Genomic DNA, 57671 nt, shown 5'->3' with positions numbered 1-57671 from the left:
TTTGGAAACTTAACTTCAATTTCCCTTAAAAACTTCTCTGTTTTTTGAGTTTTAAATTCTTCGTAACTTAAACCTCTATCACTTTTTTCTGCAGTTGTATTGAAGGTTTCTTCCCATTCTTTAACATCATCATATTTCATGTAAGTGATAAATGTCATTCCTTCTGCCCAATCTTCATTCTTTCCAGAAAAATTCATCGAAGCCATATAGGCTTTTGGCCAAGAAGTATCGTCATATTCGTAAGCTGTCCAAACGTTATCAGCACTTTTAAAATGATAATAATTGCAATTTAAATATTTGAATGTATTCGGTTTAAAAACAATATATAAACTGAATGCAGAGATTACACTTTCTAATTTATCGATTCTTTCATAATACGATTTTCTAAAATGAGATAAGCCAACCATTTTTAAGGTTGCTTTTGGATCAATATTAGAGATAAACATATCTGCTTTAACAACTTCATTTTCTTTTGTTATTACAGATACAATTTTGTTGTCTTCCACTTCAAAATTAGCAACATCTTTGTATTTATAAATCTCACCACCGTATTTTTTAAGCTGCTTAATTAATTGTTTGGTAATTTGACTTCCACCATTAACACAACGCCAAGAACTTTGAATATAGGAGTTAACAGACAAAGCATGAACATAAAAAGGAGATTTTTCAGCAATTCCTGCGTATAGAAAATTAGTTCCTGCTAAAACGGCTCTTAATTTTTCATTTTGAGTTATTCCGTCAATACATTCTTTAGCATTATATGACAATATTTCGCTTTGGTATTTCCCTTCAGCGTTCAAATTATATAAAGGAAAAGTATCACAAACATCAACAACTAATTTGCAATATCTTTCTAGTGCTGCTTCTTCATCAGGAAAACTTTTAACTAATTGTTTAATGAAATTTTCATAACCTTGTGCATGTGGATATTCTTCACCTTCACTTTCAAAAGAAATGATGTCAAAAGCATCTTCGTCCATTTTTTTTAATCTAAGTTCATCCATTATACCTAAATACTTGAAGTATTTGTATAAATTCTGACCTTCAGATAAGCCACCGATATAATGAATTCCGGTATCGAAAATGGTTTTATCTCTCACAAAAGTTTGCAAGTTTCCACCAAATTGATTGTTTTTTTCTAGGACACAAACTTTGTAACCTTCTTTTGCTAAGATAATAGACGAAACTAAACCACCTAATCCACTTCCTACAATTACTATGTCGTATTTATCTTTCACTTATCTTATTTTTTAAAACAATAATTTTGTCTTCATTTGAAATGACTTCAAAGTTTGCCTGCTCAAATTTATGCAATAAATTAGAACTATTGAACAAAATTACTTGTTGAAAATGGCTTATATAATTTGAAACTAAATCAAAATTTAAATTGGCATTTGAAATTAATAACGTATCGTTTTTAACATTGAAATCTTGAAGATTTTCCACATAAGTGATACCATATTTATTAACCAAATAATTAGAATTAGCAATAGCTCTTTTTTCTAGATCTTCGATGAAAGAAGTTATTTTTCTTTTCGATTGTTGCATATTCAAAAGAACATCCATTTGTCCGAAATCTGAAGCGATATGGAACAACTTCGCCGATGGATTGATACAAGAATTTAGTTTGAAATAATTGCTTTTATTCGCTAAAAAGTCTGATTTTACTTCCGAAACAATTTCTCTTTCTTTATATAAAAAACTTAAAAACAATTTGTCTTTAAAGTAGTTTTCGTCTTCTAATTCAACTCTTAATTTATCAAATTCAGATCTGAAATATTTATTGATTGATTTTGTTCGTTGCGAATAATTATCACCAAACGATTTGTCATCCGCTTTTATTCTTTTATCAATAACAACAGTAATTTTTTCATCATAAATAATGTGTTCGCCTTTTGGTAAAGCTTCAGAATTTCCATGAATATAAACAGGTAAGACATCTATATTAAAATGCTCTGCTAAATAAAAAGCACCTTTATAAAACCTATTAATTTCATTCGTATTTGCTCTGGTTCCTTCAGGAAATACCATTAAAGAATATCCTTTTTCAATTTTATCGCGTAAATGTTCTACACTTCCTTCGATACCTTGAGAAGCTGGATAATAACCTGCAATCTTCACAATTCTACCAAAAATAGGCGAATTATACACCCAATCATTCACTAAATAAATCATTTTTGGTGTAATCATACCTACAGCTAAAATGTCTAAAAACGAGGTGTGATTGGAAATAATAACTGCGGGTTTGCTAAAATCTTCCTTATGAGTATTAACTATTTTTTTCTTTACGAATGGATTTGAATATAGAACAGATTTCATGAAATTTGAAATAATACTTCTAAACCACAGCATCTTTTTTTCCTTTTTGGCAGGAATTAAAAACAATATCACTTTTCCTAACAAAGAGAAAAACAAACCGCCTAAACCATAGTATAAAAACGATAAAGTAGAATGAACTAGCAATCGTAATGTAATAGGTGATTTTCCTTTTTTCACTCGATTAATGAAGCAAATTCTAAACAATAACGGATAAAAAATAAATGTAATTAATAAGGCAGCAAATACTCCAATTAATGAAACGGATGAAATAGATCTTAAAGCTGGATGTTTGGCAAAAACTAAAGCTCCAATAGCTAAAATAGTGGTTAAAGCTGCTAAGATTATAGAAGTTCTATAGGTTGGCATTTCGTTTTTACCAGTAGTGTGTTCTTTTTGTAAAGCACTAGTCATGAAAATACTAAAATCGACACCATGACCAAAAATTAAAGTACAAACTATGGTGCTAAAAATATTCAATTGAATATTAAAAAACCACATAATTCCTGCTGTTACAATACCTGTTAACACGATTGGAATTGTACTAACGATAACTAATTCTATTCTTCTGAAGAATACGAAAAGAATTAAAATAACGGCAAGAAAAGAATAGTTGACTAATGAATTAAAATCGTCACGAAGTTTCCCTAAAAACGTTTCGTTCATTTGCTGTCTGTCGATGGCTAAAACACTAGATTGACTATCGATTGATTTTACAAATTTATCCCGTTGTGTATTCGAAACTTTTGCAACTGATGTAATTGTATAAAATCCATTTTTAGAAGCTACGAATTCATCTAAAAATAGTACGTTTAATTTTTTATAATCGTTAAAACTTAATATCTCAAATTCTTGGTTTAATAAGTCGTAAAATCCTTGGTGCATTTCTGGTTTAAAACCAATTGCATTTCCATGAGAAATTAGTGCATTCTGAACAAATTGCTTTCTATTTGAACTCCAAAAAGTATCCCACAATTTTAATTTTTCTTGTTGTGCTTCTTTCGATAATACGATTCCGCCAATTGAACTAAAATTAATTATTTTTTTATCCGATTTCTCCAGTGAAAGTCTATCAAATAGTTTGCTGTTATTTTGAATGGCTTCTTCAATTGAATTTCCGTAAGCCGCTAAATAGATTGATTTTGAAGTTAGATTGGTTCTTTTCTCTAATTTTTCCTCCGTTTTTTTAATATCATCTGGAATAAAATTTAATTCCGATAAATTATTATTGAACGTAACTTTTCCGAAAGTAAAAAAAGAAACAACAATTATGATACAAGTAATTCCAATTAAAACTTTATTGTTTTCAAAAGAAAATCCAGCAACTTTATCTAGAATATTCTCTTTTGGAGGCAATAAACTGTCTTTTGGTTTGTATAAATGTGGAATAATTAATAGCGAGAAAAACGCTGACACAATAACACTAATGGCAGCAAAAATCCCTAAATCTTTTAACGCTTCTGAATTCACAAAAAGTAAACATAAAAACGCCAATGCCGTAGTGGTACTACTCATAATTAATGGCATTGTAATATCTTTATAAACGGTTTTTAAATCGTTATGATGTTTGTAATGCGTGAGTATGTGTAAGGAATAATCAATTGTAACTCCCAATAAAACCGCACCAACACTTAAAGAAATTGCTGAAATAGTTTGTCGTAAAAAATACAAACAAGCAATGGCTGTCACTACTCCAAAAATGGTTGGAATAAAAATAATCACTGGAATTAATATTTTACGATAAAACACAATTAGAATCAACATTAATGTTCCTAATGAAACTAAAATCGTAGTAATAATATCGGTTTTAATTTGCTTAGCATTAGCCACCGCAATTAAAGAAGAACCAAAATATTCTAAAGAAACTTTTCCTTTATTTACAGTATTAAATTTAGATTTGATTTTATTTAGTTCATCAACAAAAAGAGTGTTTTTTTCTGTTTCACTTCCACTTAATTTAGGATTGATAAACAATAAAAGTGTCGATTCATCTTTTGTGATTATGAATCCGTCTTTTAAAATAAAATCGTCACCAATACTTAATTGTTGTAATTTTTTCAAAGCAATGAATGAAATTCCTAGTGGATCATTTACAATAAAATCTTTGGCAATGATTCCTGTTGGTGAAATTAAGGTTTTGTAATTGTTTTCAACTTGCTGAGAAATGCTATCATTAGTTAGTTTCTTATCTAAAGTAGCATAATCCTTTTCATCTAAAAAGTAAGGTAAATTTTGGTAAACGAAATCAAAAGTTTGCTGAATATTTTCATCGTCAACTTTCCCTTGAATATTTTTAATATATGGTTCACACGATTTTAAGCTATCAATAAAGTTGGTTGCCGTTTCGGTTAAATCATCAACGGTTCCATTTTTATCTTTCTCGATGATAACCGTAATTTTATCTGAAAAGTTTAATTGCTTAATCACTTTTGTGGCAATATTCGCATTTTCATTTTTCGGAATTATTCTAGTAATATCTTCTTCGAATCTAATTTTTGATGCAAAAAAACCAAATACAATTAGATACAAAAATGCAATCGCTAAAGACAGCAACTTATTTTTCTGAACAAAATAATGAACCTTAATAAAAAAATTATGCATTTTGGGAGTTATTTTTTAGTTTTATGCAGAAGCGAAAGTAAGAAAAAACTAGCTATTCCGAAAGTAAAAGCGGCGATTGTAGCTAAAATAAAACTTCCAATAACATATTGAGATGTATGACTTTTTATGGCTTCAAAAGTTAAATTTTGATAATCGGAAAAATTCACTTCATCTTTTACGAAATATGAACCAACTTGCAATGAACCAAAAATTATAAATGGAATCATTGGTGGAATGCTAATGTTTGAAAAAGTAAAAGCTAATATTTTATTCCATCTGAATAAAACGGCTAAAAACAACACTAAAACGGTTTGAAATCCCCAAAATGGAGCAATTCCAATAAAAACTCCCAAAGCAATTGATAAAGATTTAATTAAATTAGAATCGTTACTCTGTAGAATTTCTTCTTTTATGAATTGCTTTATTTTTTTTTTTTTGAAATTTCTAAAAAAATCTCTTGGTTTGATATATAAAAGCGTGATAATAACTAAAATCGTATTCAGAATACTAATTCTTGTAAAATCTTTAAAAGGTCTGAAATGAGTTACACGTTCTTCAGGATCGTAAAGAATTTTAACTGGAATGTTTTTCACTTCTGTTCCTTTCCAAGCCGCACGAACAATGACTTCAATTTCAAATTCAAATTTATTTGTAAAATATGTTTTTGGAAGCTGTAATAATGGATATAATCTGTATCCAGATTGTGTGTCTTCTAATTTAATTCCAGTTTCAAACCAAAACCAAAAGTTAGAAAATTTATTCCCAAAACTACTTTTTTTAGGCACACCTTCTTGGTTCATATTTCGGCTACCGATTAGCAAAATATTGCTTTCGTTTTTAGCTAATTCTTCTAAGAAAACAGGAATATCATCAGGAAAATGTTGTCCATCAGAATCGATTGTAATCGCATAATGAAACCCTTTTTCAATGGCTTTTTTGAAACCAACTTGTAGTGCATTTCCTTTTCCTTTATTTTTCGGAAGGTGAATAGATTCAATCGAAGTATAAGAATTTATTATTTCAGCTGTACTATCGGTTGAACCGTCATTAACAACAATAACATTAGTGGTATATTGCAATACACCATCAATAACCCTATTCAAAGTTTTATGATTATTGTAAGTTGGAACAATAACACAAACTTTTTTTAGATTTAATGTTTCAGAAATAGTAGAATTTGAAAGCATTCTATTTATTTAATTGTTGTTTTTCAGCTTTTGTAAATCCTAAAGATTGATTTACATATTTCTTTATATATTCCTTTAAATCAGCTGATTGTTTGTTAAACAAAAGTAAGATTTGTTTTTTATCAGCTTCAATATTTTCTTTATATTTTAATAGTTTAGGTGTGTTTTCTTGAATACTCAATCGGATTAAGCGGGCTTCAACATTATTAGGATTGGCTTTTATTACGCCTTCTAAAATTGAAACACCTTTAATAAATCCTTCTTTTTTTTGTTTTAATCCTGAAGTATGTTTTGATTTTAAAGCGATTGAAGCGCCTTTATAGGCTAATAAAGTTTCATCATTTTTTGAATATTTATTCATAAAATCATAAAACTTAGTTGCGTTCACTTTAGAATCTGAAGATTCTACATACATTTTTCTAATGTCTGTTAAGTTATAACTCTGAAAAACAGATAAAGTTATAGCAAATAGTATTGAAAAAAATATTTTCAAGAAGTTGTTCTTTTGTATGTATTAGATAATTTTAATGCTACAGTTTCTTCAAAACTTGTAGTATTTTTAACTTTTATTTCAGAGGCTTCATTTTCAGATATTTCTAAATCTAAAGTTAATTTTGCATTTACTTCGGGATTGATTAAAGCCATAAATTTAACATTAGTTGTACTTACCATTGTTAAACTTGTGCTTAAAATACTTTCCGTTATTTCTTTAATGATTTGCATCATACAAACTCCTGGTGTCACAGGATTCCCAGGGAAATGTCCTTTAAAAATGGCGTGATCTTTATTCAAAGTAATGGCTGCACTATATTTATTTACGTCCGTATTTTCAATAATATCAAGGGTATAAAAATCTTTTAAAAGCATAAGTTTTTTTTATTTGGTACAAAAATACATTTATGAAAGTTAAAATAAAACTAAACATAAAAAAAAGTCAACAATTTGTTGACTTTTTTTTAATAAAATTGTAAATATTAAAATTTTGCAGTAACTCCTACTTGGTAAGTAATAGCGTCTTGACCATCATAAACATCAACCATACCTTTTTTAATTCTGGCTTCAACACCGAAATTTTTAGTAAAGTCAATTCCAAACCCGCCTACAAAACCAACATCAATAGCTGAATAATCATTATAATTTGCATAATAGTTGTAGTTATATGGATTATATGAATAATTGTTATCCGAAACTTTTTTCTCTGGAGAAACATTAATATCTAAAGATGGACCAACTTGAAGATATGCTTTCTTTATGAAAAATTTATTCATTAAATTTAAAGTTAAGTACTGAACTTTAAACTCAGCTGTTTGGTTTTGTGTTACATTTGAATTATCATATGGATTATAAGTAACAGAAACATATTCCTTTTTAGAACCTTCTCTTGAATACCCAATTTCAGGCTGTAAAGCATAAAATTTAGAAAGTTTTAGTTCACCAAAACCTGCAATATAAAAATCTGTTATTGTTGAATATTTTTCATTTAAATCATCATTCTGAGTTAATCTCGAAAAATTTACTCCGGCTCTAATACCAGGTTTAAAAGTAACTTGAGCATTACTAATTGTAATACCTCCTAAAATAATTGCGAATAAATAAAGCGCTTTTTTCATTTTTATTGTTTAATTAATTATTTGATTTAATTCTATTTTTAGTTTGATGTTATGATGTTGAATCGTGATATTTTCTGCAAAAGTAGTTTTTTTTGAGTTAAATGTAAAAATAACCTTCTCCTTTCTTTTATTAGTTTTAATTATCTTGCTTAAATTATTTGAAATCAAATCAAAATAATAATAGTGATTATTTTCAGTTTGATATATACTTTCGTTATTTCTGTTGTACTTTTTTAATACACTATTGTTCACTTGTAATAAGGTACTAAAATCATCTCTAAGTGTATTGATAATTATCTTTTTATCGAGTTTATCAAAAACATAATTTACTTTAAAACTGTTTTCTGAAATTTCGAAATCTAATAGTTTATTTCCGAAATCTGTTGTTAAAACCATTCTGTGTAAACTATCGTTTATGCGTTTTACAATAAAAATACCACTCATATCATTCCCATAAATTTCAATGTGCGTTTTATATACATAATCTAATGCCTCATCAGAAAAATATTGATTTTGAACAACTGACGTAGAATTCTCCGTTTCAACAGCATCAGGAATTTGATACGACTTACAAGATAAAAATAAACAAAAGAAAGTACTAATTAGTAAATACCGCATCATCAATTTTTGCATTTAGTAATTTATTTTTGAATGTGATTTTTGTGTAATCTCCAGATGATTCAATTAATTTTACTTCAGAAACAGTATTTTCTTTTAATGGAAAATATAAATCAATTTGTTTGATCATCTTTTTAATCGCAGCTGTTTTAGGAATTAATTTGGCAATATAATGCTGTTTATTTTTAAAATATGATATAGTAAATTCTTTATCGTCAAACATATTTCCACTTACACTTCCAACAATAAGTTTATTAATTTTTTCGAAAATTTTACTTTTGGCATCAACTGTACTTTTTTTCCCTTGATCGTTGATATACACTTTATTATTTTTAAAAATAATACTGTATTGATAAGGCTTAGTATACTGCCAACTTAACATATTTGGCGCTTTAAAATTAAGTTTTCCAGAACTTTCAATATCTTTTGTTAAAAAGTCCATGTGCTTAATTTGTACAAAATCAGTTTTTATAGTTTTAATAGTTTTAGACTGACTTTCAACTGTTTCCTTAAATTTAGCTATTTCTTGAGCTGACATTTTGATTTCTTGCGTGCTTATTTTAAAGCTACAAATTAAAATGATCAACAATAAAAGTTTAGTTTTCATATATGTATGATTTTTTTTATAGGTCATATATGTTATCACTTTTTTATTTATTGATGTTTGCTTGCACAAACTGATTATTGTTAGTGATTTCATAGGCTTGTATGTCTAATAATTCCTCGATGGTTTTTGTTTTATAACCTTCAGACTGCAAAAATAGCAATAACTGTTCCAAAACCCATACTGTTTTTGCAGAAGTATCGTGTAATAAAATAATACTTCCAGGTTTTATTCTCTTTTTGATTCTTTCAAAAATTAAAACTTCACTTTCAATAACCGTATCTAAAGAACGTACATTCCAACCTATTACAACTTGATTTGTTCTAGAAATTGCTCTTGAAATATTCGGATTTGTAACTCCGAATGGCGGCCTGTAAATTCTCGTTTTTTTATGTACAAGTTGTGCAATCAATTCTTTAGTGTGTTCTATTTCAGAGGCAATTTTTTTAGTAGAAAAAAAACCATTCCAATTGGAATGAGAGTACGAATGATTGCCAATATTATGACCTTCAGCAATTATTCTTTCAACAGTTTTTGGATATTTTTCAATTTGTTTTCCGATGCAAAAAAAAGTAGCTTTTGCATTATATTTCGATAATAAATCTAAAATTTCAATCGTTTTTTCGTGTGGACCATCATCAAATGTAATGGCTATTTCTTTATCTTTTTTATTGTTGCTTCGACAAATATTAGTTGAAAAATAATTCAGTCTAATATCAAATGCACCCCAAGATGTAATCGCTAAAAAAGCTACAATCAACAAAACATATAAAAGAACACTAGCCTTAGTAAAAAACAAAAAGGCTAGCAGTATGAAAAATATAAAAACAGAATATGTATGTCTTAACATTTTGATAAAAGCACTAAACTTTGGTCTTTTCCTTGGTATTGATTATATAGTAAAACTTTTGAAAAAGTAGTTTTTTCAAAAGTGTTCATTTTTACACTTGCTGGAATAACTTGACTTTTAATGATAGAAGCGGCTACCCAAAAACCAAATGCAGAAGCCGTATTATATTCGCCACTTAAATGTTTATAATAAATTTGTGGTGTTTGTTGGAATAATGAACTAGCTTCTGAGTAATAAGTATCAAAATTTACATCACCATTGTTTCCAAAAACGACAGCGTCAATATCTTCTGTTTTTAGATTATTCTTATTTAAAAAAGCAGTAACAAAGTTTTTTACTTCTTCAATATTTAATTCATTTTGAATTTGTAAAGCTTCTAAAATAGCATAAGAACTCTCTTTTTGAACATTTTCTAATGCTACGAAAGTCGCACCTTCACTATGAACAACACCAATTGAATTAGAATCTAAAACTGAATACGGTTGATCACTTTCTTTTTTAATAATATTGACCAGTTTGAATAACTCCATTGTATGAGAAGAAGTTTCATCTGCTGCACCAACTAAAATTGAGTTTTCTTCCTCATTTTCCAATTGCATTTTCGCATCTAACAAGGCTGATTCAAAAGAAATTGCACCATTAACATACGTAAAATTATATCCTTTACAACCTAATCCTATCGCAATTTGTCCACCAACGGTATTATGTGTAGATTGTATAAAATTGGTTGGCGTTAAATACTCTTCATTATTATCTAATAAAGCCTTTAAGAATTTTTCAGAATCTTCAATACAACCCATTCCAGTTCCTGTAATGATTGCATCAGGAACTTCAATATTAGCTTCTTTTAAAGCTTTTGTAGAAGCCGCTAAACCCATCTTCACACCTTTTGCCATTCTTCTGGCTGCGGCTGGCGGAATTAATTCTTTATACGATGGTTGAATCGCATAAAGAATATTTTCAGTAGTATTAACTGCAACCGATTCTAAGAAAGAAGTTTCATAAGTATCTTGAGCAGAGACACATCCCATACCATTAATGTAGCACTTTTTCATTAGTTTTTTGAAAATATTAAAGTGGAACAATTACCTCCAAATCCGAAAGAATTGGACAGCACATGATTAATTTCTTTTTCTTTAAGCGTCAATTGTGGTGTTAAGTTGAATTCTTCCATATTTGTTTTAAAATTCAAATTTGGATATACTATATTATTTTGAAGTGCCAAAATACTATAAACTGCTTCAATACCAGCTGCAGCAGCTAATGTATGACCAGTAAAAGGTTTGGTAGAACTAAAATCGGGAACATTGTCGCCAAATATTCTGATAATGGCTCTTCCTTCAGATAAATCGTTATTTGGAGTGGCCGTTCCATGCGCGTTGATGTAGTCAATTTCGCTTGGTGGAATTTTAGCCATTTTGAAAGCTTTATTCATTGCTAAAAAAGCACCATCACCGTTTTCAGAAGAAGCAGTTTGATGAAAAGCATCATTCGCATTTCCGAATCCAGCAACATAAGCCAATACTTTTTTATTGTGTTTTTTTACAATAGCATCGGATTCTAAAACTAAGAAAGCAGCTGCTTCACCTAAATTCAGACCTTTTCTATTGTTATCAAATGGAGCGTTGTATTCATCAGATAAAATCATTAACGTTTTGAATCCGTTGATAGTGAACTTTGCCAAAGCATCTGTTCCACCTACAACTACTCTATCTAATTCGCCAGATTCAATTAATCTCGCGCCAAGCATAATAGCATTTGCCGCAGAAGAACAAGCCGTACTAATCGTAGTAACTAATCCTTTTAATCCAATGCAATTGGCGATTTTTTGAGAATTATCGCCAATATCATGACTAGTGATATATTTTTGGCAAGCTTCGTTTTCGAAATAATCGTAAAAATATTTTTCAGTCATGTCCATTCCGCCAACGCTAGTTGCTGAAATCAATCCTGATTTACATTCATTAATATTCGTAATGTTTGCATCTTTCACAGCTTGTTTTGCTGCTATTGCGCCTAATAATGCAGTTCGTGAAAAATTATTATCACTGGGTAAATTAAGTTGCTCGGCTAATTGCTCATTGGTTTGTTTAATTTCTCCTACTCTAATCACATCTTTATGAATGGTTTCAAAATTTGAAATTGTTGAGAGACCTGTTTTTAAAGAAACTAATGAATGAAAATTTTCTTCAACCGTAGTACCAATTGAAGAAATAATTCCCATGCCTGTTATTGCAACTTTCATATATTTATAAATATTATTTTGTTCTATTTTCAGAAATATATTTTGCCATTGTTTCCACAGATTCAAAGATTGATTTACCTTGTTTTGGATCTGCTAATCTGATTCCGTATTCTTTATCTAAAAGAACAATTAATTCTAAAGCATCAATAGAATCTAAACCTAAACCTTCTCCAAATAATGGATCGTTATCGTTTATTTCTTCAATTGCGATATCTTCTAAATTAAGTGCCTCAATAATTTTTGCTTTTAATTCTTGTTTTAATGCTTCCATAATTATTTATTATATAGTGTTTGTATTACTTCTTTATTGTGAGCCGTTGTTCCTGATTTTTCAACCAAGTAAACAAAAGCTTTATAGTCATTTTTGTAAAATTCAACCCAACCGCATAGTACTTTTTCTGCTTTACCACTTTCTAATAAGTACGATGTATAATCCGACATAAAATCCGCTTTAAAATCATCAAAAACAAAAAAGGCATTTTCTGTTTTCAATTGGTTTTTGATACTTATTTCTCCTACACAAATATTTGGCAAGGTATACACAAAAACGGCTGGACTCGGAAAATAATTCTCTTTATCAGAAATAGATTCTTGGTATTTTACATCTGTATCTAAACTTGATGCTTTATTCGCAAATACTAATGCGATATCATTTTCTTCTTCTAAATTGATAGTGTTTTTCAAAATAGCTTCAGCACCTAAAAAAGCTAATTTACTTAAATTATCCATTTTAAAAAATTTCGGATATTCTAATTCAATTGCTTTTGAGGCGTTTTTTATAAATTCAGGAAACAATACATCTTTCATTTCTAAAACAGTAATTCCGTTTACTTGAAGTGAATTGTTTTCTATTTTACAATAGTTTGATATGTGATAATTTGTTGTCAAATCTAATTTATTTTTTCAAACAATATTGCTGTATTACATCCACCAAAACCTGATGCTGTTTTTAAGAAATACGTAATTTCTTGCTTTCTATTTTCTTTTAAAACATCAATTGGTTTAGAAACTCCAGAGTTTGAAAACCCTTTTGACGCTAATAATTCATTGTGATATATTGATTGTAAACCTATTACAATTTCTAATAATCCCGAAGCACCTAAGGTATGTCCGAAATAACCTTTTAAACTATTAATGGCCACATTATCTATATTTGATCGCGAAAAGGCTATTGCTTCCATTTCGTCATTATATAAAGTGGCTGTTCCGTGAGCTGAAATATAATCTAATTTATCTTTACCGATATTGGCTTCTTTGAAAGCACTTTCTATACTTTTATACAATCCGTCACCAGTTCTTGATGGTCCAGAAATATGGTTTGCATCGTTAACGGCTCCATCACCAATTATAGCAATGGCATTATTTGTTGGTTTTTCTGTTGTGATAAAAACTGCTGCACTTGCTTCACCTAATGTAACACCATTTCGTTCCGCATCATAAGGTGTACAAGGTAAATTACTCATCGCTTGAAAGGAATTAAAACCTGACAAAACAAATTCTGAGATTTCATCACCAGCAATGACAAATGCATTATCGTAAGCTCCGAACTGAATCATTCTTTTTGCTACAGAAACAGCTAAAACTCCAGAAACACATGCATTTGAAACCACAATTGGTTCTGTTTTAAATCCAAAAAATGTATTTATTTTTTTTGCTAAAGTACTTAATTGTGCGTCTTCAATTGGTGCTTCTTGATTTTCTAATGCTGAAATATTTCCTTTAGTTGTAGACAAAATTAAAACCGATTTCTCTGAAATTTTATTTTTACTAACAACAGGATGCAATGCTAAAATCAGCATTTTTTCCAATTTCGTAAATGAATTTTCATTCGTAACTTTTAGAAAACTTTCGTTAAGTTTTTCTGTATCAATAATAGACGCGTATATAGAAGAAAGATTTCCATATTTCTCTTGAAATTGAATTCCAGATTGCCCATTTACAAGTGCCTTCCAATTGGTTTCAATATCAAAACCTAAAGGAGTTACGCAATTAGCATCGGTAATGTAAATTGGTTTATTTGTTATCATTTTAATAATCCTACGCTCTTTTTCCACTCCTCATAAAATGAAGGTGCATTTAAAACTAAATTTCCGTCGCTATCTAAAAACACTTGAACCGTTTCACCTGTACAAGCCACTTCATTATTACTATCGTAAATTACATATCTAAAAATCATTTTCGCAGCTGGAGAATCTACAATTGTAGTTTCAATTCGAGCTACATCTCCATAACGTAAAGACAATTTATGCTCACAAACCGATTTTACAATTGGAGTTGTATATCCATGTTTTTGAACATCTAAGTATGAAATTCCGTGCAATCTTCCGAAAGCTTCTCTTCCATCTTCAAAATAAGTTATATAGCAGCCGTGCCAAACAATTCCTAATGGATCTGTTTCGTTAAATCTGATTCTAATATCACTAGAAACATTTAAATGTGAAGCTTCGTTATACTGCTCTTTTCTTTTTATCATATTGAATGGCAATGAAAATTGTAATTATAAAAAACAAAAGTAATAAAAATATTTCTGGAAGAATTTCAACAGCGTCTGCTTTACGTAGTAAAACATCATAAAATGCATTTAATCCCCAATTCATAGGAGAAATATGTGAAATAACTTGCATTACTTTTGGCATAGCGAATACCGGAACCCAAACACCACCAATTGCTGCTAAAATAACAACTGATGTAGCTCCAAATGGCGCTGATTGTTCTTGCGTTTTGGCTATAGTTCCTAATAAAATTCCAAATCCGATTGCGGCTAATCCTGAAAATAGTGCCACAACACTCATTAAAAAGAATTTTCCGTCTAAATCTAAAGTTGGTAAACTTAAATACGGAAATAAATACATTCCAACTAAAACCATTAGGTAAAACTGAATCATACATATTACCAAATAGGTAATTGTTTTTCCAGCAATAACGATTGAATACGGAACTGGATTTGTCAGTAATCGTATTTGTGTACCTTGCCCTTTTTCTTTAACAATATTAATAGATAAAGGAACTATTATAAAAAAGATAGCGAATAAAGTCCAAGCTGGTACATTGTGTTGTACTGAATTTGGAAGCACTTCTTTGTTGTCAACTGTTGGCATAATTTCTTTAAAAGTAATGAAACTCTCTTGCTCAAAAATTGGCGCATCACCTTCTCCTAATTGGTCTTGAAAAGTAGCATAAATAGATTTAGTTTCTATTTGAGAAATCATTTTATCAATACTGCTTTTGACATTACTTTTAAAAGTCGATTGAGTGGCTGGATCAAAATAAAGTCGGACTTCTTTTTTATCTATTTTTTGTGGTAAACTATCTTTTTTAGTTTCAGAAACTTCTCCAATTCCAAAATTTGAAACGATTTTATCTACATTTTGATTTACTTTCAATTGCAAATCTTTACTTAGATTACTAGGAATAATTATCGCTAATTGGAATTTTCCTTTAAAAACGGCTTCTTTAGCCGTGATTTCAGTTAAGTCTTTTCCATCTAAAGAAGATATTATTTCAAACTGACCGCTTTTATTTAAATTTTCAATTACTGTTTTAGAAATTTCTCCTTTATCGTTATCGACTAAAATAACAGGAATTTTACTTTCTGTAACGGTTCTAAAAGTGCTATCTTGAATTAATGTTATTGTAATAATTAGCACTAAAGGCATCACAAATAAAATGATTAAACCTCCAAAATCTCTTTTAAGTAAAAGAAATTCTTTATAAACTGACATCCATAATTTATACATCATCGCGAAGTTCTTTACCGGTTAATGAAATAAAAACATCTTCTAAATTATGTGCACCCGAAGTTTCTTGAATTAATTGATTTGGAGTTCCTTCAGCGTAAATAGTTCCTCTGTCGATGATTGCGATTTTGGTACAAAAATCTTGAGCTTCAGATAAATGATGTGAGGTATAAATTATCGTAGTTCCTTTAGCATTTAATTCTTTTAAATAACTGATAATTACATTTTTAGATTGTACATCTACTCCAACTGTTGGTTCATCTAAAAATAAAATTAAAGGCTCGTGTAAAATACCAGCAATTAAGTTTATTCTGCGTTTCATTCCTCCGGAAAACGTATCAATTTTTTTATCGGCAAATTTTAATAATCCAAGTTGATCTAAAGCTATTGTGACTTTCTCTCTTAGATCTTTACCTTTCAGTCCGTACATACTTCCGAAATATAATAAATTTTCTCTGGCTGTAAGTGTTGGATAAAGTGCGTATTCTTGTGGAACAACTCCTATCGTTTTTTTAATTTCGAAGGCGTTCTTTTCGTAAGTCAAATTATTAATGCTGAAATTCCCTGAAGTAGGTTTTATTATTCCGCAAAGCATAGAAATCAATGTGGTTTTTCCTGCTCCATTTGGTCCAAGTAAACCATATATTTCTTTTTCACCAATAACTAAATTTAGATTATTTACGGAGAAATAATCTGCATCTTTATATTGCTTATAAAGTTGATTGATTTGAATTATACCTGTATTATTACTCACCTTAAATTGCTTTTTTAAGTTCTTTGAAAAACTTTTCTTCTAAATCTGCAAGATAAAGCAATTGATCAGCTAAAGTATTGTAAACATCTTCCACATTACTTCTGTTTTTACAAACTCGAGAGGCATTAAGAGCAAAATCTCTCCATAAATCTCCAATTTGAGTCATTTCAAATGAAAGTTCTTTTAGTTTATCATTTTTCAAAATCACAGCAGCTTCTTGCAAAAATGCTGCATAAATAAATCTGAAACCACCACCACCAGTTCCAATTTCTTCTTGCATACGAATCATTTGGGCTAAATAGTGATTGGCAACTTTTATTCCTTTAGCTTTTGGCCATTTTCTAATACTTTTAGCTAAATAGCGCATCGCAGCAACACCAACAATTGGCACTGGTGCAAGCATATCGCTACAGGTGTTTTTAATTCCTTTTTTTATGGCAATTTCCCAATTAATTTGAGATGGGATATGCGTTGGATAATACATTTGTCCTTTTGGAGAAAGTGTACCTTTTGCAAATCTGACTTTTTCTAATTCTGCTTCTGTAAGAGTTGTTACAGTTTCCATTACAGGATCGCTAATTAAAAAAGTGTTTTCGTTTTTCCCGTAAACCACTAAATTGTGGGCGTTGAAATGAAAACGGTATTCGTCTGGAAAATAAGTTAAATTATAAACACCAACTTGTAAACCCGTTGGAATATTGTTTTTTAAATTATTTTCTAGGGCGATTTGAGCTTTTTCAGGGCTCGAAAATTTTATTCTTTTAACTGTAATTCCTAATCTTTTTGCGGCTTTATTGAAAATAAAACCTGGCATTGGTCTGTAACTAATGGCTGGTGCTTGATTCACTTTCAATAAAGGTAAATAAAAGAAGAAAAGTCCGGAACCAATACCAAAAACCATTGGCTCACTTATATTAATTCCATTGAATTTTAATAAATTAGAAGCCACTCCGTTTTCACAATGTGCAGATTGATGATGTGTAAAATTGGTGTTCATTAGGCTCCTTTGTAATTTATTAATTCGTCTACAGAAATTTGAAATGTATCAGCATATTTCTGTAGTATTTTGCTATTTAGTTTTTTAAATACGGATGGCTTAGTGTGTCTTTTCACTCTCCATTGCCACATTCCCACATAATCTGCTAATGTTGGCCAATCCATTTTATGTAATTCCATATAGTAAACTATTGGACTAACTTTTCCTGATTTGATATCTTGTTTAGCTTCTTCAATACGTTCATTAATGGTATTTATAGAACTTTCTAAAGCAATCGTTTTTGCTTCCCAACCTGTACTTAAACCTGTTGTATAATTTCCGTTTTCATCTGTTGCATAACATAATTCCTTTATGTTGCTTTTAGATAAATTACTTTCATCTTGAGGTATTTCTTCTTTCTTCATCTTACTTTACTTCTTGAATGAATAGATTTATTTCTGCTTCTAGTAAAAGATTTTCTTCTTGAAACGTTTCACATTTCATGGTACAAATACTATAATCGTCAGAATCAAATCTAGAAACTAAAGTGGCAAATGTTTTAATCGTATCATTTACTTTCGGCAACATAAAAACAGATGCTTTTTTTATCCCACTGATAAAGCCAACTAATTTGACGTCATCTCTTACTTCATTATCTGCAGTAAAAAAGAAAGTTTGTCCTACAATTGAAGAACAAGTTTGTGCTGAATTTTCAATTAATCCAACTTCAGAAAAATAATTATTTTCAACAAAAACATTATCTTCTTTAATTTTGAAAACAGAAGTAACTGAAGTAGCTGATATTTCTATTAAAAAATCTACCATTAACATAGGTGCTCTATGTGGTAAAAAATCATTTATATTTATTACTGTATCCTTCAAATCTTCTCCCATTATATTAAGCTAAAACTGTTTTCATTTGCCCGCGAGCAATTTCAACATCATTTAATAAAACTGAAATATCAACTAAAGTAACTCCAGAAAATTCGTGAAGTACGTTTACTTTAGTTGTAAGATTGTCGTTTACTTTTGGCAATTCGAAAATTTCAATTGATTTTATGGCTCCGATATATCCTGTTGGTGCAGGTTCTTTTTTTAAATAAAACTGATAACCTGTATATAAAGCAACAGATTGTGCCATATGTTCAATTAATCCAGCTTCTTGAAAAGTACCCTTTTCAGTAAAAATATTTGATTCTTCGATTGTAAAACCAGAAGTAATAAAATTTTCTTCGAAAGCCAATACTTTATCCACCATTACAAATGGAAATTTTTGTGGGATAAGAGTTCCAACAAAATCACGATCTAAAATAGGTAAAACTACATTTTGCATTAGCACACAGTTAAATAAGCATATGAATAAGAGAAACGACCACTTTCTGGAACAGATAGTAAAATTTTATCTCCTTTATTTAATTTTCCAGAATTCATTAATTCTTCTAACATCAAGTAAATTGATGCCGAACCAACGTTTCCTACTTTTTTTAAATTCATAAACCAACGTTCTAAAGGAATTTCTATATTTTGCTCTTTCAAAGCAGCATAAAGTCCTTTTACAAAATAATGTGAAGAAACGTGTGGTAAAAAATAAGTGATATCGTTAGCGCCAATATTATTTTTATCTAGAGCAGTTTTCATACTTAACGCTCCTTTTTGTAAAATATGTGCATCTAAAATTTTGACATCTTGTTTAATAGCGAATACGGATTCAGACAACCATTCGTTAGAGTTATAATCGCTCCAAGGTTTGATGCTTCCATCTGCTAATTTATCGCCACCTGCATACATACACGTTTCTAATTCATAGGCATATGAATAGGCTTCCATCCATTCTATTTTTAAAGAAATCGCTCCGTTTGGTTTATTTTCTAATAAAAAAGCTCCAGCTCCATCTGATAACATCCAACGCAAAAAATCTTTTTTGAATGCTACGATTGGTTGCTCTTCTAATTTTTTAAGATTGATGATTTCGTTTTCAAATTTTTCCGCTAACATCCAAGTTGAAACTCTTTCAGAACCTGTACAAACGGCATTTGAAGTATTTCCAGATTTAACAGATAAATATCCAAATTTTAAAGCATTCATTCCAGCATTACAAACACCAGAAGAAGAATTTAATTCTACTGATTGATTTTGTAATAATCCGTGAACCATGGCTGCGTGAGATGGTAAAAGCAAATCTGGAGTAGATGTTCCACAAGAAAGCAATTCCATCTTTAAAGACGCAAATTGATCATCAAACAATTTTTCAATTGCTAAAAAAGTTAAATCTGCATTAGAATGTGTTGGATTTCCATTTTCATCTAATGCATAGTATCTGTTTGCAATTCCATTGTTTCTTAAAACAATACGTCTTGCTTTGGAAGATTCTTCATTAATTAATCCTAACCATTTCTCCATATCATCATTTGATATAGGATTATTTGGTAAGAATTTACTAGATTTTGTTATGTAAACTTCAGACATTATTATTACTGATTATATCTTTTTGTATAAGTTTTTTTCATTAGCTATTTTATTAGCTACAAATGGGTATTTTAAAAGGTGCAAGATAAACACAATTGGCGATATTAACCAAATAGCAACCCATAAATAAACATTAAAAACTTTTAACCAAGATTCTCTTGATTTTTTTTTATTTATGATGAAATTCGACCAGATTTTAAACATTTTATTGGCTTTTTTATCCATTTCTACTAAAAAAGCTCGAATTTCAACAGCATCTAATTTTAATAATTCCTCTTGTAAGGTCAAAAAATTATTATTTTTTAACGCAAGTAGAATAACATTTCCAAATTTAGAAGCATTTTTAATTTCAGATTCTGAAACACCAGGTTTTGGAAAAATACCTAAATATTTTGTTTTTTCTCCTGTAAACATCCAATGAACGATAGTCACCACACTTACGTGATTTATGTTTCTATCTACTAAAGCGATATTTCCAACTAATTTAGCGCCTAAATCTGACAACAACACTTTCATTTTCTCTTGTGCTTTCACCCACATATTTCTGGCTCCAATAACTGTGACAACTGGAGTGTCTTGAAATAACTGTTTCGCAAAAGTACTTTTCAAAAATGAATTTACTGGAATAGATGGCGATAAATACCAAACTTGATAACCTAAAATAATTAAGTCGTATTTTTTTTCTAAAATAGAATTTGAAGGTGTTTTTATGGCTGCTGGAATTTGTAAAAACGATTCTGGAAATGCATCAAAAAAAGCAGTTTTATTCCACGGAAACGGAAATTCTTTCTCCATTTCTATAGTATAATGTGTAACATTAATTTCATCTTCAGAAGAAAATGGAAGCGTAATAGTATCAAGTATTTCAGTTAATTGACCTGATTGTGAGTAATGTATAACTAATACGTTTTTCATTTGATAATACTAACTTTGATTTATTTTCTTAAAATTTCTAATTTTATCTTCTCGTTTCTTATGTATAAATTCACTCCAAGTGCTACTGTTTTCAGCATCATAAATATTAATTTTCTGAGATTCATCTTTTATCAATAAATCACCCGACTTACATTTCAAAATTTGAGCTGCTGCTTCTAGTCCAGAATAAGTTGCACCAGTTACACCATGTGATATCGTACTGGCGCCACATAAATATAAATTCTCTATTTCCGATTTGTTTTTATATGAAAATGGTCCAACTTGATTTAATGTTTTATTCGTTCCATATACATTTCCATTAGTCGAATTAACATAATATTCATTTGTTTTTGGTGTACCTAATTCCGCTTGAACAATATGATTTCGTACGTCTGGAATTAGTTCTTCCATATTATTTAAAAACTTCTCAATAATCTTTTTCTTAAACAATTCATATGCTTCAGAATGATAATCTTCTCTATGATTGAACTCTTTAAAACTATCATAACTTACATACGTCACTACTTCAAAGTTATGATACTTACTATTAAAACTAACTGGATCTTTTAAAGTCGTACAACTTATAAAAAGAGCTGGAAATTTATCACCTTCAAGAATATTTCCTTCCGTTAAAGTTGTAAAATGTTCATCTATATTTTCGCTTTCAAATTTCCAAATATTACCCGAATCTATACCGTATTTTGTAACATCTAACTCAACCGTTAAAAACAAAATTAGTGAAGTGACTGAATATTTTGTTTTTGAAAGTTTTTTATTTAATTTTTTACTGATATTTTCTTTACCAATTAACCTTAAATAAGTAGTTGATGGATCGGCATTTGAAACAATAGTATTTGCTAAAATTGTTTCTCCAGTTGCTAAAACTACTCCTTTAGCTTGATTATTTTCAACAATAATTTTAGTTACATTTTGGCTCACTCTTACTTCGCCATTATAACTTTTAATTTTTTTTGTCATGGCTTTTACAATACTGCTTCCGCCGCCCATCGGGTAAAATCCACCATCAAAATAATGATACATAACTGAGCAATGAACTGGAAAACAAGCTTGAGAAGGTGGCACACCATGATCACCACATTGAGAATTAAGAATGGCTTTAAGTAATGGGTCTTTAATATGCCAACCGATTACTCGTTTTAAACTAAAAAGGGAAAATTTACCAAAGTTTTTTGTTCGAAAAGGAACTGTAATTTTTTGCCAAAAACCTTCTAGTTTAGGCATTAATTGCAATTCGAAATTTACTTTTTGTATTAAGGAAAGGTATTCTTTAATGTTCTTTTCTTCTTTTGGAAATTCAGAAATTAATTTACTTTGAAGATTTTCAAATCCGGCAGGTAAATCAAATTTTTGATTGGCTATCATACAATGATCATATCCTTTTGGATTCATTCTAAAAAAAGTCAAATCATTGGCAACGCCTAAACCTTTATAAAGTTCGTTTGTAGATTGTCCTTCATCTAGCAACCCGATATAGTGTACACCAGGGCTAAATCGTTGACCGTTTAGTGTAAAAGTATGACACCAACCACCAGGAACGTAATGTTGTTCTAGTACTAAAACTTTTTGCCCGCTACGAGCTAAACATAAAGCAGCAGATAAACCACCAGCCCCTGAACCTATTACTATTGAATCAAATTTCTCCATTATTCCTATAATAGCAATAACTGAAAAATACAATTTTGCTGTTTAATTAAACTTATTTCCAAAAATCAAAGTAATTGAACCACTGCAAAGGATACATTTTAACCATTCCTTCTAAATTTTCAGTGTAGGCTTTTAATAAACCTTTTTCATCACGATGTTTAGTATTTGCTTTTCTAGCATATAAATGATAATGCAAGTTAGCTTCTTTCATTACGTACACAAATATTACTGGTACATTTAATCTTGATGCGATTAAAAATGGTCCAGCAGGAAAACTGGCCTCTTCATCTAACAAAGATTCTCTCAAGACTTTAGTTCCTGGAAAATATCTATCGCCTGTAAAACATACTAATTCATTATTCGCTAAAGCATTATTAATCTCAAAAATATGAGATAAATCATCTTGAATAATTATAAATTTTATGGATGATTTATGAGTGACACTTTCTAAATATTGCTTAATTTCGGAATGTTCTCTATCTGTTGTTACCAAATTAATTTGGCAATCAAAATCAATTTCTCCAAAAAAGTGTTCTGCAATTTCGAAATTTCCAATGTGAGCACTAATAAGTACACCACCTTTTTTATCAGAAAGTAATTCATTTAAGATTTCAATACCATCAAAATCGTAGGTGAATTTTTTTCTTAATCCTGCAGATATCGCTGTTTTATCAATTATGGTTTGTCCGAAAGTAAAATAACTTTTAAACACCATAATTTTGGATTTAAAATAGGAGTACTTAAGTCTATTATGGAAATAATAAAATATTTGTTTGTTACTTTCCTTTAGGAATATAAAATAATAAAAAGCTACAAAAAATAAAACAGAATAAGCTGCTTTAATTCCTAGCTTTTTTATACAAAAAACGAATATTTTATATCCAAGTACAGTACCTTTAGATTTTCCATCCCACTGACTCATGATGTTTATTATTTAGTAGCGTTCTGGATTTTAGTTTCGATTAAATTATAAAAATCTTGAAATGAAGCAATTCCTACGAAATCAGCTTCACCTAATTTAACTCCAAAATTAGCTTCAATTGAAACCACTAAATCTACATAATCTAAACTATCTAAACCAAGCGTATCTTTTAAATTTAATTCTGGGGAAATTACATCACCATCCACTTCAAACTCATCAACAAAAATTTCGTTTACTTTTTCAATAATATCTTCGATTGTCATAACCATTTTTAACTTTATATTTTTTTAACTACAATTGCTGAATTTGTTCCACCAAATCCAAAAGAATTTGACAAATATACATCAAATTTCTTATTTATTGTTTTTGCTGCAATATTTAATTTTTTGGAGTCTTCGTCAGGGTTTTCAAAGTTAATGTTCGGTGCGATGAAATCATTTAACATCATAATTGTAGAATAAATAATTTCACTTGCTCCTGCCATCCAACATTCGTGACCTGTCATAGATTTTGTTGAACTAATATGTGGACCATTTTCACCAAAAACTTCTAAAATAGCTTTTGCTTCATTAGCATCACCTAAAGGAGTTGATGTAGCATGTGCGTTGATATATCCCACTTCAGAAGGAGCAACATTTGCTTGCTCCAAGGCTCTCTTCATTGCTCTTGCTGGTCCTTCGACGTTTGGTGTTGAAATATGTCCACCGTTTGAAGAAAATCCATAACCAATAATTTCAGCTAAAATTGGCGCTCCTCTTTTTACAGCAGATTCGTAACTTTCAATAATTAAAGTTGCACCACCACCACTTGGAACTAAACCATTTCTACTTCCATCAAAAGGTCTTGATGCTTGAGTTGGATTGTCTTCACTTGGTGAAAAAACACCCAATCCATCGAAACTAGACATGGCATATTTATTTATTTCTTGAGCTCCACCACTAATAATGATGTCTTGTAAACCACTTTTTATTAAATGATACGCTAAACCAACAGAATGTGAACCACTAGCACAAGCTGCGCTGATTGTCATATTTACACCACGTAATCTAAATATAGTAGATAGATTCATGGTTACGGTTGAGTTCATCGATTTAAAAATAGCACCAGAACCAATTAATGCGGTATCTTTCTTTTCTCTTACAATATCAATTGCATCAATAATTGCTTTTGAAACAGAATCGTTTCCGTATAAAATTCCAACTTCATTTTCATCAAAAAAAGAATCGTCAATTTTAGCATTTTTCAAAGCTTCAATCGTAGCTAAATAAGCATATTCCGTTTCTTCTCCAATACTAATTCTTTGTCTTCTGCTCAAATGATTTTTTAAATCAGGTTTAGGAACAGTTCCAGTTAGTGCTGATTGAAAGCCGAATTCTTTTCTTTCTTCGTCAAAAATAATTCCTGATTTGCCTTCATACAAAGATTGCTTTACTTCTTCTATTGACGTTCCAATACAAGAATAAATCCCCATTCCAGTGATAACAACTCTCCTACTCATAATTTATTTTTTTAAGAATAAATACCTCCATTAATATTGATTACTTCACCAGTAATATAACTCGCTTTTCTTGACGCTAGAAAACCTACTAAATCAGCAACTTCTTCTGCTTCTCCGAATCTATTAATTGGAATCATTTTTACCAATTCTTTTTCATCTAATTCACCTGTCATATCAGTTCTAATAAAACCAGGTGCCACAGCATTTACAGTAATATTTCTTTTGGCAACTTCTTGAGCTAATGCTTTCGTTGCAGCAACTACAGCTCCTTTTGCAGCAGAATAATTCGTTTGTCCAGGTGTTCCTTTTACTCCAGAAACAGAAACCATATTTACAATTCTACCGTATTTATTACGTAACATTTTTTGAATAAAAAAGTTAGTTACGTTGAAAAATCCGTTTAAACTCGTATTGATAACATTATTCCAATCTTCGTAAGACATCCACATAAATAAACCGTCTTTTGTAATTCCGGCATTATTCACAATTACTTCAACAATTGCATTTGGATTGGCATCTTGCCATTTTGTTAAGGCTTCAGTTACTTCTGTCGCATCTGAAACATTAAATTTTATAATTTCACCTGTCGCACCAATTTGCTTTACTTCTTCTAAAGTTTTTTCAGCTGCTTCAACATTTGATTGGTAATTTATTAAGATATGGTACTCTTTTGATTCCGCTAATTTTTTACATATAGCACTTCCAATTCCTCTTGATCCACCTGTAACTAATGCACACTTCATATTGTATATTTTATTGAAATAATTCTGCGTTTTCAAACCATTTATCTCCTAATGTTTTACCATCTTTGGTTATGAATCCCCATTTTCCTTTATATTTAACTCTTGCGATTCCTTTAACGAATCCTTTTTCGTCTTCTTTAAACATTGAAATTAATCCACCAGCTGTAATTTGATAATCGGCTGGAATGACTAATTTTCCTTTTTCATCAATGAAACCCCATTCTTTAATTTTGACTGGAGCCAATCCGTCATTACTGAAAATTTCTGCATCTGCATAATTTAATTCAATAACCACTTCGCCTTTCAAATTGATGTAACCCCATTTTTTATTCATAAAAACAGGCGCTAAATTCTTATGGAATGCTTTTGCTTTATCAAATTTTGGTTCAATTGTCCAGTTTCCTTTTAAATCGATAAAACCAATTTTGTTGTTTTTTTTAGCGTAAGTTACATCTTGATATAAAAAATCCCAGATTTTATCTACACCTTCTATAGCTTGAAATTTATTTGCGATAACTAAACCAAAAGCAGTTCCTGAACGTGCCCAAGTAGTGTTTTTATAATAACTTCCAACTTCATCATAAATAGCTTCTACAACTAATTTACCTTTGTTATCAATAATTCCCCATTTGTCATTTAGTTTGACTCTTGCAAAACCATTTTCAAATGATTTGATTACTTGATATGTTGGAGCAACAATAACTTCTCCTTTCGGGTTTATTAATCCAATTTTATCAGCAATTTTAATAAATGCCACGCCATCTTCAAAATCATACACTTTTTCTGTAGTTGGCATTTTTAATTCTTCACCACGTTTATTAATGTACAACCATTTCTTATCTTTTTCTACAACACAAATTCCACTATTAAAGTATTTTGCATTGGAATAAGCTGGAGCAATAACCATTTCATTTTTAACATTGATAAAACCCCATTTGCCATCTTTTTCAACAGCTGCTAAACCTTCAGAAAAGTTTTTAGCCAATTTATATTGAGGTTCAATACTAAAATTACCCGTTGTGCTAATATAACCAAATTTTTCACCTTGTTTTACAAGCGCATGCTCCTGAGCGAAAAAAGCTTGACTAAATAGGAATACTAAGAAAAGATAATTTTTCATTTTTATAGTTTGAGATTTTAAAGCAATTTAAACTTTTATATTAAATATAAAAATGATTATTTCATTAAATAATCTTTTACTTTTTGAACTATAGGATACATAATTTGATCTTCCTTAAATTTAGGAACGATAGCTCTAATATCATCGTACATTTTTCTTGTTACTGAAGATATATCGTTTTTAAAGTTTAAGGCATCAATAGCTTGAACAATAGTTATCAATTCAATCGCTAAAACTTCGAAAGCATTTTCAATAACTTTACCAGCAATTACGGCTGCATTAGTTCCCATACTAACAATATCTTGGTTATCATTATTATTTGGAATACTGTGAACATACATTGGATTAGAAAGCATTTGACTTTCTGCAGTTGTTGATGTAGCAGTAAACTGAACTCCTTGCATTCCAAAATTAAATCCTAATGTACCTAAGTTTACGAACGGAGGTAAAATTTCGTTTAATTTCGAATTTAATAAATAATTCAATTGACGTTCAGACAACATCGTTAATTTAGCAATAACAATTTTCAATTTATCCATTTCTAATGAAATGTAATCGCCGTGAAAATTACCGCCGTGATATACATGTTTGTTTTTCACATCCACAATTGGATTATCGTTTGCCGAATTAATTTCGTTTTCAAGAACTTGAGACGTATAATTAATAGTATCTAAAACGGGTCCTAAAATTTGAGGAACACATCTTAAAGAATAGTATTCTTGTACTTTTTCTTTAAAGATATCTTCATTATTTTCACCTGAATATAAATGGTCTTCTCTTTTTCTTACTAAAGTACTATCAGACAAATTATCTCTCATTAATTTAGCAATTTCTTGCTGTCCGAAATGCTTTTTCGTGTTATTTAATTCAAAAGAAAGATGATCGTCATAAGCTTGTACAATTTCGTTAATCGCACATGAACATTTAATAGACCAATCTAATATTTTTCTTGAATTGTGAACATTAACGATTCCGATACCTGTCATTACTGAAGTTCCGTTCATTAAGGCTAAACCTTCACGAATTTCTACATTGATTGGTTTTAAGTTTTCAATTTCAAAAACTTCTGCAGTAGGAAGTCTTTTTCCTTTATAGAAAACTTCACCTTCTCCAATTAATGCTAAGGCTAAATGCGCTAATTGCACTAAATCACCACTTGCTCCTACACCACCATGTTCAAAAATTAACGGTGTAATATCTCTATTTAAAAATTCTTTCATTAGATGAATAACTGAAGGATGAACTCCAGAATTTCCTAAAGAAAGTGTATTTAATCTTGCTAAGATAACCGCTTTTACATTGACTGCATCTAAGGGCTTTCCAGTACCTGAAGAGTGACTTCTTATCAGGTTATATTGAAGTTGTAATCTGTCTTCGTCTTTAATTCTGTATTGTGCCATTGGCCCAAATCCAGTATTAACACCATAAATAACTTTATTTTCCGAAAACTCCTTCAAAAAGGCAAAACTCTCTTCAACTCTGTCTATTACAGCACTACTAACGTCTATTTTATTATTATTAAAAATTATTGAAGTAAAATCTTCTATAGTTAAATATTCGTTTAACAAGCTCATTATCAGTGATTTAATTTTAATTAAAAAATCACAAATTATTTATAGATTAATAAAAAATATGTGATTAAATTTGAAGCCACAAAGGTAACATATTCTTACAAACAAAAAAGAAAAATATGACACAAGAATTTATTGATGTTTTAGTAATCGGTGCAGGCCCGTCAGGATGCGTTTCTGCCTCGTATTTACATAACAATAATGTTAAAGTAAAAGTAGTTGAAAAAACGAAATTTCCAAGATTAGTTGTTGGTGAAAGTTTAATTCCAAGAGTAATGGATCATTTTGATGAAGCAGGTTTATTTCCAGCTTTAGATAAAATGAATTTTGAAAAAAAGCTTGGAGCTCGTTTTATTAGAGGAAATGAAATTTGTGTTTTTGATTTTAGTGATAAATTTTCTGAAGGTTGGGATTGGACATGGCAAGTTCCTAGAGCTGATTTTGACAATACATTAGCAAAAGAAGTAATCAACAAAGGAATTGATTTAGAATTTGAATCAGAAGTAATTGCTGTACAATTTGAAGGTAAAAATTCAGTTACTACAGTGAAAGACAAAGATGGTAATTTAAAAGAAATTCACGCTAAGTTTATTATTGATTCAAGTGGATATGGTCGTGTTTTACCTAGATTATTAGATTTAGATACACCTTCAAAATTGGATCCACACTCTTCTATTTTCACTCATGTTCAAGACAAAAACAGACCAGAAGGTGAAGAAGGAACTTTAATTTCATTTGATATTTTAGAAACAGAAGTTTGGTTATGGGTAATTCCATTTTCAAATGGCAACACAAGTTTAGGTGTTGTTGGACCAACTTCATTTATTAATGCTTTATCTGAAGGTTCTAATAGCGAATCTTTAAGAAAAGCAATTCAATTATCAGATTATTACATCAAAAGATTTGGTGATGTAGAATTTTTATTCGAGCCTGTAAAACTTGAAAATTATTCTCGTTCAGTTAAAAAAATGTATGGTGATGGTTTTGCTTTAACAGGAAATAGTTCAGAATTTTTAGATCCAGTATTTTCATCTGGAGTGGCGTTTGCTACAGAATCTGGAATGTTATCAGCAAAATTAATTCATAAAGAATTAAATGGAACTGAAGTAAACTGGGAAACAGAATTTGCTGAATATATGAAAAGCGGTATTGGCGTTTTCACTACTTATGTAAAAGAATGGTATACTGGAAATTTACAAACCTTATTTTTCCATCAACCAGAAAACCCAGATGTAAAAAGAAAAATATGTGCGGTATTAGCGGGTTATGTTTGGGATCAAGAAAATCCTTTTGTGAAGAAACACGACAACGTAATTAAAAATATGGCCCATATGATCAATATGGAAAAAGAAAAACAATAAAAAAAAGGGCAATTTAAAATTGCCCTTTTTTTATATACTTTATTATTTAATTTGCTTTAAGATAAGCTTAGCTAAAGTTTTTCCAGTTTTAGCAAATCCTTCACCAATTCTACTTTCATTACTAAAGTTATTTCCCCATTGATCTCCAGGAGCATCATTAAGTTTTGCTGAATATAACACATTTGATCTGTTAGCAGTTTCAACTAATCTAATAGTAGTTGTTACTTTAGCTGGTTGTTTCATAATAGCAACATCCCAACCTGGAAAAATCCAATCTACTTTTACTTCAACTGTATATTTAGCAGATTTGTTATCTTCTTTAAAAACAATATTTTTCTTTTCTTTAAATAAAACAACATTAACTAATTCTAAAAATTTTGGGTTCCAAATCATTTCTTTGCTCCCAGCCCATTTTTTAGCCCAAGAATCTCCAACACCTGGTGTCTTTTTATTTAAATCTTCAGTACGGTTTTTAATGTATTCCGCTTCTGTAAGATTTTCTTTTAATAATTTTAAATTTGAATAATCAAATTCAACATTTACAGATGTTTGATCTTTCAATGATGCTAAACTTCCTGTAGCTTCTTTAACTGATTGTGCATTAACAAAAGCACCTATCATAAAAACGATTGCAATAAACTGTTTTTTCATAAATTGTATTAATTAGTTATATGATTCAAATATATCATTTTTATAAATGAATACATATTAATTTATTATTATTTTTTATCCCTTGTTTTTAACTTAAAAGCCTGTGAATATTATAACTTAACATCACAATACTATAACTTACTAAATTTCAAATTATTATATCTTTACTTATATCGTAAAAAAAAGAAATAAAATGAATACTTCCAACCAAACATCCACACATGAAGATGGTACGATTACCTCAGGTAAAAATTTATCTTGCTGGTTTACATCAAACATAGAACCACTCTCTTTTGAGAAATTAAATGAAAATATTGATACCGATGTTTTAGTTATTGGTGGTGGAATATCCGGACTTACAACAGCTTACTGTCTTGCAAAAGAAGGAAAAAAAGTAGTTTTGGTTGAAGACGGATGTATTGGAAGTGGTGAAACCGGAAGAACCACAGCACATCTTTCTTGTGCCTTAGATGAACATTATTTTGAAATAGAAAAAACATTCAACACAGCAACTATGCAATTAGCGGCTGATAGTCATATGGCTGCCATTAATTGGATAGCGAACACGGTAAAACATCATGAAATTGCTTGTCATTATAAAAAAGTGAATGGCTATTTATTTTTACATCCTTCAGATATTCAAGAAACTTTAGATAAGGAATACGAAGCAACTATCCGTGCAGGATTAACTACTGAATTGTTGCAATCTGTTCCGTCTGTAGCTGGCGAAGAGGGACAGTTGAGTATTAAATTTTCAAATCAAGGTCAGTTTCATATCTTACTTTATTTAAAAGGTTTGGCAGATGCTTTTATAAAATTTGGTGGAAAAATTTATACGCAAACAAAAGCAGAAGATATTACCGATAAAGGAGCTAAAGCAAACGGATTTACAGTAAAAGCCAATCATATTGTTGTAGCTACCAATACTCCAATTAACGATTGGGTAACCATGCATACCAAACTATGGCCTTACAGAACGTATGCAATTGCTGTAAAAGTGGCAAAAGGAAAATTACCTTATGCACTTTGGTGGGATACTGGCGACCAAGACTCAAAATGGATTACAAAACCTTATCATTATGTTCGATTAGAAGCGTTTGATGAAAATTATGATTTATTGATTGCTGGTGGAGAAGATCATCGTACCGGACAAGCAGATGATGAAGATATTAAAGAAGAAGACCGTTATGCAAATTTAGAAAAATGGACAAGAAAACACTTTCCAGACATTGAAACTATTGAATATAAATGGTCTGGTCAGGTAATGGAACCAATTGATTCCTTAGCCTACATTGGTAAGAATCCAGGTGACGATAACATTTACATTATTACAGGAGATTCTGGTAACGGAATGACACATGGAACACTCGGCGGAATCATTATCACCGACCTAATTAACGGTAGAAAAAATCCTTGGACAGAAATATATAGTCCATCCCGAATTACACTAAATACTACAGGTGATTATTTAAGCGAAGTGGGAAATATGGTAGCACAGTTCGTAGATTGGTTCACTCCAGAAAATGTAAAAGAAGTAAGCGATTTAAAACTAGGTGAAGGTGGTATTATTGTTTCAGGAATGAAAAAAATAGCTGTCTATCGTGACGAACATAATAAATTGCACAGCAGTTCAGCCGTTTGTCCGCATTTAGGTGGGATTTTACAATGGAATGCAGATGAAAAAACATTCGATTGTCCTTTGCACGGTTCGCGCTTTACAACGGATGGTAAAGTAATAAATGGACCCGCTTCCACCAATTTAGAGAAACAAACTATTACGGATAGTTAGTGTTTAAAATTTTAAACATATAATTAATATAAGTTTTTTTTAAACACATAATTCTTCACGTAAATCCCAAATCTAAAATCCCAAATAATAAAACACATAGACTCATAGGTTGGATTGTGGGTAAAGGAGCTCCGCTTAATATAGTTCACATAAGTTGGGTACGCGGATTTGGCAGATTGTTTTTTTATTGGATTGTGGTTATTGGTACGCGGATTTGGCGGATTGAATTTCCTTTGTATTGTGGTGAGGGATTGGCACGGATTTTTGAAAATCTAAAGATTTTGTATTGCGTACAGTTTGTCATTCCGACCTTAGGAGGAATCTCATAATCTACTTACACAATATTACCCTCAATCTTGTCATCCTGTAAGCATCTCACACAAACCTCATCTACAATCTTGTCATCCTGAACTCGTTTCAGGACCTCAAACAAATAACCCTTCCAGAGTTTGGAACTCTGGAAGGGTTTCTCGTATACTTACCCGCAATCTTGTCATCCTGAAAGCATCTCACACAAACCACTTCCGCAATGGTTAACCACATAGTGCTTCACGTAAATCCCAAATCGTAAATCGTAAATCCCAAATCTTAAATAATAAAACACATAGGAATATAGTTTAGACTCCTCTAAACATAGAGCATTTAAGATAAGTACTCGGATTTGCGCATTTAAATTTACCTAAGAATACTATCTCCTCTTATTTTATAATATAAGGATAATAGTAATTTAACATCCTTTCATGGTCTAAAAATTAATATTGCAATTGAAAAAATTTATAAATATTTAATATGAAAAAAATTACTTTATTTCTGGCTTTTATGACTTTTGCTTTAGGTTTTAGCCAATCAAACTTAACATTAGACCCTTGTTTAAAACCATTTTATCATGGTATCGCTTCTGGAGATCCATTAAAAGACAGAGTAATTATTTGGACTAGAGTTACGCCAGATGATATAAGCATTGTAACTATTTCTGGAACTTGGAAAATTGCTACAGATAATCAAATGAACAATGTTATTTCAACCGGTTCTTTTACAACAGATACAAGTAAAGATTTTACAGTAAAAATAGATGTAACAGGATTACAAGCTCAAACCTATTACTATTATCAATTTCACACTAACGGATTAGGAAGCCCGATTGGTAGAACCAAAACAGCTCCTGGTGACACTACAACAAATGCTCGTTTTGGAGTGGTTTCTTGCGCTAACTTAGAAGCCGGCTTTTTTAACGTGTACAAAGCCATGAATGTCAGAAATGATATTGATGCAGTACTTTGTTTAGGAGATTATATCTACGAATATGAAACAGGTGGTTATGAACCGAATACTGCTACACAAAGATTTTGGCAACCTGCTACAGAAACCATCACTCTTGCCGATTACAGAGCACGCTATTCCGTATATCACTTAGATCCAGATCTTAGAAGAAACCATCAATTATACCCTTGGATTCCAATTTGGGATGATCATGAATCTGCAAATGACAGCTGGAAAGACGGCGCAGAAAATCATAATACAGGTGAAGGCAACTGGCAAACCAGAAAAAACGATGGTAAACAAGCTTATTTCGAATGGTTACCTATCCGTCAAACCAATCCTACAGATCCTTATCAAATTTACAGAGAGATCACCTACGGTAAAACAATCGACTTAATTATGCTTGATACTCGTTTAGATGATCGTGAGGAACAAATTGGAACCACAGGAACCAGTGTAAACAGTCCAACCAGAAAAATGATAAGTGATGCACAAAAAACCTGGATGAATGATAAACTACTTAATACTACATCAAAATGGAAGTTTTTAGTACAACAAGTTATGATGGCTCCGGTAAGAGTTTTTGGAACTCCAATGAATGAAGATCAATGGAATGGCTATCCGGCTGAAAGAGATAATCTTTCCAATTTTATTGTAAATAATAACATTAATAATTTTGTTGTTCTAACTGGTGATATACATACTTCATGGGCAAATGATTTACCAAAATCAAATTATGTTTCTAGTACTGGAGCTGGATCTTGGGGTGTTGAGTTTGTAACTCCTAGTGTAACTTCTCCTGGCGGTCCAGTTGAACTTATATTTGGAAATTCATTCGTGAAATATAAAGAAGGAAGCAAAAAAGGTTTTATTATTCTTGACGTCACTTCTCCAAAAGTACAAGCAGATTGGTATTATGTAAATACTATCAATACTTCTTCATCGACACATCAAGTTGGAGCTTCTTGGTATGTTCTTGACACTGAAAATCATTTGCGTCAAGCCACAAATCCTATACTCGCTTCAACTGCAATTACAAATGTTATACAACCTGATCTTTGCTTTACTCAAATACTAAACACTAACCCAATTGCTGAGGAAATTAAAATACTTTCACTATATCCTAATCCTTCTGATGCCTTTTTCACAATACATTACAACATAAACCAATCTGGAACAGTACATTTAAAAATTATTGATCTAACTGGTAAAGAACTTAAAAATTTTACAACTTCAAAACATTCTGGTATTTGGACAGAAAGATATCCAACAGATGATTTACCAAATGGTACTTACATTGTAACTATCACTTCCGATAATTCTATAACTACTCAAAAATTGATAATTAGTCATTAGAAGCAAAAATTGGAACTCTGGAAGGGTTTCTTGTATACTTACATTCCATCTTTTCTCCCGAAGCTTCGGGACTGTAAGCCTCTCACATAAATCACTTCCGCAAACCGAATTAAACAAAAAACCCTTCAAGAGTTTAGTGCTTTTGAAGGGTTTCTTTTTTAGAACAATTATGTCAGCCTGAGGTTGTCAAAGTCCTCGTAAATCCCAAATCTAAAATCGTAAATAATAAAACATATAAGTCATATAAGTTTTTTTACCACATAGTTCTTCACGTAAATCCCAAATCTAAAATCGTAAATAATAAAACACATAGACTCATAGGTTGGATTGTGGGTAAAGACGCTTCGCTCCAAATAGTTCAGATAAGCTATGCGTACAGTTTGTCATTCCGACCTTAGGAGCAATCTCATAATCAACTTACACAATATTACCCTCAATCTTGTCATACTGCAAGGATCTCACGCAAACCTCATCAAACAAAAAACCCTTCCAAAGTTTCTAAAGCATCTTAGAAATTATATTTAAAACTAAAAGTGTTAATAAGTATTGTCCCCTTGAGGGGACTTTAGGGGTGTCAACTTTTCAACTTCCACAAACCTCATCAAATAAAAAACCCATCCAAAGTTTCTAAAGCATCTTAGAAATTATATTTAAAACTAAAAGTGTTAGTAGGAATTGTCCCCTTGAGGGGACTTTAGGGGTGTCAAACTTTCAACTTCCACAAACCACTTCAAAAAAATACCCCTTCAAGAGTTTAAAGCTTTTGAAGGGTTTCTTTTTTTAGATTAATTGTGTCATGTTGAAACCGTATCAGTGGTTAATCCTTCTAAGATAATTAGATACAAGTCTATAAAATTCTATTTAAAACTAAAAGTGTTAGTAGGTATTGTCCCCTTGATAGCTTGTTCCGATATCGGAAGGATTTTAGGGGTGTCAAACTTTCAACTTTAAAAGTTCTTCTATTTCATTTTCCAAAACCAACAAAACCGAGAACATATTATTTTTAACTTCTAAGTCAGAAAACCTTAAAAACTTTACACCTTTATTTTCTAATTCACCTTGTCTAAATTTATCATATTCATATTTAAACATATGACTATCACCATCAATTTCAATAGCTAACATAATCTCATGACAATAGAAATCTACTATATAATTTAGCATGGGTACTTGTCTATGAAACTGAACCTCGAAGCCTTTGTTTTTTATTTTTTGCCAAAGCAAAACCTCACTTAATGTACTGTTTTTTCGTAACATTCTCGAGTATTCTTTTAAGTGAGGTGAATAAGGAATTATTTTATTTTTCATGGCTTATATTATATTTAGTATTACTTTTTCAATTCTATACAAAACTCCCAACACCCCTAAAGTCCCCTCAAGGGGACAATTCTTCTAAGAAAATCTGGTACAAGTTATAAAATTCTAATTAATTTTAAAAGTGTTAATAGGTATTGTAACTTCTATGAAACAATCCTTCTAAGAAAATTAGATACATGTCTGTAAAATTCTAATTAAAACTAAAAGTGTTAGTAGGTATTGTCCCCTTGATAGCTTGTTCCAAAATCGGAAGAACTTTAGGGGTGTCAAGCAAACCACTTCCTCAAACCTCATCAAAAAAAAAAAACCTTCCAAAGTTCAAAACTCTGGAAGGGTTATTCCTATACTTTTACAAACTACCTTGCTAGTACTGGATTAGCAATTTGTTGCGCTACATTAGCAGGAATCACATTTGCTAATTTTGCAAAACCTAAAGAAGTTGCACCTTGTCTGATATCATCTAAAAGCCATTTCCCATCTTCATATTTAAAAAACCAAACATAGTCTAAGTCTTGGTATCCTTTTTTTCCTTCGATTATTTTGTTAGTTTCAATGTCTAATAAATAATCTTCTGCCTCAATATCAATTCTGATGGCTATTCGGGTTCCGTTTAAGTTTTCTTCTGACGAAAATTCTAAATACAAAGGATTTACTTTTTCTAAAGTACGTAATCTGGAAACATTCTTTAAATTCTGACTTTTCCAATAATCTAAATTTACAATTTGCTGATTGCGCCAATACCAATTATTTACATATTCTTTCACCTCTGCCATATCTTCTTTCGCCCAAGCGATATACACTCTTCTAACAATGTGCGAAAACTCTTTTTCTAAGTCAATCCAATTGAAATTCTTATGTGTAGCACTTAATTTCAACAATATTTTTTTGTTTTTCATTACCGCTATTTTCTCTGTAAAATACACATACAAGATAAAAGGCAACAACACAATGGTAAGTATACCTAATAGTATTTTACCCCAAAACGATTTAAATAATCCTTTGGCAATATACCCACCCGGACCCGCAAATGCAGGTTCTACTGAAAATAACAACACCACTACTAAAATGGTAAACCAATTGTTTTTTAAAAACTTCATAACACTTAATTTTTAATTTAATTTTTATAACATCTCACTTAAACTTTCTCTACAAACAACTCTTCAAGAGTTTGGAACTTTGGAAGGGTTTCACGAATACTTACTCTAAATCTTGTCATGCTAAAATCGAAGATTCAACGAAGTTAAAGGACCACATAATCCTTATCCAAACATCTATTTCTTCTTATAAAAATAATCAAAATTACGTGCTGTTTCGTACCAACTATCCTCTTTAGTAATATACATAATTTCCAAAGTTTGATTAAAATTCACACCTTGCATTCCATCATTAACATTATTCATAACTGCTACACGAGCATTTTCTGAATACTGTTCTAATACAAAAGCCAAAATCAAAATACTTTCTTCTTTACGCTGCATAGCAAAATGAAACACTTCTTCAATGTTATTATTTTTGCTAAAAGCATTTTGCAATTGTGTTTTATGCGCACCATCAATAGGTTGTATAGGTGTTCCCACTAAAACGTCTGTATCCTCTTTTATCTCTTGGGCATTAAAATTTTCTCTATTTCGTTCTAAAACAAACATAGTCGGCTGGTCACTATCAATAACTACTCTACCGAAACTTTGTTGTTCAGAAATTTCTAAAACAGATTTGGCTGGCATAGCCATAAAAGGAGTTTCTTTAGTTATCCATTTAGAAAGCGTTTCTTCTGATGTAAAAACACCAAAAGCTAACAAACCATCAATATCAAAAACACTTGTAAAATTAACCGCTTCCCCTTTTTTCAAAGTCTTCCATTCATTTGATTTACTATTCTCATCAGCTGTAGGAACTATTAAACAGGCTTCATCACCATACAATTCCTCAATTACTTTTGCATAGGAATCAGAACTCGAATCTTTATGATACTGCGCTATAAGTGCCAATAATTTAGTATTATCTGGCGTAAATTTTTTTTCTTTTTTTTCGAATAGATTTTTAAATAAGTTCATATATTAATATCTTTTTAATTCTTTAATCATACTTTTAGTTCTTCTATCAGCATACATTCTATTTAAGGATGTAACTGCCCAAATAAAAGCAGGAATCCAACCAATAATTGTTATTTGTAATAACAAGCAAATAATGCCTGATAAAACTTTACCTTGAAGTATTAAACTTAACCAGGGTAAGAAAAAAGCTAAAACATAACGCATATAAATATTCTTTAATTTATTTTAATTTCTCTACAATCTCATTCAAAGTTGCCAAAGGCAAAATAACTACTGTCTCTAGATATTTTTTCTCAGCGACTTCAAATAACAAAACGCCCAACTGTTCCTTTTCATATCCTACTGGCTTTACATGAAAAGTTAAGGTTTCATAAGTGTGCTCTTGTTTATTACTTACAAACTTACCATAATCGGCATGATAGTTTACTTTATTTTCTGATAGGGTAATTACTTCTTTCCCACATGTATTCCAATGATACAGTTTATAGAAATGATACGCAAATAGTGTACTCAACCCTATTCCTACTAAATACATAATATGAAATTCAGCTCCTAACGTTAATCCCAATACCATTCCGAATATTGGCATAACAAATATGATTAGCCCTAAAAAAGCCAAAAACCCACGCCCTATTTTAGAACTTGGTTGTACGTATAATTCTATTTGATTGTTTGATAGATGGTATGTTTTCATTGTTGTATTTTTATTCTTAATGTAATTCTCAATTTTGTCATGCTGAAAGCATCTCACGCAATCTAATGTCAAGCTCAAAGTCAGGAGACTTTGCGCAGCGGGGCTTCTTTTTCGTATTCTCTATATTTTAAAACTTTTGACATTATAGTTATTTTTTATTTTTTACCTATTAAAGGGTTTAATTTCTCTCTTACTTTTTGTTCTAAAGTAGTAATAATGAATTGTTTTATTTCTTTAGAAAATGAATTATCTAAAGGTAAAACCCAATAACCAATTTCAAAATCATGCAAATTGAAATTCTTTCTATTTGCTAATTTTAAACCATAAGTAGCATGATTATTATGATGTGTTAAATGTTCATTTATCCTTTTGGAAAGCTTTTCGGATTTACCTACATAAAAAGAGTAAGAGCCATTTAATTCCTTGTTGTTTTCAAAATTTATATTAATTGCATTAGGGGTTTTAAGAATCCCTTCTTCATTCCATTTTTCTTCTAATTCCTTAAAAGAATGAAATTTATCCTTTTGTTTCAAAAAGAAAACATAAATACCAAATTCCAGTTTTAAATTTGAAGGAACAGAATCAACCTTATTTTTCAGTATTGTTTCTATTACATTTTCAACTAATTCATCTGTAAAAGTGTCTTTAAAAACTGTTTCAAATTGTGTTGCAAAGTTGTTTATTTTCATTTAATAAAGTTGTTTTATCTTCATATCCTAAAGCGACTAATTGTTTGTGTATAAAGTTTCTTTTAGATTCTAATTCACTTATTTTAGCATCTATAAAACTTGATAAATTTTCCAAATTAGATTCTGTTAATTTAAAAACAATAAATCCGATATGTGCTGAGTTTTTATTTTTAAAATCACTTTTAATAAAACTACTGTCGAAAACATTTGAACTCAGCACTTTAATTATAAGATTATCATAATAACCTCTTGCCCTATCATCTATTTCAACTACTAGTTTTAATTCTTTTTTCTGTAAAATTTCATCTGGAAAAAGGGTATAAAATACTCTTACATCATTATTTTTATCCCAAATTTGTTTAAAATTATTAGATCCGCCATAGACATCCCAATTATATTTAGTTGCAACCGAATTTATCGCTGCATTCACAAAACGAGAAGCTTCTTCTTTGAATCCTAAAACCTGCTCAATTTTACTCGAGTGATCTAAATAAAACTTAATATTGTCATTCATTACTGTTTCGTTTGTTATGTACTTTATATTTATAATAAAATCTTCTAAATGGATTTTTTCCCTATCCGATAGTATTGAGAAATCAATATATTCTTCCATCTTTGAAATCCATTCGATATGTGATATACTTATAAAATTAGAATTAGAACTTGGCAAGTTAATGAGTGCTAAAATGATTCCAACTTTATTGTCGCTCTCATAATGTGAAAAAGTATCCCAATAATTAGCTAAATCATTATGAAGCCAATGATAAACCTTGTTTTCTATTAATATTGCAGATTGTGTTGCTTTTGAATCGATAACAATATCAATTCTTCCTAAACTTTCAAGAGTTACATATTCCAAAAAAACATCATAGTCTTTTAATTCTATCTTTTTATTAGATTTTGTTTCAATCAAATCTAAAAGACTAGAAATAAACCATTCTGATATTTTAGGAGATGCCTGTAAATTTAAATAATGAGCATAAATTTTACTAATTGCATTCTCTTTTGTTCTAATATTTACAATATCTAAGTAGGTTATTTCATAATCCCTTTGTTTTGGAAAAGGAGTTGATAAAAAAAATGACAATTCTTTTATTGAGTAAAAATCCATAACTTATTTAAGCCCTCCACTCTTTAAACTGTCCTTCTGCTTGTTCCATTATTTCTTGTAAAATAGCATTAAGTTCAGAGATACTTACTTTACCTCTTAATTCTTTTTTTACAGCTAAACGAATTGCCGCTTTAGCATCTTCTTTATTCGTCCAATCTATTTGAAGATTATTTTTTACTGCTTTTACAACTTCGTGAACCACATTTTGGATTGGTCCTTCTTCGTTGATAATATCTTTTTTTGCTGAAATGATATCATAAAAAGCCAATTCTTCATCTGACAAACCTAGTTCAGATTTACGCTTGTCTTCATTTTGTATTTCTTGTGCTCTATGAACCAATTCGGCAATTGTAGTATAGGAATCTATAGCGTTTAAATGATATCTATCGATAACTTTTTCTAATTCCTCTTTTAATGAAGTGTACTTTTTAATGTTTTGAGGCAAACGCATTTTTATTTCGTCTTTCAAAATATTTTTAAGCAATTCAATTTTTATAGCCATACTGTCTTTATCTTTTTTAGCACCTAACAAAAAGTTTTCGTCTAAAATAGATATATCAGCACGTTCAATTCCTGCCATGGCAAAAACATCTACAATGTCGTCGGATTCTATACTTCTACTTATTAATTCTTTTACTTGTTCTGCAGTATTACGTTGACCGCCTTTTACAGATTTTGCATTTCTTATGGCTTTTGATAAATGCTGAGCAAATAAAACATCAATAGCAAATTCTTGAATTTCAGTTTGTGATTTTACAATAGAAAGTAAGCCCGTTAATTTCTTTTCTTCAAGCATGTATTGATTAGCGACTTCTTCGTGCTTAATGATACCACTCAAAGCTTTTCTAACCAATAACATTTTATCGCCTTCACGTAGAGCTTTCCAGTTACTATAATCAATTTCTTCTTGTAGTAATGACTTACAAACTGTCACTTGATGATAAAACAACTCTAATGCTTGATGCATATCTATAGTTGGTTCTCCTTTACCACCACTTCCAGTGTATTTGTTTGTGGCTTTTTTTAATTGGTCGCCAATACCTATATAATCTACAATTACTCCTGATGGTTTGTCTTTAAAAACTCGGTTAGTTCGTGTTATAGCTTGCATTAAATTATGACCTCTCATAATTTTGTCAATATACATAGTATGCACACAAGGTGCATCAAAACCAGTTAGCCACATATCTCTAACAATAACAATTTCCAAAGCATCTTTTGGATTACGAAAACGCTTTTTTAAAGCTTCAGTTGCATCTTGTGTTCGAATATGCGGATTCCATTCTTGAGGGTCTTTAGAAATATTACCTGTCATAACAACAGCAACTTCAGGACAACCTTCTAATGCGGTTAGCGCCTCATACATTTTTACACTATTTCTTCTACTCATACAAACTACCATAGCTTTTCCAGGCAAAGTTTCTGTACGATTTTTATAATGCTTTAAAATATCTTTAGCAATTTTCTCCACACGATCTTGCGAACCAGCTGCATCTTCTAATGCTGCCCATTTTAAATTAGAACTGTCTTCATATTCCCAAGTAAGTAAATCTACATCGGAATCTAAGTTTTCATTGGCTAAATGTAGTTTTGCTAATCGAGGTTCATAATAAATTGGAACCGTTGCTTTGTCTTCTACTGCTTGTTTAATATCGTAAACGTGTATCGTATCTCCAAAAACTTCTTCCGTATCGGCATCTTTGCTGTCAACTGGAGTTCCTGTAAAACCTATGAATGATGCATTAGGTAAGGCTTTTCGTAAATTAGAAGCATATCCATCTAACAAACCATATTGGGTTCTGTGTGCTTCATCTGCCATAACAATAATATTATCACGTTCAGATAAAATAGGATGTTCTATTTCTCCTAATTCGTTATCGGTACCTCCTTTTAAACGGAATTTTTCTATAGTTGTAAAAATTACACCACCGCTTCCAGTTGAAAGTAATCTTCTTAAATCATTTGTAGAATCGGCGTGTTGTACATCACCCACTAAATCTTTAGCTAATACAAAGTTTTCGTATAATTGAAAATCTAAATCACTACGATCCACCTGTACTACAATAGTTGGATTTTTAAGTTCTGGTAAACTTCTTAGTATACCAGCATAAATAGCCATTGAAATACTTTTACCACTACCTTGTGTGTGCCAAATTACGCCAATACGTCCATCTCCATAAGGTTTGATGGCTTTTTTAGCCGCTTCAACCGCAAGATTAACTCCAAAATATTGATGGTATTTGGCTCCTTTCTTTATTAAAGTCCCGTTATGGTCTTCAAAAAAGATGAAATTTTTAATATAGTTTAGTATTCTTTCTTTTGGAAACATTCCAAAAATTAGGGTATGCATTTGGAAATCGTCATCTTCAATGGTGTTGCCGTTGGCACTTTTCCATGCGGCATACCATTCACTTTTGGCATTAAACATACCGTGTTGTGCTTGGTTGCCATCACTAATTATAGTAAACATATTATATTCAAACAACTGTGGAATATCTTTAGTATAATGTCCGATTTGATTTAAGGCTTCTGCTAAATTGGTGTTTTCATCAAACCAGTTTTTTAATTCAAATACAATTAACGGTATTCCGTTGATATAGATGATAACATCAGGGCGACGTTTGTTTTTCCCTTTAATACTTAATTGATTGACTACCCAAAACGTATTGTTTTCAGGATTTTGAAAATCTATTGGATAAATATGAATGGCTTTTTCCGTATTGTTTTCATCTTGGTATTGGTAAGCCATACCTTTGGTGAGTTTTAAATGAAAATCACGGTTACGGTACAATAAATCAGCACCTGTATTATTTACAAATTCCGCTACAATTAAGGGATACAAATCAGCTGGCAAATTAGGATATTGCTTTTGAACAAACGCTAACAAAGTAGCTTTATCCACCACTTCGCTTTCTGGAAAAGTAAATGTTGTACCATGCTTGTGTGTGTAACCCAAATCGGATAACCAGTCAATGGTAGCTTGTTCTATTTTGGCTTCTGTTGTCATATTTAATTATGAATGTAGAATTACGAATTACGCTAAATAACTTAACTCCTTCGTAATTCGTAATTTTTAATTCGTAATTGATTCTCTAAATTCCTTTAACCTTACTTCACCACTTATTAACTTTGGTAATAAAGTATCGCGTAATTGGGTTAAGGTTTGGTTTTCTTTATAATTATTCAAATATTTTGAATCGATATCTTTTACTAAATCATTAAAATCTTCTAATATTTCTTTGCAAGGAACTATAAATTTCAAATTTTCTAATTCGGTTTTGTTAACAGAACCATATACGGTACCGTCACCAATTATATCATCTTCGGTAAAAAAGTTTTTCAAAGAATAAAACAAAAAACCATTATTCTTATAATTTTTTAAAGTCATTGAAGACAAACCACGACCTAAAATAATTTTATTTTTTGCAATATTTAATCTTCCGACTGGAGCTCTTACACTAAATAATATATCACCATCTTCCGCAAAACGATTTCCTTCAGTTGAATACGTTTTATCTTCTGGGAATCTTTCCCCATAATTTGTAACTCCTTGATGAAAAGGTAATCCATCCTTATTTAAATTGTAAAATTCTGACTTTGGTGATTGACCCATTGCTAAATTTACAAATTCAACTAATCTCTTCACTTCCCAACCCTCAGGAATTTTCCCTAACTCACTATCTACAAATTCGCCTTCTTGAAACGGACCAAAATCTACAAACCAGTGTTTGTATAGCGCCATTGCCATTTCTTCTAGGGTTTTGTTAATGGCTAGGTTGTTTTCTATTTTTTCGTCAATGGAGGAAAGGATTTCGGCAATGGATTTTTGTTCTTTTAAATCTGGAAGTACTACTTCAAAATTTTCAATCATACTTTTAGTGATTGCATTTCTAGTTGCACCAGCACTCGCAAGTGTTAATAGTTTATCTTTATTTGATTTCTCTAATAATGAATATAATAAATAATCTGGATTCAAAATTTTAGAATCAGCTCTTAATATAGCAACATGTTGGTTAACTCTTGCTGGTAAAAACTCATTTGGTACTTTACATACTCTAGCAACAGAGTCTCCAGTTATATTTAATAAAATATCATTCTCTTCAAGAGTAACATTATTTAATTTTGTGGCTTGTACATCATCAATAAATGCTAAACCATTTGTTGAAAAAGTAAAATCTAAAACATTCTGGCTTCTAATTAAAGAAATACCAGAAGATTTATATGCTTCTTGACCTCCTCTTGGTGTTGCTCCACTTCCAATTTTAGTGGTTAGTTCCGAGAGTTTATATGTTTTCCAGTTGTTTGGCATTTATATGTTTTTAAAGGTAAAGCGTTTGATGAATTCGTTTTGTTCTTCTATCAATGATAAGTCTAATTCGAGTAATTCAGGCCAATCATTTTTTAATTCTTGATATATGTATGCCAATTTATTTAGAACAATTAATTCACTCTCTGAATTAGTTTGTAAATTTTTCTTAAGATCTTTAATGATATTATTGATTAAAGAGTCTAATTTCTCAAAAGAAGCAAAAGAATTTTCATTGATGTTTTTTAATAATATGTTAAATATATCTTTATAATTTCCTAAAGAAATTGCAAGATTAAATATTAAATTTATTAGGTTTTTATCATTGTTTTCAAAATCTTGATGAGTTTTTATTATCCTATAAAGATTAATATATCTTTTAATTTTTCTAGGATTATTACCAATTAAAAAAGTAATTTTTTGTATATTATTTATTTCGTTTTCAGAAATATCGAGAGCTTCAATTTTTTCTTTATCAATTAACTTTTCAGGCGCTTTAATTGGTTCATTTTCAAGTTGATTTATTTTTTTATCTTTTTCAATTATATCTAAGCTTTCTAAATGATAATCATTTTTATTATATTCTTCACTATAATCACTTTCGTTCGATTCATTATCAATAATTTCTACTTTAATATTTGCCAAAGTTCTAATCATATTTTTTACATTAGAATCCTCAGCCTCTTTTAGATTAAATGAAACTTGGAATATTTTTTCTAAATAATTTGATGGTGAAATAGCTTCTTCATTTTCATGCACATTTTTAAATTGGTTATCATATTTCTTTTGTAATGCTGTTTTAACCCATCGAGGGTCAACCCCAACTATAACAACAAAAAGAGGAAATGCCATTAATAAATTTACGGCTTCTAAAACTTCAACTACTCTTTCTTCAGGGCAACGATCTAAATCATCAATATAAAGAATGATACGTTCGAGCGGTTTCTTACCTTTAAATAATTCTTTAAATTCAATTGAATCTTCTTTAGAAACTAATTCTGTTTTATGATCTGTCAATAATCCACTTAATATTTCAAAATCTTTACGAATTAAAGAAACGATTCCTAAATGCTTTTTATAATCATCACTATTAGCTCTTTTTTCAATAAATGTGTATAAAGCATGTGTTGAAAGTGCATTTTCTAATTTGAATTTTAAATTAGCCTGAAGTTGAAGGTTTGTATTTATTTCTTTATTAACTTGTATAACTTCATCTTTTTGCTGACTTATTTCAAGTTTTATAGACTTCTCTTCCTGTTTAAATTTAAAAATAGCTTCTTCTTTTTCTTTTTCATATTCTTCTTTTAAATTCCAAAATGGAGCAATTTGTTTTTTTAATTTTAAATAGGTATCAATACTTCTTGTGAATAAAGTACCATAAAAAGTTATTAGAACCCATTGTTTATTTGTAAAAGAAAAATCTTCCCAACTAATAAGTAAGTTTAAAATAAATGTCACTATTGGAGTTATTATCAGCAATAACAAAATAATTAAAAACCAACATAAATTAGTTTTCCAACTCTTTCTTCGAAAAAAAGTTTTAAAAAAAGAATTAATACCCTTAATTTCATTATAAAAAGCTGTGGGGTTATTCCAATATTCTTTAGGAACTATCTTTTCGAATTTTTGAGCTGAATCTACAAATGAAGAATTTTCATTTAAGGTTTGTATAATCTTTTCTTCTACTTTAAATCCTTGATTAATCTCATTTAATATATCTTTTAATGATTTTGTTCTGATAGAATTAATTTTCGCTTTTAATTCTCTTTTTATATTTTTTTTATTAGTCTTTAATTCGTGCAATCGTTTTTTAACTTGGTTTTGCTGGTTTTCAAGCTCTAAATGCTCTTCTTTTGAAATTGTTAATTTTTGAAATAATTCATTTTCAATTTCTTTTTTTTCTTTTTGAGGTAAATTTAAACCATTAATATATTCTTCTAAACTTTCGAAAATTCGTGTAACTATACTAGCCCAAAGATTAGCATCCATATAAGACCAAGCATTAAAATGGACATTGGCAACTCCTTCACAAAAGGCCTTTTGAGGATTTTCTTTAGATAAAACTTGAATATTTTCTTTGAGTTTTCTCATAAAAAAACTCTTACCAGAACCCCATTTACCCAACAAAGCTATAGCTAAAGGTGGCTGAAAACTTTTAGCAGCAATTACACGAGCAAAAGCGTTAACGTCTTTTTTAATATCAAGATAATCTTCGCCGATTTCTACATCAGCAATTAATCCTGCTAACTTTGTACTACTGGGTAAGTCTATATTTGATATGGTCTTTTTCTTATGAACAAAAGTATAATATAACTCCTCAAAGTCTTGTGAACTAAATGCTGTGAAAATTTTAATTAGATCTTTTATGTTAACACTTGATATTGTGTCTCTATAAAATCCTAATCCATCAACATCTAGTTTTTCATTTAATTTGATGATCCAATCAACATCAAGCTTTTTTCCATTATTGTGAATATATTTTACAATTCCAAAAGCTTTTATTCTTAAAATACTTTTTCCATTTCTTGTTGAAAAAGAAGACTTGTGTATTAATATATCATTTTCCTTAACTCTATTTATTAAATCAAAATACTCCCTATTTTCATGACCATTTTCCCAAATACCTTCTTTATAAAATCTTTCAGACTGCTCTTCATCACCCCAAATAGTGCCTACTAAATAAAATCTTGCATTTGAGTCAGTAATTATATTTTTTGCTTTTGATTCAGAAATAGTTTCTTCTTCAATAGAATTATTAATTTCTTTTATATTATCAAATGAGTTAACATTATCATTCTCAAGTATATCATCAATCGTTCTATCTCTACTTTTCCAAGTGTAAAGTTTTTTACCTTCATCATCAATTGGTATAGAAATAATAAATTCACAATTAAATTTGAATATATAATCTTTTAATTCATCTAAAAGAGATGTGATAATGTCATAACTTTCAGAGTAAGTTAATCCTCCACCACCAGTTCCCATTAATGGAATCCATATTTTTTTGTTAGATAAGTTGGTGAAATTTATTGTTATAGCTTGTCTAAGATTGTTTTTCAAGTTATTTTCCGTATTTCCCTTATCAACAGTAACAACAAAAAGAATTGGTTTCCCATTTAATTGAAAAAAGTCAAAACCTTTTTTAAGGTTTAAATTATTTAAAATTACCTTACTATAACCATACTCTTTTAAAATATATTCATTTAGTAAACCTATCGATCCATTATCACTAATAGGTGCAATAGCTATATCTGCTTGTTTAGGAGAATTACCTAATTCAACTTGAACATTTTTATTGTCAAAAAAGAAAAAAAACATAGTTATAATTTATCAAAGTTTTCTAAAATCTTTTGCTGCAATTCATTCCCTTTCGCAAACTGCTCTTGTAATATAACTTGCAAACTCGCCATTTTATCTTCAAACAAGATACCGTCGTCTTCTACTTCTTCGGTGCCAACATAAATACCTGGTGTTAGTTTGTAGTCTTGTTTTTGTACTTCTTCTATTGAAGCGGCATAGCAGTAGCCGTCTATGTTGCTGTAGGTTGTATTAGATGCTGAAACAAGTTCAGCATGACAATCGGGATTGTTACGCCATGCGTGGTAAGTTTCAGCTACTTTATCAATATCAGCGTCTGTAAACACACGTAGCTTACGGCTTTCCATAGTTCCCATTTTACTGGTGTCTATAAATAATATTTCGTTGGTACGTTCACGGTGTTTGCCGTCTTTACCATCGCGGTTTTTACTTAATATAAAAATACAAGCAGGTATACCTGTAGTTAAAAACAATTTGTCTGGTAAACGTACAATACAATCAATCATACTATTGTTTACCATAAACTCACGTACGTTTTTCTCCCCTTTATTATTGGAAGTCATAGCTCCGTTTGCCATTACTACACTGGCTGTTCCTATATCGCTCAAATGACTCCAAAAAGTTTGCATCCACATAAAATTGGCATTACCATCGGTAGCAAATTCTTCTTTAGGTCCAAATAAGCGTGGGTCATTTTCAGGTAAGTCTTCTGGGTGCCATTGGCTTACATTAAAAGGCGGGTTTACAATAATAAAATCTGCTTTTAAATCTGGAAATTTATCTTGTAGTAAGGAGTCGCCTAAGCGTACATCAAAAGATAAATCGCGTAAGGCTAAGTTCATTTTACACAAACGTAAGGTACCATCATAACGCTCTTGTCCGTAAATAGAAATTTTACGTTTGTCGCCACCATGGCTTTCTAAAAACTTTAACGATTGTACAAACATACCACCACTACCACAAGCAGCATCAAAAATTTTACCTTCATAAGGTTCAATCATTTCTACCATCAAACGCACTATACTTCCTGGTGTAAAAAATTGTCCAGCACCTGAACCTTCCGCCAAAGCGAATTTTCCAATGTAGTATTCATACACACGACCTAAAACATCGCTTTCAGGATTTTCTTTTTGTGATAACTTAGGATTAGAAAGTAAGTTAATTAAACCACCTACTTGTCGGGCTGTTAATTGACTTTTTACAAAAATACGTGGTAAAATTCCTTTAAGGTCTGGTCTACTAACTGCTAAAGTCGCATCCATAACATCAAAGGCATCATCAACAATAACTTTAATATTGTCTTGCTCTGCATTGGCTTTTAAGTATTCCCAAGTCGCTTCTTTTGGAATGATATATACATTTTTAGACAAATACTCATCTGCATCTTCTAATACATAATTGATTTCTTCGTCGTCTGAAGTAAAATAAGTGGAATTTTTATCGTGAAGTAAAGTTGTTAGTTCTTCTCTTCGCATTTCATATCGTTCCGACATGTGCTTTAAGAAAATCATTGGTAATACATAGTCTTTGTATTGATTTTCAGCAACTGCGCCTCTTAGTTCGTTAGCGGCTTTCCAAAGTTCTTGTTCAAAATTGATATCGGCTTTTACGGTATTTTTACTCATAGTGTTTTTAAAATCTTGTAGTCCCAAACTTACCAATTTAAAACTGTACCCACAATAGGTATTTCTACCTGTTTTTGCCTGTAAATTTCTCTTGGTATTCTATTTCGGTAAATATAAATAAAGGGGTTGAGATGGTTTTACGGTTTTCCGTACTTATGCTTACGGTTTTGAAAAATTAGGTTCATTAAATAGTAAATAAGAATAAAAAGAGTTTAAAATGATACTGAAATTAGTTCAAACACATAAATCTATTTTCTAAAAACGCTCAGACAACGTCAAAATAAAAGTCTAAAAAAGTATCGGGAAGTTCTAAAAACCTATCGGGAAGTTCTAAAAATCTATCGGGAAAGTCTAAAAACCTATCGGGAAAGTCTAAAAACGCATCGGGAAGTTCTAAAAACATATCGGGAAAGTCTAAAAACGCATCGGGAAGTTCTAAAAACCTATCGGGAAGTTCTAAAAACGCATCGGGAAGTTCTAAAAACGTATCGGGAACTTGATAAAACGCATCAGGAACTTGATAAAACATATCGGGAACTTCTAAAAACCCTCCGACAACTTCTAAAAACTCTCCGACAAAGTCTAAAAACCCTCCGACAAAGTCTAAAAACTCTCCGACAAAGTCTAAAAATGCTCCGACAACTTCTAAAAACCCTCCGACAAAGTCTAAAAACTCTCCGACAAAGTCTAAAAACCCTCCGACAACTTCTAAAAACTCTCCGACAAAGTCTAAAAATGCTCCGACAAAGTCTAAAAACTCTCCGACAAAGTCTAAAAACCCTCCGATAACTTCTAAAAACCCTCCGACAAAGTCTAAAAATGCTCCGACAACTTTATAATACCCATCGGGAACTTGATAATACGTAGATTGTGAGCAGTTTTTTTTTGTTGAAAGTGGAAGTGTTTGGGATTTACGATTTGGGATTTGGGATTTACGTGAAGTAGTTTGTGGTTAAACTTTGCGGAAGTGGTTTGCGTGAGATGCTTTCAGCATGACAAAATTGAGGGTAAGATTGTGGAAGTTGATTGTGACACCCCTAAAGTCCCCTCAAGAGGACAATTCCTACGAAGACGTTTACTTTAAAATCTTATTTTCAATCTCTAACAAAATTCTATTAGAAGGATTCTAACTTTGATAGCTTGTTCCGATTTCGTAAGGACATTAGGGATGTAAGATTAGTAATGAATAAGATTACGTGAGATGCTTTCAGGATGACAAAATTGAGGGTAAGATTGTAGAAGTAGATTGTAAATAAAACACCCCACCCTACGGGCACCCCTCTAAAAGAGGGGAATAAAATCCGTGAAAATCCCTCACTACAATCCGAAATAAAAAAAAATCCGCTACATCCGCGTTCCTATCTTATGTGAACTATTTTGAGCAAAGCGTCTTTACTCGCAATCCAACCTTATGTGCCTATGTGGTTAAAATTTACGATTATAGATTTGAGATTTACGTGAAGAATTATGTGGTTAAAAAACTTATATTTCTTATATGATTAAAATCCGCAATAATCCCTCACCACAATACAATCAAAAAAAATCTGTTAATTCTGCGTACCTATTTTAAATATTACACCTACGCTATCGGAATAACCAAATTAAACTTCGCACCTTCATTAGGACTACTCAAAACAGTTAGCGTGCCGTTTATAAGTTCTAAACGCTCTTTGATGTTTTTTAAACCAATTCCTTCTGATGTTTTGGATGTGTTAAACCCTACTCCGTCATCCGATACGGAAACATGAAGTTGGTTATCAATAGTTTCAATTTTTAATGTACATGCTTTGGCATTGGAGTATTTATTTACATTTAAAAATAACTCTTGAAGGATTCGGTACATATTGATTTTTATTAAGGAAGAAAACCTATTCCAGTCAATAAAATCTGTTATTTCAATAGTAAATTCTGTATTTGATATGTTATTATTTGATTTAATTAAATTGTCTAATAAATACGTAAAATCCGAATTATTAAAGTTGTTTTCAGAACTTAAATCGTGTGATAAAGTTCTAATTTCTCCTTCAATTTTTTGCAATTCTTTGACTAAAATTAATCGTTTGTCTTTCGAGTCGGTATCATCGTATTCATTTAAAAAACCTAAATTCAATCGGACACCATAAATCTGATTCATAATTCCGTCGTGCAATTCTTTTGAAATACGATTTTGTTCGTTTTGCTTAGCGTTGACTAATTCAATTTGGAAATCATTGGTGAGTTTAAACAATTCCTTGTCGGCAATATTTTTCTGCTCTAAAAGTTGCATTTCTTTTTTTGCAGCTGCTCTATGTCGGAAATAAAGTATCAATAAGAAAACAATAATCGAAATAATAATGATTAAAACTAAAACCAAGTTTCTATAAGACAACATCTTATTTTGATCTTCTACCTGACTGGTTTCAAATTCAATACGAGCGAATTTATCTCTACTTGCACGTTGCTTTTTGACTATACTATCACTAACACGAACGTATTCATTTTTATAATGTGTTACTTTTTTAGGATTGGTAAGAGCGAGAAAATTAAGTGTTTTTAATTCTTCATTCCCACTTTTCAATTGCTTAGACATCTGTAAAGCTTCGGTAAATAAAGCATTCGCTTTTACTGTATCTTTTGTCAGTAAATGATACTCGCCAAAGTTTATAATTTTATACAAATAACTTTGAGAATCATCCTTTTTATCTGAGAATTGAATAGCTAAATCAAAATGTTTTTTGGCTTCTTCGTAGTTGCCACTTTTCATTAATGAATAGGCTAGATTGCCATTAATTGTATGATAAAGTCCAGGTTTGTTTTTTTTAATATCTTCGGAAAGTATACTTTTTAAAGTTGAAACAGATTTAGAATACTGCTTCTTTTTATCATATATGTTACAAATATCAATTGTATTTATTAGGCTATAACAATAAATTTCTTCTAAGTTTAATCTCTCCTTTTGCATTTTCTTCAAAATAAATGAAGCCTGATTGAAATAACCTAAAGCTTTATTGTATTCTTCCAGTTCCGTATGATTAGAACCTTGTAAAGAATTACACATATACAAAAGTTCTAAATTGTCTACGTTTTTCAAGTATTTTAAAGACTTAATTACTTCAATTTCACTTTCAGTATAATTTCCTTCATAAAATAACAAATAGGCTTTATTATAATGTACTTTAGCTAAACGGTCATCATTTTTTATTAATAAATAAATTTTTTCAGACTGTTTAAGATAATAAAAAGCACTATCCTTATTTGTTTCTCTATAACAATCAGACATATAATACAAAGACCTTCCCATGGCAAAAGAATCTTTGGTTTGCTCAGCAATTTTATAGGCTTTTTTTGTTAATTGAAAAGATTTACGATTCTCTTTTAAAAAATAATATTGAGATGATAAGGACAATAATTTATTCATTTTAATAGAATCAACTTCTATATCATCAACTAGATTATTGATAGAATCTAAAAAAACTTGTTTATCCTTTAAAGATAAATAAATATAATCGTTGGAAGTAAATACATCATCTTTAATAACAAAATCATCTCTATCTTTTCTACAAGAAAAGATAGAGATGAGAATTAAAAAGAATAATTTTGAGTTTTTCAAAAATTTAAAATATTTTTTCTCAAAAATAAGAAATAAATATAGAATGAAAGAATAAATTAATCTCTTTTTATAGGTTTTACAGGCTCTCCATCTTCATTTCCTCTAGAAAGTGAATCCCCTTGTCTAGCATATATACTAAATGAGTCAAACTTTTGAACTTGTTCTGGTTTAGTGTAAGTTTCTTCACTGTCTGCAGAACAAGAAGTTAACATTAAAGCAATAGCAATCGTAGCAATAAAAGAATAAGTTTTCATAATTTAATTTTTTTAATTTAACATTAGTAGTTGTTTCTTGATATGTCAAAATTAAAAAATGAAGTATGAAATAAACTACAAAACACTAGTCTTTAAGCAATTGACAGCCTCAAACTAGTAACTAACCTATTTTTAAATGTAAGTGACTTTTTTTTTTCAGAATTAGCCAATTCTTTTAATAATAGCGTCAATATTTTCTCTGTAGGTTCTTGAGAATGGGATTTTATGAATATTATCAAAAAGGAAGCAGTCGAATTTTCCTAAGTTTATTCTAGTAACAAATTTAATATTTACAATGTAACTATTATGTACTCTAAAAAAGTAAAAAGGCAATTGTCCTTCAAAGAATTTCATCGTTTTAAAACCTGAAATAACTTTACCACTTTGCAAATAAAAATCGGTAGTATTATTATCTGCTTTTAAATAAATAATATCATCTAAAGGAATAAAATGATAATCGCCGTTAGATTTAATACATAATTTTTCAATGGAATTATCTTTATAAAACTTAATGAACTTTAAAACTGATTTTCTCAATTCGGATTCAAGAAATGGCATCAATACATAATCCATAACTCCGTGTTTCAAAGCTTTATAAGCATGAGCATCCGTATCATTCAAGGCTATCACATACGGTAACTTTTCTAAATACTGCTGAATATTTAATAGTAAGTGCAACGGAATTTCATTAGAAAAATGAAAAAATATTAGTTGTGGTTTCTTCTCTAAAATTAAATCTATCGCGTTATCATATGTAGTACTAACTCCAACACACAACAATTCATTGAACTCAAGAAATCGGTCACTTTCTTGAGTTAATGTTTCAGTTGCATCAATTATTATATAGGATATTAACACGATTTAATTAAATTTGATGCAATTTACCACCATTTAACAATACGATTTTACGGTTTTTAGGACAAATACTTACGGTTATGAATAAATTCAAGAATTTAACAATTTTAGTAGTTGACGATCATCCCTTTACTTCGGATGCTTATATCAATTTGATTTCTAAGAAAAAAACAGATCATAATTATAATTTTTTAAAAGCTACAAATTGTGAAAAGGCCTTTAAAATTTTAGAAATAATGGTGAATAAAGAAAAAAATATTGATATCGCTTTATTAGATATTAATTTGCCTCCCTATGAAAAAGAGAAAATTTTATCTGGCACTGATTTGGCGATACTTATCCGTGAAAAATTTCCTAAATGCAAAATTGTTATGCTAACGATGCATAGCGAACATCTTATCCTAAACAAAGTGTATAAAACTGTAAATCCAGAAGGGTTTATTTCAAAAAACGATATTGATTTTAGTACTTTTCCTGATATATTTTTTAGAATTAAAGATGGCGAAAAATATTTTAGCCCTACAATTAATAAATCTTTTCAATCCTTATTAAGCAATACCATTAAATGGGATGAGATTGATACACAAATTATAATATTACTTGAAAAAGGAATTCAAACTAAAGAAATTCCAAATTATATTGACGTTTCATTAAGCAGTATTGAAAAGCGTAAAGCCAATATTAAAAGGCAATTAGCCGACCAAAAAATTACAGATGAAGAACTAATAAACATCTGTAAAACGTTAAAGTTGATATAAAAGTTCAAACCGTAAACATTAGTCAAAAAAACCGTAAAATAAGATATAAGTAAAGAGTAACTTTATAATTATTTCTTAGTTATGGCTGTTGGTATTTACATTTCTGGACTAGAACACGCTACAGATAATGAAACTGTAGAGAAATATGCGGCTCGATACGTAAAAGAACTCGAGAATGCGACTTTCGATAATTGTTATTATACCAAAATTGAGAAAATTTACTACACAACCAATCAAAGCAGTTTGGTAATTCATATTTTTGAACATCCAAAAAACACCGACAAATCTGATACCGACAAACTCGTGTATAAATTATACGATTTTGAATACAGTGAACAACTTAACCAGAACTTTCAAAACAAAAACTTATTGTTTAAAAATAGTTGTTTGCTACTTTTAGTTATTAGAAGATTCCCTAGACTCATCATTAATTTATTTAAAAAATCAACGTATCAAAAAGGCGGAAAAACAGCTTATATGTTTATTATATTTTTGATCATGTCTTTGGCTGTTTTATCATTATTACCTTTGTTATTACTATCACTTGACAATACTTTTATAGTAGAAAACATAGCTACTTTAGGTTCAAAAAGTAATTTAAATCTAATTATAAAATACGGGATCATTCTTACGGTAACTTTTATGTTATTTATGCCCGAATCGAATATTATACTCACAAAAATTGCTGCCGAATTTTTTACGATGGACAGCTATATTCAAAGTAAAAAACAAATACACCATGTAAAGCATAATTTAGAGGAGTTAATGGCATTCATCGTTACACAAGAAGGAAATGAGAAAATACATTTTCATACCTATAGTTTCGGAAGTATTATTGCTTTAGATACGCTATTCCCAATAGATTCTGAACCTTCAAAAAACATTAAAAACCAAGTTAATTTATTAGTAACCATTGGTGCTCCGTATGAATTTGTTACGAAGTATTACCCTCATTTTTTAGAGAACAGAAATGACCAAATGACCAAAAAAATACAATGGATTAATGTGTATTCTTTGGTAGATGCCTTTGCAAGTAACTTCAGATACGATAATAAAGCTGGTGAAGCCAATTTCGGTATCTTAAACAAACAAGAAATACCAATAAATATTAACTACGAAATTACTCAAAAAACAGATTATTATGTATTTGATTTTTTAGGTTTAAAACAAACTTATATGCATGAATCGTATTGGGATGATTCTAATAACGGACAATCTTGTACTAAATTAATTTTCTTTAAAATGAGGGAAATTGGACAATGGTCTGCCGCATAAAAACAACATCTATAATCTCACTAAAATTTCATATATTTGAGTAACTTAAATTAATTCAAATTATGTTAAATCAAATATATGACACCTGCGAATTCATTAAAAATAAAACCAATTTCATTCCAGAATACGGAATTATTTTAGGTTCGGGTTTAGGTGATTTTGCTGAAGACATTAAAATAGAATTCACCTTGCCTTATGAGGAAATTCCAAACTTTCCTGTTTCAACCGTTTCGGGTCATAAAGGTGCTTTACTTTTTGGAACTGTTGGAACTAAAAAAGTAATGGCCATGCAAGGTCGCTTTCATTACTATGAAGGCTATGATATGAAACAAGTTACATTCCCTGTTAGAGTAATGAAACATTTGGGCATTACAAAACTTATAGTTTCTAATGCTTCAGGAGGTGTAAATTCAAATTATAAAGTGGGTTCAATTGTCATCATCACCAATCATATTAATATGATGCCCGAACATCCCTTAAGAGGCGCTAATGATGAAAGAATGGGACCGCGATTTGTAAATATGAGTGAGCCATACAGTCATCACATGATAGCCAAAGTAAAAGAAATTGCCAAAACCAACAACATTGAAGTCAAAGAAGGTGTTTATGTGGCCTTACAAGGTCCAACTTATGAAACACTTTCAGAATATAAAATGATAAAAAATATTGGTGGAGATTGCGTAGGAATGAGTACCGTTCCCGAAGTTATTGTTGCCCGACATATGGATTTAGAAACTTTCGGAATTTCTGTAATTACAGATATGGGTAATGAAGAAAATATTGAAACCGTTTCCCATGCTGAAGTACTAAAAGCAGCAAAAATGGCGGAGCCAAATGTGAGGTTGTTGATTAGAGAATTGATTAAATTGTATTAATATTTGGGATTTACGATTTGGGATTTACGTGAAGAACTATGTGGTTAAACATTGCGGAAGTGGTTTGTGTGAGATGCTTTCAGCATGACAAGTTTGAGTGTAAGATTGCGGAAGTGGTTTGTGATTAACTATTTAC

At 30.2% G+C, this 57671-nt stretch carries 52 protein-coding genes (1 of these 52 running past the window's edge); 6 read left to right on the top strand and 46 right to left on the bottom strand.

Going from position 1 to position 57671, the window contains the following annotated elements; all coding sequences use genetic code 11:
- From G6N05_RS02385 to G6N05_RS02240, 30 genes are all read right to left on the bottom strand, one after another.
- A protein-coding gene (locus G6N05_RS02385) for a phytoene desaturase family protein (protein WP_166124962.1) crosses the window boundary here: on the bottom strand, positions 1-1238 show its 5' portion. 280 nt of this gene lie to the left of the window's left edge; the window shows 1238 of its 1518 coding nt (coding positions 1-1238); the start codon lies at positions 1236-1238; the stop codon falls past the left edge of the window.
- Positions 1228-4917, bottom strand: coding sequence for an MMPL family transporter (locus tag G6N05_RS02380; RefSeq protein WP_166124961.1), 3690 nt, complete (start codon positions 4915-4917; stop codon positions 1228-1230). Before G6N05_RS02380 ends, G6N05_RS02385 begins: the two co-directional genes overlap by 11 nt.
- An 8-nt stretch (positions 4918-4925) precedes the next feature.
- Positions 4926-6104, bottom strand: a complete 1179-nt coding sequence (locus G6N05_RS02375; protein WP_166124960.1) for a DUF2062 domain-containing protein — start codon at positions 6102-6104, stop codon at positions 4926-4928.
- A gap of 1 nt (position 6105) precedes the next feature.
- Positions 6106-6597: a hypothetical protein gene (locus G6N05_RS02370; RefSeq protein WP_166124959.1), complete on the bottom strand. Its 492-nt coding sequence runs from the start codon at positions 6595-6597 to the stop codon at positions 6106-6108.
- On the bottom strand, positions 6594-6971 hold the full coding sequence (locus G6N05_RS02365; protein WP_166124958.1) for a 3-hydroxyacyl-ACP dehydratase: 378 nt from the start codon (positions 6969-6971) through the stop codon (positions 6594-6596). The genes G6N05_RS02370 and G6N05_RS02365 overlap by 4 nt, the downstream gene beginning before the upstream one ends.
- A gap of 107 nt (positions 6972-7078) precedes the next feature.
- The gene (locus G6N05_RS02360) at positions 7079-7714 is read right to left on the bottom strand and encodes a porin family protein (protein ID WP_166124957.1); all 636 of its coding nucleotides are present in this window, start codon (positions 7712-7714) and stop codon (positions 7079-7081) included.
- 9 nt (positions 7715-7723) lie between these two features.
- A complete protein-coding gene (locus tag G6N05_RS02355) occupies positions 7724-8347 on the bottom strand; it encodes a hypothetical protein (protein ID WP_166124956.1) in 624 nt (207 codons plus the stop codon).
- Positions 8313-8939: an outer membrane lipoprotein carrier protein LolA gene (locus tag G6N05_RS02350; RefSeq protein WP_166124955.1), complete on the bottom strand. Its 627-nt coding sequence runs from the start codon at positions 8937-8939 to the stop codon at positions 8313-8315. Before G6N05_RS02350 ends, G6N05_RS02355 begins: the two co-directional genes overlap by 35 nt.
- Before the next feature lie 43 nt (positions 8940-8982).
- Positions 8983-9786: a polysaccharide deacetylase family protein gene (locus G6N05_RS02345; protein ID WP_166124954.1), complete on the bottom strand. Its 804-nt coding sequence runs from the start codon at positions 9784-9786 to the stop codon at positions 8983-8985.
- Positions 9780-10841 (bottom strand): beta-ketoacyl synthase N-terminal-like domain-containing protein, encoded by a 1062-nt coding sequence (locus tag G6N05_RS02340; RefSeq protein WP_166124953.1) that lies wholly within the window; start codon positions 10839-10841, stop codon positions 9780-9782. The genes G6N05_RS02345 and G6N05_RS02340 overlap by 7 nt, the downstream gene beginning before the upstream one ends.
- A complete protein-coding gene (locus G6N05_RS02335; RefSeq protein WP_166124952.1) occupies positions 10841-12031 on the bottom strand; it encodes a beta-ketoacyl-[acyl-carrier-protein] synthase family protein in 1191 nt (396 codons plus the stop codon). Before G6N05_RS02335 ends, G6N05_RS02340 begins: the two co-directional genes overlap by 1 nt.
- A 13-nt stretch (positions 12032-12044) precedes the next feature.
- Positions 12045-12302 (bottom strand): phosphopantetheine-binding protein, encoded by a 258-nt coding sequence (locus G6N05_RS02330; protein WP_166124951.1) that lies wholly within the window; start codon positions 12300-12302, stop codon positions 12045-12047.
- A 2-nt stretch (positions 12303-12304) separates the two neighbouring features.
- Positions 12305-12919 (bottom strand): 3-oxoacyl-ACP synthase, encoded by a 615-nt coding sequence (locus tag G6N05_RS02325; protein ID WP_166124950.1) that lies wholly within the window; start codon positions 12917-12919, stop codon positions 12305-12307.
- Between the two features lie 2 nt (positions 12920-12921).
- Positions 12922-14058: a beta-ketoacyl synthase N-terminal-like domain-containing protein gene (locus tag G6N05_RS02320; protein ID WP_166124949.1), complete on the bottom strand. Its 1137-nt coding sequence runs from the start codon at positions 14056-14058 to the stop codon at positions 12922-12924.
- On the bottom strand, positions 14055-14504 hold the full coding sequence (locus G6N05_RS02315) for an acyl-CoA thioesterase (RefSeq protein WP_166124948.1): 450 nt from the start codon (positions 14502-14504) through the stop codon (positions 14055-14057). Before G6N05_RS02315 ends, G6N05_RS02320 begins: the two co-directional genes overlap by 4 nt.
- On the bottom strand, positions 14479-15771 hold the full coding sequence (locus tag G6N05_RS02310) for an ABC transporter permease (RefSeq protein ID WP_225875113.1): 1293 nt from the start codon (positions 15769-15771) through the stop codon (positions 14479-14481). Before G6N05_RS02310 ends, G6N05_RS02315 begins: the two co-directional genes overlap by 26 nt.
- On the bottom strand, positions 15761-16522 hold the full coding sequence (locus G6N05_RS02305) for an ABC transporter ATP-binding protein (RefSeq protein ID WP_394351430.1): 762 nt from the start codon (positions 16520-16522) through the stop codon (positions 15761-15763). The genes G6N05_RS02310 and G6N05_RS02305 overlap by 11 nt, the downstream gene beginning before the upstream one ends.
- Before the next feature lies 1 nt (position 16523).
- Positions 16524-17519 (bottom strand): BtrH N-terminal domain-containing protein, encoded by a 996-nt coding sequence (locus G6N05_RS02300; RefSeq protein WP_166124947.1) that lies wholly within the window; start codon positions 17517-17519, stop codon positions 16524-16526.
- A complete protein-coding gene (locus tag G6N05_RS02295; protein ID WP_166124946.1) occupies positions 17519-17923 on the bottom strand; it encodes a hypothetical protein in 405 nt (134 codons plus the stop codon). Before G6N05_RS02295 ends, G6N05_RS02300 begins: the two co-directional genes overlap by 1 nt.
- A gap of 1 nt (position 17924) precedes the next feature.
- A complete protein-coding gene (locus tag G6N05_RS02290; RefSeq protein ID WP_225875112.1) occupies positions 17925-18380 on the bottom strand; it encodes an ABC transporter permease in 456 nt (151 codons plus the stop codon).
- A gap of 16 nt (positions 18381-18396) precedes the next feature.
- A complete protein-coding gene (locus G6N05_RS02285) occupies positions 18397-18831 on the bottom strand; it encodes a hypothetical protein (protein ID WP_166124944.1) in 435 nt (144 codons plus the stop codon).
- Positions 18831-19964 carry a beta-ketoacyl-ACP synthase III gene (locus G6N05_RS02280; protein ID WP_166124943.1) on the bottom strand — a complete coding sequence of 378 codons (1134 nt, stop codon included), beginning with the start codon at positions 19962-19964 and terminating at the stop codon, positions 18831-18833. The genes G6N05_RS02285 and G6N05_RS02280 overlap by 1 nt, the downstream gene beginning before the upstream one ends.
- A gap of 12 nt (positions 19965-19976) precedes the next feature.
- Entirely contained in the window at positions 19977-20879 is a 903-nt protein-coding gene (locus G6N05_RS02275; RefSeq protein WP_166124942.1) for a dialkylrecorsinol condensing enzyme DarA, read from the bottom strand.
- A gap of 9 nt (positions 20880-20888) precedes the next feature.
- Complete coding sequence (locus G6N05_RS02270) at positions 20889-22544, bottom strand: phytoene desaturase family protein (RefSeq protein ID WP_166124941.1); 1656 nt, start codon at positions 22542-22544, stop codon at positions 20889-20891.
- A 52-nt stretch (positions 22545-22596) separates the two neighbouring features.
- Positions 22597-23466 carry an LpxL/LpxP family acyltransferase gene (locus G6N05_RS02265; RefSeq protein ID WP_166124940.1) on the bottom strand — a complete coding sequence of 290 codons (870 nt, stop codon included), beginning with the start codon at positions 23464-23466 and terminating at the stop codon, positions 22597-22599.
- 8 nt (positions 23467-23474) lie between these two features.
- A complete protein-coding gene (locus G6N05_RS02260) occupies positions 23475-23729 on the bottom strand; it encodes an acyl carrier protein (protein ID WP_166124939.1) in 255 nt (84 codons plus the stop codon).
- A gap of 14 nt (positions 23730-23743) precedes the next feature.
- Entirely contained in the window at positions 23744-24964 is a 1221-nt protein-coding gene (locus G6N05_RS02255) for a beta-ketoacyl-[acyl-carrier-protein] synthase family protein (RefSeq protein WP_166124938.1), read from the bottom strand.
- Positions 24965-24975: 11 nt separating this feature from the next.
- A complete protein-coding gene (gene fabG / locus G6N05_RS02250) occupies positions 24976-25707 on the bottom strand; it encodes a 3-oxoacyl-ACP reductase FabG (RefSeq protein ID WP_166124937.1) in 732 nt (243 codons plus the stop codon).
- A 10-nt stretch (positions 25708-25717) separates the two neighbouring features.
- Complete coding sequence (locus G6N05_RS02245) at positions 25718-26827, bottom strand: WG repeat-containing protein (protein WP_166124936.1); 1110 nt, start codon at positions 26825-26827, stop codon at positions 25718-25720.
- 56 nt (positions 26828-26883) lie between these two features.
- The gene (locus tag G6N05_RS02240; RefSeq protein ID WP_166124935.1) at positions 26884-28401 is read right to left on the bottom strand and encodes an HAL/PAL/TAL family ammonia-lyase; all 1518 of its coding nucleotides are present in this window, start codon (positions 28399-28401) and stop codon (positions 26884-26886) included.
- A 116-nt stretch (positions 28402-28517) separates the two neighbouring features.
- Here G6N05_RS02240 and G6N05_RS02235 point away from each other — a divergent pair, with 116 nt between their 5' ends.
- Entirely contained in the window at positions 28518-29759 is a 1242-nt protein-coding gene (locus G6N05_RS02235) for an NAD(P)/FAD-dependent oxidoreductase (protein WP_166124934.1), read from the top strand.
- A 42-nt stretch (positions 29760-29801) separates the two neighbouring features.
- Here the strand turns inward: G6N05_RS02235 and G6N05_RS02230 are convergent, their stop codons facing one another.
- Positions 29802-30410 (bottom strand): hypothetical protein, encoded by a 609-nt coding sequence (locus G6N05_RS02230; RefSeq protein ID WP_166124933.1) that lies wholly within the window; start codon positions 30408-30410, stop codon positions 29802-29804.
- 193 nt (positions 30411-30603) lie between these two features.
- Between G6N05_RS02230 and G6N05_RS02225 the strand changes: the two genes are divergently transcribed.
- Positions 30604-32199: an FAD-dependent oxidoreductase gene (locus G6N05_RS02225; protein WP_166124932.1), complete on the top strand. Its 1596-nt coding sequence runs from the start codon at positions 30604-30606 to the stop codon at positions 32197-32199.
- Between the two features lie 789 nt (positions 32200-32988).
- On the top strand, positions 32989-34815 hold the full coding sequence (locus tag G6N05_RS02220; protein WP_166124931.1) for an alkaline phosphatase D family protein: 1827 nt from the start codon (positions 32989-32991) through the stop codon (positions 34813-34815).
- A gap of 933 nt (positions 34816-35748) precedes the next feature.
- Here G6N05_RS02220 and G6N05_RS02215 read toward each other — a convergent pair.
- From G6N05_RS02215 to G6N05_RS15755, 15 genes are all read right to left on the bottom strand, one after another.
- Positions 35749-36123 (bottom strand): endonuclease domain-containing protein, encoded by a 375-nt coding sequence (locus G6N05_RS02215; protein ID WP_166124930.1) that lies wholly within the window; start codon positions 36121-36123, stop codon positions 35749-35751.
- 365 nt (positions 36124-36488) lie between these two features.
- On the bottom strand, positions 36489-37229 hold the full coding sequence (locus G6N05_RS02210; protein ID WP_166124929.1) for a Tim44 domain-containing protein: 741 nt from the start codon (positions 37227-37229) through the stop codon (positions 36489-36491).
- Positions 37230-37403: 174 nt separating this feature from the next.
- Positions 37404-38186 (bottom strand): SseB family protein, encoded by a 783-nt coding sequence (locus G6N05_RS02205; RefSeq protein ID WP_166124928.1) that lies wholly within the window; start codon positions 38184-38186, stop codon positions 37404-37406.
- A 3-nt stretch (positions 38187-38189) separates the two neighbouring features.
- Positions 38190-38390 carry a YqaE/Pmp3 family membrane protein gene (locus tag G6N05_RS02200; protein WP_166124927.1) on the bottom strand — a complete coding sequence of 67 codons (201 nt, stop codon included), beginning with the start codon at positions 38388-38390 and terminating at the stop codon, positions 38190-38192.
- Between the two features lie 16 nt (positions 38391-38406).
- Positions 38407-38880, bottom strand: a complete 474-nt coding sequence (locus G6N05_RS02195; RefSeq protein ID WP_166124926.1) for a hypothetical protein — start codon at positions 38878-38880, stop codon at positions 38407-38409.
- Between the two features lie 155 nt (positions 38881-39035).
- On the bottom strand, positions 39036-39569 hold the full coding sequence (locus G6N05_RS02190; protein ID WP_166124925.1) for a GIY-YIG nuclease family protein: 534 nt from the start codon (positions 39567-39569) through the stop codon (positions 39036-39038).
- Positions 39538-40680, bottom strand: coding sequence for a PD-(D/E)XK nuclease family protein (locus G6N05_RS02185; protein ID WP_166124924.1), 1143 nt, complete (start codon positions 40678-40680; stop codon positions 39538-39540). Before G6N05_RS02185 ends, G6N05_RS02190 begins: the two co-directional genes overlap by 32 nt.
- Positions 40681-40687: 7 nt before the next feature.
- Positions 40688-43687, bottom strand: coding sequence for a type I restriction endonuclease subunit R (locus G6N05_RS02180; protein ID WP_166124923.1), 3000 nt, complete (start codon positions 43685-43687; stop codon positions 40688-40690).
- Between the two features lie 66 nt (positions 43688-43753).
- Positions 43754-44989, bottom strand: coding sequence for a restriction endonuclease subunit S (locus G6N05_RS02175; RefSeq protein WP_166124922.1), 1236 nt, complete (start codon positions 44987-44989; stop codon positions 43754-43756).
- Positions 44990-48304, bottom strand: coding sequence for a P-loop NTPase fold protein (locus G6N05_RS02170; RefSeq protein WP_166124921.1), 3315 nt, complete (start codon positions 48302-48304; stop codon positions 44990-44992).
- A gap of 2 nt (positions 48305-48306) precedes the next feature.
- The gene (locus G6N05_RS02165) at positions 48307-49929 is read right to left on the bottom strand and encodes a type I restriction-modification system subunit M (RefSeq protein ID WP_166124920.1); all 1623 of its coding nucleotides are present in this window, start codon (positions 49927-49929) and stop codon (positions 48307-48309) included.
- Between the two features lie 265 nt (positions 49930-50194).
- Positions 50195-50458, bottom strand: coding sequence for a hypothetical protein (locus tag G6N05_RS02160; protein WP_166124919.1), 264 nt, complete (start codon positions 50456-50458; stop codon positions 50195-50197).
- Between the two features lie 1050 nt (positions 50459-51508).
- Positions 51509-53518, bottom strand: coding sequence for a tetratricopeptide repeat-containing sensor histidine kinase (locus G6N05_RS02155; RefSeq protein ID WP_166124918.1), 2010 nt, complete (start codon positions 53516-53518; stop codon positions 51509-51511).
- A gap of 56 nt (positions 53519-53574) precedes the next feature.
- Entirely contained in the window at positions 53575-53772 is a 198-nt protein-coding gene (locus G6N05_RS02150) for a hypothetical protein (RefSeq protein WP_166124917.1), read from the bottom strand.
- A 162-nt stretch (positions 53773-53934) separates the two neighbouring features.
- On the bottom strand, positions 53935-54630 hold the full coding sequence (locus G6N05_RS15755) for a LytR/AlgR family response regulator transcription factor (protein WP_166124916.1): 696 nt from the start codon (positions 54628-54630) through the stop codon (positions 53935-53937).
- A gap of 77 nt (positions 54631-54707) precedes the next feature.
- On the opposite strand from G6N05_RS15755, the gene G6N05_RS02140 reads away from it, so the two are divergent.
- The 3 genes from G6N05_RS02140 (at position 54708) to G6N05_RS02130 (ending at position 57535) form a co-directional block, all read left to right on the top strand.
- On the top strand, positions 54708-55385 hold the full coding sequence (locus G6N05_RS02140; protein ID WP_166124915.1) for a response regulator: 678 nt from the start codon (positions 54708-54710) through the stop codon (positions 55383-55385).
- Between the two features lie 81 nt (positions 55386-55466).
- On the top strand, positions 55467-56660 hold the full coding sequence (locus G6N05_RS02135; RefSeq protein ID WP_166124914.1) for a hypothetical protein: 1194 nt from the start codon (positions 55467-55469) through the stop codon (positions 56658-56660).
- Between the two features lie 62 nt (positions 56661-56722).
- Positions 56723-57535: a purine-nucleoside phosphorylase gene (locus G6N05_RS02130; protein ID WP_166124913.1), complete on the top strand. Its 813-nt coding sequence runs from the start codon at positions 56723-56725 to the stop codon at positions 57533-57535.
- Positions 57536-57671: the final 136 nt, after the last annotated feature.

Origin of the sequence: Flavobacterium bernardetii (genome assembly GCF_011305415.1) — a bacterium.
Classification (GTDB): Bacteria; Bacteroidota; Bacteroidia; order Flavobacteriales; family Flavobacteriaceae; genus Flavobacterium; species Flavobacterium bernardetii.
The sequence above is the reverse complement of the archived record's forward strand: the minus strand, read 5'-3'. Positions and strand labels throughout refer to the sequence as shown.

Excerpts from the sequence above, each read along its gene's own strand:
- G6N05_RS02380 (WP_166124961.1), bottom strand. The coding sequence starts at position 4,917 with ATGCATAATTTTTTTATTAAGGTTCATTATTTTGTTCAGAAAAATAAG.
- G6N05_RS02375 (WP_166124960.1), bottom strand. The coding sequence starts at position 6,104 with ATGCTTTCAAATTCTACTATTTCTGAAACATTAAATCTAAAAAAAGTT.
- G6N05_RS02365 (WP_166124958.1), bottom strand. The coding sequence starts at position 6,971 with ATGCTTTTAAAAGATTTTTATACCCTTGATATTATTGAAAATACGGAC.
- G6N05_RS02360 (WP_166124957.1), bottom strand. The coding sequence starts at position 7,714 with ATGAAAAAAGCGCTTTATTTATTCGCAATTATTTTAGGAGGTATTACA.
- G6N05_RS02355 (WP_166124956.1), bottom strand. The coding sequence starts at position 8,347 with ATGCAAAAATTGATGATGCGGTATTTACTAATTAGTACTTTCTTTTGT.
- G6N05_RS02350 (WP_166124955.1), bottom strand. The coding sequence starts at position 8,939 with ATGAAAACTAAACTTTTATTGTTGATCATTTTAATTTGTAGCTTTAAA.
- G6N05_RS02345 (WP_166124954.1), bottom strand. The coding sequence starts at position 9,786 with ATGTTAAGACATACATATTCTGTTTTTATATTTTTCATACTGCTAGCC.
- G6N05_RS02340 (WP_166124953.1), bottom strand. The coding sequence starts at position 10,841 with ATGAAAAAGTGCTACATTAATGGTATGGGATGTGTCTCTGCTCAAGAT.
- G6N05_RS02335 (WP_166124952.1), bottom strand. The coding sequence starts at position 12,031 with ATGAAAGTTGCAATAACAGGCATGGGAATTATTTCTTCAATTGGTACT.
- G6N05_RS02330 (WP_166124951.1), bottom strand. The coding sequence starts at position 12,302 with ATGGAAGCATTAAAACAAGAATTAAAAGCAAAAATTATTGAGGCACTT.
- G6N05_RS02320 (WP_166124949.1), bottom strand. The coding sequence starts at position 14,058 with ATGATAACAAATAAACCAATTTACATTACCGATGCTAATTGCGTAACT.
- G6N05_RS02315 (WP_166124948.1), bottom strand. The coding sequence starts at position 14,504 with ATGATAAAAAGAAAAGAGCAGTATAACGAAGCTTCACATTTAAATGTT.
- G6N05_RS02310 (WP_225875113.1), bottom strand. The coding sequence starts at position 15,771 with ATGATGTATAAATTATGGATGTCAGTTTATAAAGAATTTCTTTTACTT.
- G6N05_RS02300 (WP_166124947.1), bottom strand. The coding sequence starts at position 17,519 with ATGAACACCAATTTTACACATCATCAATCTGCACATTGTGAAAACGGA.
- G6N05_RS02295 (WP_166124946.1), bottom strand. The coding sequence starts at position 17,923 with ATGAAGAAAGAAGAAATACCTCAAGATGAAAGTAATTTATCTAAAAGC.
- G6N05_RS02285 (WP_166124944.1), bottom strand. The coding sequence starts at position 18,831 with ATGCAAAATGTAGTTTTACCTATTTTAGATCGTGATTTTGTTGGAACT.
- G6N05_RS02280 (WP_166124943.1), bottom strand. The coding sequence starts at position 19,964 with ATGTCTGAAGTTTACATAACAAAATCTAGTAAATTCTTACCAAATAAT.
- G6N05_RS02275 (WP_166124942.1), bottom strand. The coding sequence starts at position 20,879 with ATGAAAAACGTATTAGTTATACATTACTCACAATCAGGTCAATTAACT.
- G6N05_RS02270 (WP_166124941.1), bottom strand. The coding sequence starts at position 22,544 with ATGGAGAAATTTGATTCAATAGTAATAGGTTCAGGGGCTGGTGGTTTA.
- G6N05_RS02265 (WP_166124940.1), bottom strand. The coding sequence starts at position 23,466 with ATGAGTCAGTGGGATGGAAAATCTAAAGGTACTGTACTTGGATATAAA.
- G6N05_RS02260 (WP_166124939.1), bottom strand. The coding sequence starts at position 23,729 with ATGACAATCGAAGATATTATTGAAAAAGTAAACGAAATTTTTGTTGAT.
- G6N05_RS02255 (WP_166124938.1), bottom strand. The coding sequence starts at position 24,964 with ATGAGTAGGAGAGTTGTTATCACTGGAATGGGGATTTATTCTTGTATT.
- fabG (WP_166124937.1), bottom strand. The coding sequence starts at position 25,707 with ATGAAGTGTGCATTAGTTACAGGTGGATCAAGAGGAATTGGAAGTGCT.
- G6N05_RS02245 (WP_166124936.1), bottom strand. The coding sequence starts at position 26,827 with ATGAAAAATTATCTTTTCTTAGTATTCCTATTTAGTCAAGCTTTTTTC.
- G6N05_RS02240 (WP_166124935.1), bottom strand. The coding sequence starts at position 28,401 with ATGAGCTTGTTAAACGAATATTTAACTATAGAAGATTTTACTTCAATA.
- G6N05_RS02235 (WP_166124934.1), top strand. The coding sequence starts at position 28,518 with ATGACACAAGAATTTATTGATGTTTTAGTAATCGGTGCAGGCCCGTCA.
- G6N05_RS02230 (WP_166124933.1), bottom strand. The coding sequence starts at position 30,410 with ATGAAAAAACAGTTTATTGCAATCGTTTTTATGATAGGTGCTTTTGTT.
- G6N05_RS02225 (WP_166124932.1), top strand. The coding sequence starts at position 30,604 with ATGAATACTTCCAACCAAACATCCACACATGAAGATGGTACGATTACC.
- G6N05_RS02220 (WP_166124931.1), top strand. The coding sequence starts at position 32,989 with ATGAAAAAAATTACTTTATTTCTGGCTTTTATGACTTTTGCTTTAGGT.
- G6N05_RS02215 (WP_166124930.1), bottom strand. The coding sequence starts at position 36,123 with ATGAAAAATAAAATAATTCCTTATTCACCTCACTTAAAAGAATACTCG.
- G6N05_RS02210 (WP_166124929.1), bottom strand. The coding sequence starts at position 37,229 with ATGAAGTTTTTAAAAAACAATTGGTTTACCATTTTAGTAGTGGTGTTG.
- G6N05_RS02205 (WP_166124928.1), bottom strand. The coding sequence starts at position 38,186 with ATGAACTTATTTAAAAATCTATTCGAAAAAAAAGAAAAAAAATTTACG.
- G6N05_RS02200 (WP_166124927.1), bottom strand. The coding sequence starts at position 38,390 with ATGCGTTATGTTTTAGCTTTTTTCTTACCCTGGTTAAGTTTAATACTT.
- G6N05_RS02195 (WP_166124926.1), bottom strand. The coding sequence starts at position 38,880 with ATGAAAACATACCATCTATCAAACAATCAAATAGAATTATACGTACAA.
- G6N05_RS02190 (WP_166124925.1), bottom strand. The coding sequence starts at position 39,569 with ATGAAAATAAACAACTTTGCAACACAATTTGAAACAGTTTTTAAAGAC.
- G6N05_RS02185 (WP_166124924.1), bottom strand. The coding sequence starts at position 40,680 with ATGGATTTTTACTCAATAAAAGAATTGTCATTTTTTTTATCAACTCCT.
- G6N05_RS02180 (WP_166124923.1), bottom strand. The coding sequence starts at position 43,687 with ATGACAACAGAAGCCAAAATAGAACAAGCTACCATTGACTGGTTATCC.
- G6N05_RS02175 (WP_166124922.1), bottom strand. The coding sequence starts at position 44,989 with ATGCCAAACAACTGGAAAACATATAAACTCTCGGAACTAACCACTAAA.
- G6N05_RS02170 (WP_166124921.1), bottom strand. The coding sequence starts at position 48,304 with ATGTTTTTTTTCTTTTTTGACAATAAAAATGTTCAAGTTGAATTAGGT.
- G6N05_RS02165 (WP_166124920.1), bottom strand. The coding sequence starts at position 49,929 with ATGAGTAAAAATACCGTAAAAGCCGATATCAATTTTGAACAAGAACTT.
- G6N05_RS02160 (WP_166124919.1), bottom strand. The coding sequence starts at position 50,458 with ATGTTTTATCAAGTTCCTGATGCGTTTTATCAAGTTCCCGATACGTTT.
- G6N05_RS02150 (WP_166124917.1), bottom strand. The coding sequence starts at position 53,772 with ATGAAAACTTATTCTTTTATTGCTACGATTGCTATTGCTTTAATGTTA.
- G6N05_RS02140 (WP_166124915.1), top strand. The coding sequence starts at position 54,708 with ATGAATAAATTCAAGAATTTAACAATTTTAGTAGTTGACGATCATCCC.
- G6N05_RS02135 (WP_166124914.1), top strand. The coding sequence starts at position 55,467 with ATGGCTGTTGGTATTTACATTTCTGGACTAGAACACGCTACAGATAAT.
- G6N05_RS02130 (WP_166124913.1), top strand. The coding sequence starts at position 56,723 with ATGTTAAATCAAATATATGACACCTGCGAATTCATTAAAAATAAAACC.